The organism is Cupriavidus sp. 05T41, assembly GCF_056396525.1.
On the sequence record NZ_JBFTLQ010000061.1, the window covers coordinates 1 to 48987 of the forward strand.

General features: G+C 65.3%; 43 protein-coding genes. 24 read left to right on the forward strand and 19 right to left on the reverse strand.

What is annotated here, in order from left to right:
* On the reverse strand, positions 1 to 159 hold a 159-nt coding region (locus AC1DKV_RS28650; protein WP_441622188.1), incomplete at its 3' end, for a biotin carboxylase N-terminal domain-containing protein.
* 510 nt (positions 160 to 669) lie between these two features.
* Between AC1DKV_RS28650 and AC1DKV_RS28655 the strand changes: the two genes are divergently transcribed.
* The 7 genes from AC1DKV_RS28655 (at position 670) to AC1DKV_RS28685 (ending at position 8103) form a co-directional block, all read left to right on the forward strand.
* Positions 670 to 957 carry a DUF3303 domain-containing protein gene (locus AC1DKV_RS28655; RefSeq protein ID WP_477138528.1) on the forward strand — a complete coding sequence of 96 codons (288 nt, stop codon included), beginning with the start codon at positions 670 to 672 and terminating at the stop codon, positions 955 to 957.
* Between the two features lie 132 nt (positions 958 to 1089).
* The gene (locus AC1DKV_RS28660) at positions 1090 to 2907 is read left to right on the forward strand and encodes an alkaline phosphatase D family protein (RefSeq protein WP_477138529.1); all 1818 of its coding nucleotides are present in this window, start codon (positions 1090 to 1092) and stop codon (positions 2905 to 2907) included.
* 618 nt (positions 2908 to 3525) lie between these two features.
* Entirely contained in the window at positions 3526 to 3993 is a 468-nt protein-coding gene (locus AC1DKV_RS28665; RefSeq protein WP_441622107.1) for a rhodanese-like domain-containing protein, read from the forward strand.
* Between the two features lie 35 nt (positions 3994 to 4028).
* The gene (gene epsC / locus AC1DKV_RS28670; protein WP_477138530.1) at positions 4029 to 4964 is read left to right on the forward strand and encodes a serine O-acetyltransferase EpsC; all 936 of its coding nucleotides are present in this window, start codon (positions 4029 to 4031) and stop codon (positions 4962 to 4964) included.
* Complete coding sequence (locus AC1DKV_RS28675; RefSeq protein WP_477138531.1) at positions 4961 to 5224, forward strand: helix-turn-helix domain-containing protein; 264 nt, start codon at positions 4961 to 4963, stop codon at positions 5222 to 5224. The genes epsC and AC1DKV_RS28675 overlap by 4 nt, the downstream gene beginning before the upstream one ends.
* Positions 5225 to 5345: 121 nt before the next feature.
* Positions 5346 to 6278 (forward strand): family 2A encapsulin nanocompartment shell protein, encoded by a 933-nt coding sequence (locus AC1DKV_RS28680; RefSeq protein ID WP_477138532.1) that lies wholly within the window; start codon positions 5346 to 5348, stop codon positions 6276 to 6278.
* Entirely contained in the window at positions 6253 to 8103 is a 1851-nt protein-coding gene (locus AC1DKV_RS28685) for a family 2A encapsulin nanocompartment cargo protein cysteine desulfurase (RefSeq protein ID WP_477138533.1), read from the forward strand. Before AC1DKV_RS28680 ends, AC1DKV_RS28685 begins: the two co-directional genes overlap by 26 nt.
* A gap of 237 nt (positions 8104 to 8340) precedes the next feature.
* On the opposite strand, the gene AC1DKV_RS28690 is transcribed toward AC1DKV_RS28685, so the two are convergent.
* Positions 8341 to 9300 (reverse strand): LysR family transcriptional regulator, encoded by a 960-nt coding sequence (locus AC1DKV_RS28690; RefSeq protein WP_477138534.1) that lies wholly within the window; start codon positions 9298 to 9300, stop codon positions 8341 to 8343.
* 150 nt (positions 9301 to 9450) lie between these two features.
* Between AC1DKV_RS28690 and AC1DKV_RS28695 the strand changes: the two genes are divergently transcribed.
* The 4 genes from AC1DKV_RS28695 (at position 9451) to AC1DKV_RS28710 (ending at position 15110) form a co-directional block, all read left to right on the forward strand.
* Positions 9451 to 10680: an acyl-CoA dehydrogenase family protein gene (locus AC1DKV_RS28695; RefSeq protein WP_477138535.1), complete on the forward strand. Its 1230-nt coding sequence runs from the start codon at positions 9451 to 9453 to the stop codon at positions 10678 to 10680.
* Positions 10680 to 11789, forward strand: coding sequence for an NAD(P)H-dependent flavin oxidoreductase (locus tag AC1DKV_RS28700; protein ID WP_477138536.1), 1110 nt, complete (start codon positions 10680 to 10682; stop codon positions 11787 to 11789). Before AC1DKV_RS28695 ends, AC1DKV_RS28700 begins: the two co-directional genes overlap by 1 nt.
* A gap of 88 nt (positions 11790 to 11877) precedes the next feature.
* Complete coding sequence (locus AC1DKV_RS28705) at positions 11878 to 12876, forward strand: Bug family tripartite tricarboxylate transporter substrate binding protein (RefSeq protein ID WP_477138537.1); 999 nt, start codon at positions 11878 to 11880, stop codon at positions 12874 to 12876.
* Positions 12873 to 15110, forward strand: coding sequence for an acetate--CoA ligase family protein (locus AC1DKV_RS28710; protein ID WP_477138538.1), 2238 nt, complete (start codon positions 12873 to 12875; stop codon positions 15108 to 15110). The genes AC1DKV_RS28705 and AC1DKV_RS28710 overlap by 4 nt, the downstream gene beginning before the upstream one ends.
* 111 nt (positions 15111 to 15221) lie before the next feature.
* Here AC1DKV_RS28710 and AC1DKV_RS28715 read toward each other — a convergent pair whose 3' ends face one another.
* Positions 15222 to 15671, reverse strand: coding sequence for an organic hydroperoxide resistance protein (locus tag AC1DKV_RS28715; RefSeq protein ID WP_477138539.1), 450 nt, complete (start codon positions 15669 to 15671; stop codon positions 15222 to 15224).
* 481 nt (positions 15672 to 16152) lie between these two features.
* Here AC1DKV_RS28715 and AC1DKV_RS28720 point away from each other — a divergent pair, with 481 nt between their 5' ends.
* Both AC1DKV_RS28720 and AC1DKV_RS28725 read left to right on the forward strand, forming a co-directional pair.
* A complete protein-coding gene (locus AC1DKV_RS28720) occupies positions 16153 to 16617 on the forward strand; it encodes a RidA family protein (protein ID WP_441622129.1) in 465 nt (154 codons plus the stop codon).
* A gap of 445 nt (positions 16618 to 17062) precedes the next feature.
* Positions 17063 to 17524, forward strand: coding sequence for a DUF6130 family protein (locus tag AC1DKV_RS28725; RefSeq protein ID WP_441622131.1), 462 nt, complete (start codon positions 17063 to 17065; stop codon positions 17522 to 17524).
* Between the two features lie 98 nt (positions 17525 to 17622).
* On the opposite strand, the gene AC1DKV_RS28730 is transcribed toward AC1DKV_RS28725, so the two are convergent.
* Together AC1DKV_RS28730 and AC1DKV_RS28735 are read right to left on the reverse strand one after the other, a co-directional pair.
* Complete coding sequence (locus AC1DKV_RS28730) at positions 17623 to 18252, reverse strand: trimeric intracellular cation channel family protein (protein ID WP_477138540.1); 630 nt, start codon at positions 18250 to 18252, stop codon at positions 17623 to 17625.
* Complete coding sequence (locus tag AC1DKV_RS28735; RefSeq protein WP_477138541.1) at positions 18249 to 19514, reverse strand: amidohydrolase; 1266 nt, start codon at positions 19512 to 19514, stop codon at positions 18249 to 18251. The genes AC1DKV_RS28730 and AC1DKV_RS28735 overlap by 4 nt, the downstream gene beginning before the upstream one ends.
* 665 nt (positions 19515 to 20179) lie before the next feature.
* Here AC1DKV_RS28735 and AC1DKV_RS28740 point away from each other — a divergent pair.
* A complete protein-coding gene (locus AC1DKV_RS28740) occupies positions 20180 to 20407 on the forward strand; it encodes a hypothetical protein (protein ID WP_441622136.1) in 228 nt (75 codons plus the stop codon).
* Here AC1DKV_RS28740 and AC1DKV_RS28745 read toward each other — a convergent pair.
* Together AC1DKV_RS28745 and AC1DKV_RS28750 are read right to left on the reverse strand one after the other, a co-directional pair.
* Positions 20397 to 21464, reverse strand: coding sequence for a Bug family tripartite tricarboxylate transporter substrate binding protein (locus AC1DKV_RS28745; protein WP_477138542.1), 1068 nt, complete (start codon positions 21462 to 21464; stop codon positions 20397 to 20399). The genes AC1DKV_RS28740 and AC1DKV_RS28745 overlap by 11 nt on opposite strands.
* Positions 21465 to 21503: 39 nt before the next feature.
* Positions 21504 to 21737, reverse strand: a complete 234-nt coding sequence (locus AC1DKV_RS28750; protein ID WP_477138558.1) for a hypothetical protein — start codon at positions 21735 to 21737, stop codon at positions 21504 to 21506.
* Between AC1DKV_RS28750 and AC1DKV_RS28755 the strand changes: the two genes are divergently transcribed.
* Positions 21661 to 22137: a tripartite tricarboxylate transporter substrate-binding protein gene (locus AC1DKV_RS28755; RefSeq protein WP_477138543.1), complete on the forward strand. Its 477-nt coding sequence runs from the start codon at positions 21661 to 21663 to the stop codon at positions 22135 to 22137. The two genes, AC1DKV_RS28750 and AC1DKV_RS28755, sit on opposite strands and share 77 nt — an antisense overlap.
* Positions 22138 to 22183: 46 nt before the next feature.
* Here AC1DKV_RS28755 and AC1DKV_RS28760 read toward each other — a convergent pair whose 3' ends face one another.
* Both AC1DKV_RS28760 and AC1DKV_RS28765 read right to left on the reverse strand, forming a co-directional pair.
* Positions 22184 to 23338, reverse strand: a complete 1155-nt coding sequence (locus AC1DKV_RS28760; protein ID WP_477138544.1) for a mandelate racemase/muconate lactonizing enzyme family protein — start codon at positions 23336 to 23338, stop codon at positions 22184 to 22186.
* Positions 23339 to 23349: 11 nt separating this feature from the next.
* On the reverse strand, positions 23350 to 24234 hold the full coding sequence (locus AC1DKV_RS28765) for a TauD/TfdA dioxygenase family protein (protein WP_441622142.1): 885 nt from the start codon (positions 24232 to 24234) through the stop codon (positions 23350 to 23352).
* Between the two features lie 114 nt (positions 24235 to 24348).
* Here AC1DKV_RS28765 and AC1DKV_RS28770 point away from each other — a divergent pair, with 114 nt between their 5' ends.
* Positions 24349 to 25266, forward strand: a complete 918-nt coding sequence (locus AC1DKV_RS28770) for a LysR family transcriptional regulator (RefSeq protein ID WP_477138545.1) — start codon at positions 24349 to 24351, stop codon at positions 25264 to 25266.
* Between the two features lie 265 nt (positions 25267 to 25531).
* Here the strand turns inward: AC1DKV_RS28770 and AC1DKV_RS28775 are convergent, their stop codons facing one another.
* From AC1DKV_RS28775 to AC1DKV_RS28785, 3 genes are all read right to left on the reverse strand, one after another.
* Positions 25532 to 26839, reverse strand: a complete 1308-nt coding sequence (locus tag AC1DKV_RS28775; protein ID WP_477138546.1) for a HipA domain-containing protein — start codon at positions 26837 to 26839, stop codon at positions 25532 to 25534.
* Positions 26832 to 27152 (reverse strand): helix-turn-helix domain-containing protein, encoded by a 321-nt coding sequence (locus tag AC1DKV_RS28780; RefSeq protein ID WP_441622148.1) that lies wholly within the window; start codon positions 27150 to 27152, stop codon positions 26832 to 26834. Before AC1DKV_RS28780 ends, AC1DKV_RS28775 begins: the two co-directional genes overlap by 8 nt.
* A 247-nt stretch (positions 27153 to 27399) precedes the next feature.
* Positions 27400 to 28248, reverse strand: a complete 849-nt coding sequence (locus AC1DKV_RS28785) for a helix-turn-helix domain-containing protein (protein ID WP_477138547.1) — start codon at positions 28246 to 28248, stop codon at positions 27400 to 27402.
* A gap of 499 nt (positions 28249 to 28747) precedes the next feature.
* On the opposite strand from AC1DKV_RS28785, the gene AC1DKV_RS28790 reads away from it, so the two are divergent.
* The 3 genes from AC1DKV_RS28790 to AC1DKV_RS28800 all read left to right on the forward strand — a co-directional run bounded on the left by AC1DKV_RS28790 (position 28748) and on the right by AC1DKV_RS28800 (position 34114).
* The gene (locus tag AC1DKV_RS28790; protein WP_477138548.1) at positions 28748 to 31735 is read left to right on the forward strand and encodes an ATP-binding protein; all 2988 of its coding nucleotides are present in this window, start codon (positions 28748 to 28750) and stop codon (positions 31733 to 31735) included.
* Between the two features lie 135 nt (positions 31736 to 31870).
* On the forward strand, positions 31871 to 32881 hold the full coding sequence (locus AC1DKV_RS28795; protein WP_441622156.1) for a GlxA family transcriptional regulator: 1011 nt from the start codon (positions 31871 to 31873) through the stop codon (positions 32879 to 32881).
* 243 nt (positions 32882 to 33124) lie between these two features.
* Complete coding sequence (locus tag AC1DKV_RS28800) at positions 33125 to 34114, forward strand: SLAC1 anion channel family protein (protein WP_477138557.1); 990 nt, start codon at positions 33125 to 33127, stop codon at positions 34112 to 34114.
* Between the two features lie 41 nt (positions 34115 to 34155).
* Here AC1DKV_RS28800 and AC1DKV_RS28805 read toward each other — a convergent pair whose 3' ends face one another.
* The 3 genes from AC1DKV_RS28805 to pdxR (AC1DKV_RS28815) all read right to left on the reverse strand — a co-directional run bounded on the left by AC1DKV_RS28805 (position 34156) and on the right by pdxR (AC1DKV_RS28815) (position 37323).
* Complete coding sequence (locus tag AC1DKV_RS28805; protein ID WP_441622158.1) at positions 34156 to 34476, reverse strand: hypothetical protein; 321 nt, start codon at positions 34474 to 34476, stop codon at positions 34156 to 34158.
* A 41-nt stretch (positions 34477 to 34517) separates the two neighbouring features.
* Positions 34518 to 35414 carry an alpha/beta hydrolase gene (locus AC1DKV_RS28810; RefSeq protein WP_441622161.1) on the reverse strand — a complete coding sequence of 299 codons (897 nt, stop codon included), beginning with the start codon at positions 35412 to 35414 and terminating at the stop codon, positions 34518 to 34520.
* A 406-nt stretch (positions 35415 to 35820) separates the two neighbouring features.
* Entirely contained in the window at positions 35821 to 37323 is a 1503-nt protein-coding gene (gene pdxR / locus AC1DKV_RS28815; RefSeq protein ID WP_477138549.1) for a MocR-like pyridoxine biosynthesis transcription factor PdxR, read from the reverse strand.
* Positions 37324 to 37629: 306 nt separating this feature from the next.
* On the opposite strand from pdxR (AC1DKV_RS28815), the gene AC1DKV_RS28820 reads away from it, so the two are divergent.
* Complete coding sequence (locus tag AC1DKV_RS28820) at positions 37630 to 38478, forward strand: MurR/RpiR family transcriptional regulator (RefSeq protein WP_441622164.1); 849 nt, start codon at positions 37630 to 37632, stop codon at positions 38476 to 38478.
* 29 nt (positions 38479 to 38507) lie between these two features.
* A complete protein-coding gene (gene ggt, locus AC1DKV_RS28825) occupies positions 38508 to 40373 on the forward strand; it encodes a gamma-glutamyltransferase (RefSeq protein WP_477138550.1) in 1866 nt (621 codons plus the stop codon).
* Between the two features lie 102 nt (positions 40374 to 40475).
* Here ggt and AC1DKV_RS28830 read toward each other — a convergent pair whose 3' ends face one another.
* Positions 40476 to 41519 carry a rod shape-determining protein gene (locus AC1DKV_RS28830; RefSeq protein WP_477138551.1) on the reverse strand — a complete coding sequence of 348 codons (1044 nt, stop codon included), beginning with the start codon at positions 41517 to 41519 and terminating at the stop codon, positions 40476 to 40478.
* 485 nt (positions 41520 to 42004) lie between these two features.
* Positions 42005 to 43507: a MocR-like pyridoxine biosynthesis transcription factor PdxR gene (gene pdxR, locus AC1DKV_RS28835; RefSeq protein ID WP_441622170.1), complete on the reverse strand. Its 1503-nt coding sequence runs from the start codon at positions 43505 to 43507 to the stop codon at positions 42005 to 42007.
* Between the two features lie 167 nt (positions 43508 to 43674).
* On the opposite strand from pdxR (AC1DKV_RS28835), the gene AC1DKV_RS28840 reads away from it, so the two are divergent.
* From AC1DKV_RS28840 to AC1DKV_RS28850, 3 genes are all read left to right on the forward strand, one after another.
* On the forward strand, positions 43675 to 44949 hold the full coding sequence (locus AC1DKV_RS28840; protein ID WP_477138552.1) for a 4-aminobutyrate--2-oxoglutarate transaminase: 1275 nt from the start codon (positions 43675 to 43677) through the stop codon (positions 44947 to 44949).
* Between the two features lie 23 nt (positions 44950 to 44972).
* The gene (locus tag AC1DKV_RS28845) at positions 44973 to 46424 is read left to right on the forward strand and encodes an NAD-dependent succinate-semialdehyde dehydrogenase (protein WP_477138553.1); all 1452 of its coding nucleotides are present in this window, start codon (positions 44973 to 44975) and stop codon (positions 46422 to 46424) included.
* 180 nt (positions 46425 to 46604) lie between these two features.
* Complete coding sequence (locus AC1DKV_RS28850) at positions 46605 to 46889, forward strand: ElaB/YgaM/YqjD family protein (RefSeq protein ID WP_477138554.1); 285 nt, start codon at positions 46605 to 46607, stop codon at positions 46887 to 46889.
* A gap of 65 nt (positions 46890 to 46954) precedes the next feature.
* Here the strand turns inward: AC1DKV_RS28850 and AC1DKV_RS28855 are convergent, their stop codons facing one another.
* Both AC1DKV_RS28855 and AC1DKV_RS28860 read right to left on the reverse strand, forming a co-directional pair.
* Positions 46955 to 47917, reverse strand: coding sequence for a LysR substrate-binding domain-containing protein (locus AC1DKV_RS28855; RefSeq protein ID WP_477138555.1), 963 nt, complete (start codon positions 47915 to 47917; stop codon positions 46955 to 46957).
* Between the two features lie 202 nt (positions 47918 to 48119).
* On the reverse strand, positions 48120 to 48987 hold an 868-nt coding region (locus tag AC1DKV_RS28860), incomplete at its 5' end, for an asparaginase (protein ID WP_477138556.1).

Here is a 48987-nt window from a genome sequence, read left to right on the forward strand (position 1 = left end):
GTAGCTCTCATCGGCCTTGAAGCGATGGAGCGCGAGGCGGTCTTCCTTCGAATAGATCGCCACGGTCCGGATATTCATCTCGGCAGCCGCGCGCATCACGCGGATGGAGATCTCKGAACGGTTGGCAATCAGCAGGGATTTGATCGGGGCGTAGTCCATKAGCATCAGGAAACGGTGTTGCCACAACGCATGGCAACGGAAAGTMGGAGAGAAAGCGCTTCAGGTCAAGCCGTCCACACCACGAAATTTTCAGAGGGCCCTTGATGGCAGCCCCCCTACTCGCAGGAACCGGGCCAACACGCCAAAAAACTGGCATCTCCTTGATTTTGCTGAACATTAAGAAGCAGATCCACCGCATCTATTTCACTTTTGAAATCCTGAAGTTCAGATTTGAAAACCGATGCCCGGCACGAAGAAGCTGATCCCGTTGGCTGTTGTGCAGCACGCTCTCGCCGCCATCGCGCAGGCGATGGCGGCCGCTTGTCCGGCACCAGAACTTGCTCTTGGTGATTTCGCGCTGGCTATTTCTGCTCTTTCTACAATAGTGCTAGGCGGGCGAGGCCGTCACCATGACGCCGCCCGTCCAAGGCCGTTTCTGTCATTGCATCCAAGCTCAGGCAGCGCCCGTATAACAGGCTTMAATCGGCCAAACAGCAAAGGAGGCCATCMATGAAGTTCATGCTGACATTCACTTGGGCCCCGGATACGCGAGTCCGGGAGGACATAATCGGGCGATTCCAGAAGACCGGCGGGCTCCCGCCGGCGGGCGTCACCTTGCTGGGCAGATGGACCAGGGCAGACCTGAGCGGCGGCTTCGACCTGCTCGAGACAAACGATGTGAAGCTTCTGACTGAATTCGCCTACCTGTGGAGCGACCTGATGAAGCTTGAGGTCACGCCAGTACTGGAAGATGCCGACCTCAGCGAGGTCTTCCGGACGGCAGCAAAGCMGATGTGACACGGGCGAGGGCCAGTAGAACGTTGCCCGGCGCCTGTGGCAGGTCCCGCTCGACGCGCGGACGGTCACCGGTTCCGGATGCGCCTGTAGTCCGAGCGTACCGTGCCGGGTCCGGCGCGTAACGGAGGTTGGATGAAACGCCGTMATTTTCTGAAGTCGTCGGCCTTCTTTGCCATCGCCGTTGCATCCGGTGCGCTCACGGCTTGCGGGTCCGGGCCGCCGGGCGTCGCGTCGGCGCGCAAGGGCCGATACCTGTTCCCGCAGGGCATTGCCAGCGGCGACCCGCGGGACGCGTCGGTGGTGTTCTGGACCCGCTGCGTCGCCGCGCAGGGCGACGTTGACGTGGTGCCGGTGCGACTCGACGTGTCGACACGGCCGGACTTTGCAACGACCGTCGCAAGTGTACGGCTGAGCGCATTGCGCCGCTTCGACCATACCGTTCGGGCGAAAATCATCGGGTTGTCGCCGAAGACCCTGTACCACTACCGATTCGTCGCCGGCGATGACGTGACCGGCACCGGCACGGCGCTGACGGCGCCCGGCCCGGCCGATGCCAACACCCGGGTCCGCTTCGCGTGGCTCACGTGCCAGGACTGGGGCGTCAACCACTGGCAGKCGATGACGCTGATGGCGGCCGAGACGGATCTCGACTTCGTCGTGCACGTCGGCGACTACATCTATGAGACGGTGGGTGCGCAAGCGGCCAGCCCTGCGGAACCTGCGCACCCGCCGTTGAACCTGCCCGATGGGCAGCCGATGCCGGGMGGCGGCGTCTACGCCCATACGCTGGCCGACTATCGCGCGCTATATCGAACGTACCGGACCGACCCGCGACTGCAGGACGTTMATCGCCGGTTCCCGATCATTGCAATCTGGGATGATCACGAATTCTCTGACGATGGCTGGCAGGATCATCAGGCTTACACCAATGAGGGCAAGCAGGAGACGCAACGCCGGCGCAACGCCACCCGGGCGTGGGCCGAATATATGCCGATCGACTGGAGCGATGTGGAGTTCGCTCCGGAGGATGCGTCATATCGCAACATCCGCATCTATCGCGATTTCAGCTTTGGCTCGCTGATGCAACTGATCATGACCGACGAGCGGCTGTACCGCGACGGCCAGGTGATCAGCGCACGGGCGATAGCCGAGGCTCGCGGACACGATCCCGTTCACGGCGACGACGCAGTCGGATCGCGCTACTTCGTGAAGCCTGAGGTGCTGCAACGCTTCGAAGCATTGGCTACGGCGCGGCTTGGCCGCGCTCCGTCGATGCTGGGCCCGGCGCAAACCCAGTGGTGGAAGGACAAGCTGAAGACGTCGCGCGCCACATGGAAGGTGTGGGGCAACGAGGTCATGCTGAACCGGCTGTGGGCGGCCTTGCGCACCGCGAATGGCGCATCGGAGGACCGCTTCGTCATCAATTGCGATTCGTGGGACGGCTACCCCACGGACAAGCACGACCTGCTCGCCTACCTGGAACAGGCCTCGATCCGCAACGTCATCGCCATCACGGGGGATTTGCACGCCTTCCAGTGCGGCGTCGTGCGCGGCGGGCCGACCCCCGAGGCCGGCACGCCGKTGTTGGTTGATTTCGTCTGCGCCKGCATCAGCAGCACGTCGTTCTACACCTACGTCAAGGCAGCATGGAGCGGCACGCCGCTCGCTCCACTCGTCGCCACGCCAGCGGCGTTCGACGCTTTCCTCAAGGCCAACAACCCCGATCTCCAGTACGTCGATCACGACGCACAAGGATACGCATCGGCGACCGTCACCCAGGAAAGCTTCTCTGTCGTATTCAACAAGGTGAAGCGGCTGAACAGTGACGGCTCTGCGCCAGACCATGCGCTACTCCATCGCACCAGATTGACGGTTCTCAAGGACTCGACCAAGGTACGGATAGAGACCCTGGCGAACGAGCCGAAAAACGAGCCGATAACGAGCCGATAGCGCGATCTGTCTAGCCCGGCGCGCGATGCGAAGACCGGCCGGTGGTGGCGCGGGAGACGTGGATGCCGGCTCAGGGTTCTTCTCCCGGCGAACAAGCAAGAAGGACAATCGCCATGCGCTATATGCGCCAATGGACCGCTACCCGCGGCAATCCCTGCGGCATATGCATAGGCTCAATCATTCGTTGGTCCGACGCGGCTTGCTTCATAAACTTGGTGATCGATCCAGACGCACAAGCCCTGCCTCGCCTGGCAGGCATCGACATCGCGAGGCCATCCCAATGGTCGCGGCTGTACGCAGCTGGGCTGTCTCGCCCAGATCTCAGGGCAGCCTGATCAACAACCGACGACGCCTGATCCAGCTCGTTGCGCATATCGCCGCATGCCCTGCCGGGCGGCGCGCTCCTTTCCGCTTTCCATCCCATCGGCTCGGCGCTAGTCAGAACCGGAAGGTCCGGGGCGTCTTTAGAAATGCGGATTTCTTCGTTTTCATTCCTGTTGCGTCCTTTCATAGTGTGCCTGGTGGCTATAGACAGTTGCCATCGCCCTGCAACCGTGCGCTGTGCAAGCAAGCCGGCGCAATGCTGGCGGGGGTGAAGACCTGAAGGAGGAGAACGCTATGACGACTGCACTGGAAGAACGAATCGCGCATCCCGCGCTGCAAACTGCCCACGAGCTTGCCCGCTCCGCCGGCCTGCCCTACGCCGGCACCATCTCGCCGCGACAGGCGTGGGAGCTGCTCAACGCCGGCCACGCGCTGCTGGTCGATGTGCGCTCGCAGGAAGAGCGAACCTTTGTCGGCCATGTACCCGGCAGCCTGCACGTGCCCTGGGCGACCGGCACCAGCCTGACCCGCAACCCCCGCTTCGTGCGCGAACTCGAAGCCAAGACCGGCAAGGACGCGGTGGTGCTGTTGCTATGCCGCAGCGGCAATCGCTCAGCGCTCGCCGCCGAGGCGGCCACCAAGGCCGGACTGGCCCAGGTCTACAACGTGCAGGAAGGCTTTGAGGGCGATCTCGACGAACAACAGCGGCGCGGCGGCCTGGGCGGCTGGCGCTTTCACGGCCTGCCATGGTCGCAGCAGTAGTCGCCTGACTGGCGCAACAAAAGGAGTTGTCAGCAATGGCGAACTTTGACGTAGACGAAATCGTCCAGGCCTTGCAGCAGGTTCGCCGGCAATGGCGCGAGGGCCAGCAACGCTTGCTCGAGCCGGGCGGGCGAGACCTGCCCTCACGCGAAGCACTGGCCCAGATCGTGGTGGCCCTGAAGGGCGCGCTCTTTCCGATGCGCCTCGGGCCGCCGGACCTGCGCCAGGAGAGCGAGGATCTCTATATCGGACATTCGCTCGACGCGGCGCTGCATGCGCTGCTGACCCAGGCGCGCCTGGAGCTTCGCTACACCGCCCGTCACGCCGAGCACGGCCCGCCCGAGCTCGAGACCCGCGCGCTGGCCGCGGTGCGGGACTTTGCCGCCAGCCTGCCGCAGATCCGCATCCTGCTCGACAGCGACGTGCTGGCGGCCTACCACGGCGACCCGGCCGCCGGCAGCGTCGATGAAGTCTTGCTGTGCTACCCCGGCGTGCTGGCGATGATCCATCACCGCCTTGCCCATGTGTTGTACCAGCTCGGCCTGCCACTGCTGGCCCGCATCGTGGCCGAGCTGGCGCACGCCGAAACCGGCATCRATATCCATCCGGGCGCGCGCATCGGCAGCGGCTTCTTCATCGATCACGGTACCGGCGTGGTGATCGGCGAAACCGCCATCATCGGCGAACGGGTGCGCCTGTACCAGGCCGTCACGCTCGGCGCMAAGCGTTTTCCGCGCGATGCCAAGGGCCACCTGGAAAAAGGCCTGCCGCGCCATCCGATCGTCGAGGACGATGTGGTGATCTACGCCGGCGCGACCATCCTTGGCCGCATCACGCTGGGCCGCGGCGCGGTCATTGGTGGCAATGTCTGGGTCACGCAGGATGTCGCGCCCGGTGCGCATGTCACGCAGGCGGTATCGCGCAGCGAGGGCGAGCCTGCCCGACCCTTTGCGGAGGCTGCCCTGCCATGAACGACCTTGTCCGTACGCTGGGCAGCACCGTGCGCGAGTTGMGCGAAGTCCAAGGCTGGTCGCAGGAAACACTGGCCGAGCATGCCAGCCTGAACCGCTMCTACGTGGGCGAGATCGAGCGTGGCAGCGTGATCGCATCGATCGTCASGGTGGAGAAGCTCGCGCTGGCGCTGGGGGTGCCTATCGCCTGGCTGCTTGGCGCCAGCCATGGCGCGGAGCCGGAGCTGCGGCGCCAGGCCAGTGCCGGCGGTACACGCTAGCGGTATGTCACCAGGCGGGGCAGTTTGCCGTCTATAGCCTGTTGAAGGCGGCCATGACGGCTTTGATAATCGCCCTGCTCATAACCTTCCCTGTTTTTCTCATATCAACCAGGAGTTTTACATGTCGGCATCAGCAGGCAGCCAGACCGCGCTCGGCGATAACGCAGCACGGCAACTAGCCAACGCGACCAAGACCGTTCCCCAACTCGCGTCCATCACGCCTCGCTGGCTGACGCATTTCCTGCAATGGGTCCCGGTCGAGGCGGGCATCTATCGCCTGAACAAGGTGCAGAACCCTGAAACCGTACAGGTGGCCTGCACCCAGCGTGACAGCGAGGGCCGCCTGCCCCGCACCTTCGTCGACTACGAAGAGCAGCCCCGCGAGTATTTCCTGAACGCGGTCAGCACCGTGCTCGACGTGCATACGCGCGTGTCGGACCTGTACAGCAGCCCGCACGACCAGGTCAAGGAACAACTGCGCCTGACCATCGAGACCATCAAGGAGCACCAGGAAAGCGAACTGATCAACAACCCGGACTACGGCCTGCTGGCCAACGTGGCCGAAGAGCAGCGGATCTTCCCGCTGACCGGCGCGCCCACGCCGGACGATCTCGACGAKTTGCTCGGCAAGGTGTGGAAGGAGCCCGCGTTCTTCCTCGCGCATCCGCTGGCGATCACCGCCTTCGGGCGCGAATGCACGCGCCGTGGCGTGCCGCCGCCCACGGTCAGCCTGTTCGGCTCGCAGTTCATCACCTGGCGCGGCATTCCGCTGATTCCGTCGGACAAGGTGCCGGTGGCCGACGGCAAGAGCAAGATCCTGCTGCTGCGCGTGGGCGACAAGCGCCAGGGCGTGGTCGGCCTGTACCAGCCCGGCGTGGCGGGCGAACAGGGCCCGGGCTTGTCGGTGCGCTTCATGGGCATCAACGACCAGGCCATCGCCTCCTATCTGATCTCCCTGTACTGCTCGCTCGCGGTGCATGCGCCGGACGCGCTGGCGGTTCTCGATGACGTGGAAATCGGCAAGTACCATGACTACCCTGACACCTACAAGTAATCCKGGCGCAAGCGTTCCGGCAGCACCGCAGGTGCCCGCGGGCCTGCCCGATCCTGCCGTGCTGGCGCGGCTGGCCGGGGCCTTCTTCTCGGCCTTGCCGGGCAAGCCGGCGGAACTTGCGCMCGAGCTTGCCCCAGCGCTGGCCGTGGCCGGCAATCCCGCGCCTGCCGGCTCGCCGCTGGCGGGCCCGGGCGGCACGGGCACCGGCGTGCCTGGCGCCGCCATTCCCCAAGGCAAGGTGCCAGGCGCCAACCTGGCGCCGGCGGCGCCAACCCATGTGCTGTCGCTGGGCAACCGCGCGCCAGCGCTGCTRCCTAGCGCGGCCGCGCAGAACGGCCTGCCCGATACCGTGACCAACGCGGCGCCCGCGCTGGAAAGCCGCTTCGGCGGCACCGCGCTGGGGGTGCCACCGGTCGCCGATGCTTCGCCGCGGCCGGGGCAGGCGGCGAGCGCCTATTATTTCCTCGACACTGCGGGGCTTGCGTCACGCAGCGGCCCGGGCAGCCTGGACCGCATCGCACTGCCCGACGCGAGCGGTGTGCCGCGCCTGGTACCGCAAGGCGTTGGCCACGGCGACGCCTTGCCGTGGGCGGCGGCGCCGTCGGGCGCGCCGTTCGACGTGCACGCCGTGCGCCGCGACTTCCCGATCCTGCAGGAACGCGTCAATGGCCGCCCGCTGGTGTGGTTCGACAATGCCGCCACCACCCACAAGCCGCGCCAGGTGATCGAGCKCATCTCGCATTTCTATGCGCACGAGAACTCGAATATCCACCGCGCCGCGCATGCGCTGGCGGCGCGCGCCACCGATGCCTACGAGGCCGCGCGCAGCAAGGTGCAGCGCTTTATCGGCGCCGCCTCGCCCGACGAGATCATCTTCGTGCGCGGCGCCACCGAGGCGATCAACCTGATCGCCAAGACCTGGGGGGTGAGCCATGTAGGCGAAGGCGACGAGATCATCGTCTCGCACCTGGAGCATCACGCCAACATCGTGCCGTGGCAGCAACTTGCCGCGCAGGTCGGGGCCAGGCTGCGGGTCATACCGGTGGATGATTCCGGCCAGGTACGGCTGGACGAGTACCGGCGCCTGCTCAACCACCGCACCCGCATCGTGGCGGTGACGCAGGTCTCCAATGCGCTGGGCACGGTGGTGCCGGTCCGGGAAATCGTCGAACTGGCGCACCTTGCCGGCGCCAGGGCGCTGGTCGACGGCGCGCAGTCGGTCTCGCACATGCGCGTGGACGTGCAGGCCATCGATGCCGACTTCTTCGTGTTCTCGGGGCACAAGATCTTCGGCCCCACCGGCATCGGCGTGGTCTATGGCAAGCGCGAGATCCTGGAGCACATGCCACCCTGGCAAGGCGGCGGCAACATGATCGCCGACGTCACCTTCGAGCGCACCGAGTTCCAGCCGCCACCCAATCGCTTCGAGGCAGGCACCGGCAATATCGCCGATGCGGTCGGCCTCGGTGCCGCGCTGGATTATGTGGAACGCGTCGGCATCGACAGTATCGCCCGCTACKAGCATGACCTGCTCGAATATACCACCCGGCTGCTGGCGCCTGTCCCGGGGGTGCGGCTGATCGGCACCGCGCGGGACAAGGCCAGCGTGCTGTCCTTCGTGCTCAAGGGGTATGAGACCGAGGAAGTCGGCCGCGCGCTCAATGAAGAAGGCATTGCGGTGCGTTCAGGCCATCACTGCGCCCAGCCCATCCTGCGTCGCTTCGGCGTCGAGGCCACGGTGCGCCCGTCACTGGCTTTCTACAATACGACCGGGGAAGTCGATCACTTCATTTCGGTGATCCGCCGACTTGCCGGCCGGCGCTGACGGACGCGGCCATCTGGTCCCCGCCCTCGCCCGCCGGCCTTGCCGGCTGGCGAGGGCGTTTTCGCCATGAGCAATCGCTCCCGGCGATCCCTACTTTCMATTCCTGCCGCCCGCACAGTTCGCCCGGACAGTTCGCCCGCACAGTTCGCCCGATTCGTCCAACCCGGTGATCCGGCCGCGGTGATGGAAGCGCCCACGCACGCAAGAGCGGCGCCTGTGCTTCGCCGCGACCACCACCTATCGCCGCCACATGCCTTCGCGGATCAACGCATCCGCAATCCCCGGGATCATCTGCGCCACCTGCCGCGCGGCAGCCGTAAACGGGCGCTGGCTGCTGGTGGCCAGCACGACCGATTGCCGCAAGGCGCGGTCCGACAGCGGCACGCCATCGAAGTCACCGCTCTCCAGCTCGGCTGCGACCGCGTGGTAGGGCAGCACGGAGAACGCGGCGTGGTCAAACATGATGCGCTTGATGACCACCGATGAGCTGGCCTCCATGCAGACATTGAGCGGGATGCGATGGGCGATGGCCAGCTCGTCGAGCAGGTTGCGGATGGCGTTGGGGGGCACCGGCAGCACCAGCGGCACGCCGCCGAGCTGGCGCGCCGTGATCGACGCCGGCCTGCCGCCCACCGTGCGCCAGTGCGCCTGCAAGGCCGCGCGCCGGCCCACCAGCATCAGCGGCGTGTCGAGCAGGCGCCGGTAGCTGTTCCGGCCTTCGGCGCGGTAGCGGTTGAGCACCGCAAGGTCGATGCTGCCCTGCGTCAGCCGGGTCTCGATCTCCCCGCTGTAGCCCTCCACGATGCGCAGCCGGACCGCCGGCAGGCGCTCCTGCACGGCGGCGTAGAGCCGGCTCGACAGCAGCGGCGCCACCGCCGGCACCAGCCCGAGCGTGACCATCCCGCCGACGTTGCCCGCCTCGCCCCGCGCCGACTCCACCAGTTGCCGGGCGCCGGCCAGCAGCGGCTCGGCGTCGGCGAGCACCTGCGCGGCCAGCGTGGTCGGCCGTACGCCGCGCCMGGTGCGGTAGAACAGCGCGCCGCCGAACATMCGCTCMAGTTCGGCCACCTGCCTGCTGATGGCCGACTGCGCCAGCCCGAGCTGCGCCGCTGCCCCCGAAACGCTGCCCGTGCGCGCCACCGCCACGAAGGTCGCCAGCGCCTTGAGTGTGAGGTCCTGCCCTGCTTCCGTTTGCATGCCTTGGCTCCCGCTATCTTCCGGCGAGATACCTGCTTTCTCCTGCCGGCATTGATCGGAGGATACCGCCTCTCTATCGTTACAAGCAATGGACACCGACGAGCACCGACCACACTGACCACACTGACMCACACGAGGAGACACCGACCCATGCCCCTATCCGCCGAACGCCATCCGCTGGCGCCGCTCGACGCGGCGCAAACCGATACGCTGGCCCGAGTCCAGGCGCTGGTCCAGGAAACCATCGGCCCGAAGGCCAATGCGGCAAACCGCAATGACGACTTCGCCTKGGACACCTTCCGCGCGCTGGCCGAAAGCGGCGTCATCGCCACGGCATTCCCCCGGGAATTTGGCGGCACGGCGGCATCGATGCTGCTGCGCGTCAGGATCATCGAAGAAATCGCCCGGGTCTGCAGCACCGCGGCCTCGCTCGTGACGGGCACGGACCTGTCGTCGCGCCCGATCGTCGCGGGCGGCTCGCCCGAGCTGTGCGCGCAGACGGTGCCGCTGCTGGCCCGCGGCGACAAGCAATCCGCGTTCGCGCTGACCGAGCCCGGCGCGGGCTCGGACCTCGCTCGGCTGCGCACCGTCGCCAGCCGGCACCCCGGCGGCTACCGGTTGTCGGGGGTGAAGAAGTTCATTACCCGCGCCACGGTGGCCGACATGTTTGTGGTGGTGGCATCGCTCGCCGACGGGCCCGGCGGCAGCAAAGGGCTGACTGCGTTCCTGGTGCCGCGCGAAGCCGAAGGGCTCAGCGTCTCGGCCATCATCCCCAAGCTCGGCTGGCATGGCGTGCCGATCGCGGAGGTGCGTCTGGACGACGTGTTCGTGCCGGCGTCGCATCGCCTCGGCGAAGAGGGACAGGGCATGGCGCTGGCGCAGGACACGCTGGTGCGCGCCCGGATCGGCCATGCGGCGATTGCACTGGGGCGGATGGCCGGCGCGCTGCAGATCGCGGCGCAGTACGCCGGGCATCGGCAAGTGTCGGGCAAGGCAGTGGGCGAGCACCAGGGCATCCAGTGGATGCTGGCCGACATGGCAGCGCGCATCGAAGCCGCGCGCTGMCTGGTGTACAGCGCGGCGCAGCGCTACGACCGCGAGGACCCCGAAACGTCGATCCACGCCTCGATCGCCAAGATGCACAGCACCGACCTGTGCATGCGCGTGGTGGTGGACTGCGCGCAGCTGCTCGGYGGCAACAGCTACCTGAATGCCTATCCGATCGAACGCTTCCTGCGCGATGCCAAGATGAACCAGATCGGCGAGGGCACCAGCGAAGTCCACAAGAACCTGATCGGCAGGTACGTGATGAAGACGGCAGCGGCGATGCCGCAGCACCCCTGCCTCGACTTTGACCCGGACCTGTTCGGAGCGCACTGATGACCGAGACCAGCCACAATMCCCTGGCCAACGCGCTGTGCCGCCGGCTCGGCATCCGCTACCCGATCTTCGGACTGGCGCACAGCATCGAAGTGGCCGCGGCGATCTCCAATGCGGGCGGACTCGGCGTCTATGCCGCCGCGCGCGACGGCCCCAACGAACTCGCGCAAAAGCTGCGCGACCTGCGCGCGCTGTGTCCCGGCGTTCCCGTCGGCGTGGACCTGCTGCTGCCGACCGCGCTGCCGGGCGTCTCCACCCCCGATGACGTGGCGGCGGCCATTCCGGACGGGCATCGCCAGTTTGTCGACAGCCTGTTCGAGCGCTTCGATGTGCCGCCGGCCTCGCAAGGCAACTTCTTCTCGCAGTATGTGCGCTCGCAGGCCTTGTTCGAGGAGCAGGTCGAGGCAGTGGCCGAGAGCGCGGTAGAAGTCTTCGCGGCCGGTGTCGGCACGCCCGTCGACACCCTTGCCAGGGTGCGGCGTGCCGGCAAGACCACGATGGCGCTGGTCGGCGCCATCAAGCATGCACGCAAGGCCATCGCGGCCGGCGTCGATGTGCTGGTCGCGCAGGGCTATGACGCGGGCGGGCATACCGGGACCACCGGCACCTTCACGCTGGTGCCGCAGATCATCGCGGCGGCGGAAGGCCGGCCGGTGCTTGCCGCCGGCGGCGTCGGCGAAGGCAGCCAGGTCGCCGCGGCACTGGCGATGGGTGCGCAAGGCGCATGGCTCGGCACGGTGTGGCTGGGCAGCACCGAGCACCGGCTGCCGGCCGCGCTGACCGAGCGGCTGCTGGCCGCGGGCAGCGAAGACACCGTCATCACGCGCGCGCACAGCGGCAAGCCTTGCCGGGTGGTGCGCAGCGCGTTCTCCGACGCGTGGGCGGCGCCCGGCGCCCCCGAGCCGCTCGACATGCCTTACCAGCAGGCGCTGACCGGGCGCCTGCTGGCGGCGGTGGAAGAGCACGAGATCGCGCCGCTGATGTACGAGGCGGCGGGCCAGAGTGTCGCCTGGGTGCGGGAAGTCGAGCCGGTGGCGACCATCATGGAGCGGCTGGTACGCGAGACGCAGCAGTCGCTGGAGCGCCTGCGCAGCTACCTGCCGGGCTGACCGGCAGAGGCGGCAGAGGCAGCAGAGGCAGCTATACCTGGAATAAAGGCACCCGGCACGAAAGCCGGGGCCAGAACAAGGAGACAACATGGATCGCCGAGCATTCGCACGGACTGCGTTGCAAACCACCCTGGCGCTGGCCGCCCCCGGCTGGCTGCCGGCACTGGCCCGGGCCGCCACGGGACCGGGCAACTACCCCGACCGGCCGGTGCGCGCGATCGTGCCGTATCCGGTGGGAGGCGTGGTCGACATCACGCTGCGCGCGGCGCTCGACCGGATGTCGCTGGACCTGCCGCAGCGCGTGGTGGTGGAAAACCGGCCGGGCGCCGACGGCCGCATCGGCATCGAGTTCGCCGGCCGCGCGCCGGCGGACGGGTACACGCTGCTGGGCGTGACCCCGGTGCTGGCGGTGGCCCAGACGCTGTATCCCGACTCCGGCATCCGCGTGCAGAACTTCCGCGCCATCGGCGCGGTGGCGGCGGTGCCCTCGGTCTTCGTGGTCCACAACGACRTGCCGGTGAAGACGTTGAAGGAATTCGCGGCATGGGCCAAGGCGCGGCCGGGCGAGGTCAATGTCCCGGTGCCGGGCGCGGGCAACTCGTTGCATCTCGCGCAGGAGCTGTTCTTTGAATCGACCGGCCTGCGGGTCACCAATGTCGGCTACAAGGGCCAGCCGCCTTCGGTGCTGGACCTGGGGCGCGGGCAACTGCAGTTTGCGCTGGTGTCGCAGAACCTGATCCTGCCGCTGATCCAGTCCAAGCGCGTGCGGCCGCTTGCCGTCAATGCCACCAGGCGGACGCGCTCGCTGCCCGACATCCCGACCATTGCCGAGGCGGGCTATCCGGACGCGCTGGTGCAGTCGTGGTACGGGCTCGCCGTCCACGCACGCACCGCGCCGGCCATCGTCGACTACCTCGGCTCTGCATTGCAGGCGGCCATGGGCACCGCCGATGTGCGCAACAAGCTCGCGGCGCTCGACGCGGAGATCCTCGCGCTCGACGCGAAGCAGTTCGACAAGCTCCTGCAGGCCGAAACCACGCGCTGGGCGGCGCTGATCAAGGCCCGGGACATCAAGGTGGACGCATGAAGCACGCGACCCATCCGGAAGTACGCCAGGAACACCTCATGTCCACTTTCAAGCATTTCTTCAACCCACGCTCCGTTACCGTCATCGGCGCCTCGCAGGACCTGGCATCCATCAGCGGACAGCCGATCGCGCATCTCAAGGCCAAGGGCTACACGGGCCGGATCCTGCCCGTCAATCCGCGCTATGCAGAAGTGGGCGGGTATCCGTGCTATCCGGATGTCGCATCGCTGCCCATCGCGCCCGACGTCGCGGTGATCGCCGTGGCGGCCAAGCGCGTCGCCAGCGCGCTGGCCGATCTTGGCCGCAAGGGCTGCCGATTCGCGGTGATCCTCTCTTCCGGCTTCGCCGAGACGGGTGAGGAAGGCGCGCAGGCGCGGCGCAACATCGCTGCCACGGCCCGCGAATTCGGCATGCACGTAATCGGCCCGAACTGCCAGGGCTATATGAACGTCAGCGATGGCATCCATGTCGGCTTCGGCGCGCCCTACGGCCTGACCTACCMAGCCGGCAATCTCAGCCTCACCTCGCAGAGCGGCGCCTTCGGCAATTCGATCGTGATGCTGGCGAGCCAGGAAGGCATTGGCTTCCGGCACTACGTCTCGACCGGCAACGAATCCGTGACGACCTCGCTCGACTTCATGGACGCGATGATCGACGACCCCKAAACCCACGTGATCGCCGGCTATGTCGAGGGCTTCCAGGATGCGCACAGGCTCGTGGGCATCGGCCAGCGCGCGCTGCGTGCCGGCAAGCCGATGCTCATCTGGAAAGTCGGCACGTCTGAAGCTGGCGCCAGGGCGGCTGCATCGCACACCGCCAACCTCGGCGGTGCCATGGCGCTGTACCGCGCCGCATTCCGGCAGAGCGGGATCATCGAAGTGAACGATGTCGGCGATCTGGCGGACTGCGCCAAGGCCCTGTTGCCACGGCGCTTTCCCAAGGGCAACCGGCTCGCGGTCGTCACGATTTCCGGTGGCGCCGGCATTGCGATGGCGGACGGCGCGACCAACGGTGGATTGCAGTTGCCCGCGCTCGAAGCATCGACCGTGAGTGCGCTCAAGCAGGTGCTTCCTTCGTTTGCAGCGGTGGCAAATCCACTGGACGTGACGGCGAGTCTGCTGGCCGACGCCAACCTCCTCAAAGTCACGCTCGAGAAACTTGCAGACGATCCGAACGTGGATCTGATCGGCCTTGCGCTCGCCGCCGCCAGCGGCAAGCTCGCTGTCGAGCTGGCTCGCGAGATCGTCCGCGTCTCGCGGGAGCGCGACATTCCGATCCTCGTCGCGTGGAATGCCGATCCGGCCAGCGTGCAGGAGGCCTATGACATCCTGGATCGCGCCGGTATTCCGCGCTACCAATCCCCGGTGCGCTGTGCGCGTGGTGCCGGCGCATTGTGGGCTTTMGCACAGGCGCGCATGCGCATCGAGACGCTGGCCAGCGAGAAGCCGCTCCTCATTCATCGGCCTGAGGTGTGCCGCGCCATCGCCGGCCGCGGCACGGACCTGACCGAATACGAGGCCAAGCAGGTATTGAGCGCCTATGGCATCCGCGGCACGCAAGAGCAACTGGCGACCAGTGCATCGGACGCGGTTCGCCTCGCCGCTGACCTGGGCGGTCCGGTGGTCATGAAGGTCCAGTCGACCGACATTCCGCACAAGACCGAGGCCGGCGGCGTGCGCGTGGGCATGCAGGGCAGCGACACCGTCTCGGCTGCCTTCGACGAGATCATGCGCAATGCGCAGGCCTATGCGCCGCAAGCGGTGCTCGACGGCGTGCTGGTGCAGGAGATGGTCAGCGGCGCGAACGAACTCATCCTCGGCGTCAACAACGATCCGCTGTTCGGACCCGCCGTCATGGTGGGCTTCGGTGGTATCTACGCCGAGGTKATGAAGGATGTGAGTTTTCGCCTCGCGCCCATCGTGCGGTCGGAAGCGGAACAAATGGTGCGTGAACTGCGGGCCTTCGCGATCCTGGATGGCGCCCGGGGCCGCCCAAAGGCGGACCTCGACGCGCTGGTCGACACGCTCATGCATTTGTCGGCGCTGGCCATCGATCTTCGCAATGTCGTGCAGGAAATCGACATCAATCCGCTGTTCGTCCTGAAAGCCGGCGAAGGGGTTAGGGCCGGCGATGCGCTGGCCAAGCCGTTGATGCAGACGCGGGCGGTGGCATGGGACGTCGAGGCGCGCGCACCGCGTGCCGTCGCCGCTGCCGCTGCCGCTGCCGGCCTRTAGCGCCGCCTCCAAGCCAACGCCCCTCGCAGCGTGTCGATGTCCGCACGCTCGCTGGATCAGATCATCGGGTGGATCGCAGGCCTGCCTGCCACGCGGGCAGGCCTTGCGCCGTCAGACCACGTCGATCACGACATTGATATTGCMGTGTGTGGCCTTCGAGTACGGGCAACGCTGATGCGCATCCTGCGCCAGCGAAAGCGCGGTCTCGCGGTCGAAGCCAGGCAGGCTGACAGTCAGGCGAGCCTGCAGGAAGTAGGCTTCCCCGGTCATGCCAAGATCGACCTCGGCGTCAACAGCCACATCGGCCGGTAGCGTGACTCCCCCGGCCTGGGCAGCCTTGCCGAGCGCACCGATGAAGCAGGCAGACCAGCCCGCTGCGAACAGTTGCTCGGGATTGGTTCCGCTACCTGCGCTGCCCGGGCGCGTGAGCTTGATATCCAGACGACCGTCATCGCTGCGGGCCGCGCCATCGCGTCCACCGGCGGTATGGGTCTTGCCGGTGTAGAGAACTTTCTCGATCTCGCTMGTGCCGGTGTAGACAGCTTTTTCGATCTTGCTCATCTTTGACTCCTTGTCAGTGATTTGAAATAACCGAATCGGACAATTGCCGAGCCGGAGGGCATACAGGGAGCATTTAAGAAGATCGATGTATCAGCGGTGTAGCGATACGCAGGCAGATTCTTGAGCGTGTGTATCCCGGCCGCGGTCTGATACAGAGGAATACAAAACGGAGGGGCGAGGTGGCGCTTTCCACACCGTTTCAAAAACTGACCGCCGGCTCCGTCGAGACAACCGTTGGCCACCAGGGTGACGCGCATCTCCGCGCATCTCGTCGCGGGCTTGGTATCGTGATGCATCCGACACGAGTCCGCACAGGATCCTTTTCATTTCCCAATAGCGTGAATGGCGCCATTCTGGCCGGATTACGCGCTGTCCACTTGTTCCCCCATGTAGCAAATCCTGTTCCGACCGATGCCTTTATCAGGTGAGGCCCACCGCCTAAAGTCATGCCATAAGCAACCGAACCCCATCAGGAGCCATCATGTCCGTTCAGGAACGCCTCGCAGCACATGGGCTGACACTGCCCAATCCGCCCCAGCCACTGGGCAGCTACACGGCTGTCAGCCAGGCAGGAGACCTACTCTTCATTTCCGGGCAGTTGCCGCTGGCTGATGGCAAGGTGGTCTGGCAGGGCCAAGTCGGCAAGGACCTGACCCTCGAGGAAGGCCAGCGCGCCGCGAAGCTTGCCGCGCTCAATGTGCTGGCCCAGATCCACGCGCATCTGGGCGGCTTCGAGCGGCTGGACCATATCGTCCGCCTCGAAGGTCACGTGACCAGCGCCGAGGGATGGCTGCAGCAGCCGGCGGTGCTGGATGGCGCGTCCGATTTTTTCGCCGACGTGCTCGGCGAAAAGGCCGGCCATGCGCGGGCCGCCTACTCCCACTTCCAGCAGCCCGGCAATGCGGCGGTGATTCTGGTGGTGATTGCCCAGATCCGGCCAGCCTGACCCCCCATGGTTGGAGATCGTGGCTTGCCGCCGTGCGCCACGCCGCTTCTGGCCGACTTCCTCGCCTTGAAGGCTTGGCCGTCGAGCCGGCTGGACACGCTGAGGTTTCCTCCTGTCCACATAAGAACTTCTTGGTTACCGTTCTTGGTTACCGTAATGCGGGCCATCTGGCCCGCTGGCCCATATGGAATTCGCTGGCGAGGGTCTGATCTAACAATCTGAACGCGAAGGTTCAGTGCTCTTGCCAGATTCTCCTCGTCCCGGTCCTGCCTGTCAGCCATCATGCGTAGTTGCTTGCGTCCCTTGAGGAAGGGGTGAATGGATCGACGTTGGCCGGGCGGCAAGGCCAGGCAGCCTTGATCTCGCGCGGAATGCCCCTGTCGCGCGGAATGCCCCTGACCGGCTCCCGCGCCAAGGCAACCCATCTGCGAAAAAGGACAACGTCATGCGCCCCACCTGGACATACCTTTCGGCCGCCATCATCGCGACAGCATGCTGCATCAGTGCATCGGCGCAAACGGCACAGGAAGCCATTCGCCCACCAGCCATTCTTCCGCTTAGCAACGAACCCGCACCCAAGCTGATACCGTACGCGCCACTTGCCGAACCGCTCGCACGCGGCGTGGTCATCGTCCAGTTCCGGACCGAGAACTTCCGTGTCATGCCGGTATTCGGCAAGCCCGCCGTCGACATCTCGCCCCGCGTCGGGCATCTGCACGTGACGGTAGACGACGCTCATGGCACGTGGGCGCATACGAGCGAGGACCCGATCATCGTCGTCGGGCTCTCGCCGGGGCCGCACAAGCTTCGCCTCGAACTGGCCGACCCGACCCACAAGATCCTGGCTGCCGAAGTCGTCGCCGTCACGGTGCCAGATCTGAAAGCCTCGTCTGCGCACCAGCATTGACGCGTTTTGTAAAGCGAACGCCTCCAGGGCGGGACACTCACCGGGGCGGGCGCGCGTGCATCGACCGGACGCGCAGCGGACGATGCACCGTCATGCACCTATTGCGCTACGTTGCCTCGGCGGACCACAGGCAGACTCCAAGAATAGCGCAATGCGAGAAGGCGGATCGCAAAGCATATCGACGCAGCGAACCAAGGGGTGACTGCCACCCTCCACTCCATGACTTGTCCCAGAACCTGGATGGATGCGCCGATCAGGGCCGCGAGCGCATAGATCTCCTTATGCAGGATGATCGGCACGCGATTGAGGACCACATCCCGTGCTAATCCACCGCCGACAGCAGTCACCATGCCGAGAATGATGGCAACTTCGATGTTGTGGCCAAACTGCAGCGCCTTGTGTGCACCAATGACCGCGAAGAAACCCAGGCCCAGCGAGTCAAAGAAGACGATTGGATGCTTAAGGTGGTCAATGATGGGACGCGCCCAGATCGCCATGATCGAGGCTAATCCCGAGGTGGCAAGGTAACGCCAATCCGAKATGCCGGCCGGTGGCAAAGAACCAAGGCACAGGTCTCGAACGACGCCACCGCCACAAGCTGTCAGATAGCTGATGGCTACAATGCCAAACAGGTCGAGACGCCTTTGCTCGGCTGCGAGTGCGCCGCTGACTGCGAATGCGAAGGTGCCGAACAGGTCAACCKAGACAAAAAGACCGTGTTCCATCATGCCCCTTGAGATGCGCAAAGCCAGGCAGAGGCCGCCGTAAGCAACGCCTGCATGCCCGTCTCCAGCGTAGGATGAATGACCGGTGCAAACTTGGGGGAATGATTGCTCGGTATCTTGTTGATCTGCTTGGCCGCCTTGGCTTGCGCATAAACGTCCGGGTCGGTCCCGCCGACAAACCAGAACACGTATGGCACGTTCCAGGTGCKACCAAAGACGCTGAAGTCTTCACTGGCCGATGCCGGTGATGCTTCGTAGGCATTGTCGCCAAACTGAGCCTTGAAAAGGTCAGCGACGCTACCCGTGGCGGCAACATCGTTTTCGGTAAGCGGATACGAACTGAGCGTGGTGAACTCGGGGGCCCGCTCGGCATTCGACKCATCGCACTCGGCACAGCAAATCCGCCTGATAGACGCCAGCATGTACTCGCGCACGTCTTCATCGAACGTGCGCATATTGAGCTTTATCGTGGCTTCGTCTGGAATGATGTTTTCCTTGGTCCCCGCTTGCAGCGCCCCAATGGTCAGCACMGCATTTTCCATGGGCGAGATCTCACGCGAGACGATGGTCTGCAGGCGCAGCGTTGTGGAGGCGGCCATGATGACCGGGTCGATGGCAGTCTGAGGCTGAGAACCGTGGGAGCCGCGACCGAATAGCCTGATCTTCAGGCTATCGCCCGCCGACAGGATAATCCCGGGGCGGTAACTCACCGTGCCGCTCGCGCCCACCATGACATGCTGACCCAAAATGATGTCCGGCCTGGGCAAGCTTGCCTCCTGCCAGTCCTTGACCATGCTGCTGGCGCCGGCCGCCACCTCTTCCCCCGGCTGAAATACCACCATGACCGTACCCTTCCAGGCGTCCCGGTGCTCTGCAAGGATGCGGGAAGCGCCTAGCAGCCACGTCACGTGCATGTCATGCCMGCAGGAGTGGGCCACGTCGACCACCACGMCCTCGTCATCTGTGGCCTTGACTGTACTCGCATAAGGCAAGCCGGTATTTTCGGCCATGGGCAACGCATCCATGTCCGCGCGGAGCATCACCGTCGCGCCCGGCCCGTTGCGCAACACGCCGACGACACCGGTCATGCCCACCCCGCGCGCCACCTGGTAACCGAGTGCTTCGATATAGTCCGCCGCGACCTTGGCGGTGCGGACCTCTTGCATGGAAAGTTCCGGATGCTGATGGAGATCCTTGTAGATCGTCTCGAGTTCCGACCGCAACTTGTCACTGCTGCTTGCCAAGGCCTGGACGAGTGCGTTCATGGAGAATCTCCCGACGTAGTTCTTCAGTGTATGCGTGATCTCACCGCCATGAGTGCCGCTCCGAGATGTGCTCCGTCGGCTGATGAGAATGCTGCGATGCGGGCTATGTACCAGCCGCAATACATCCATGCCGTCGCCACTCACCGGTACCAGCCAGCGAAAGTCCACGGTGCACCAGTTCAAGGTTCGCGATGGACCATGTCGCGGACTGGACGCGACCCGCTCAAATGTGTTCAAGGTCCCGCCTGAGTTCGGAGACGCACGAGTTCTTGAATTACCTGGACGCCGATAGACAGGTTTCGATATTACGGAACGCCTTGCTACAAGATCGGTGACGAATTCGGAGAAGAATGCGCGGCAGAGTCCAGGATTTCAGCTCCCCTCATCCATTAGCTCATTCTTCAGGCTGGCGGCTGCCCTTGCAATACGAGAAGACGTGAGATCGGCGCTGCGGCGCACTAATCCATCTGGATAATGGTTCGGTACGTGCCTGAGAGTATKATTTTCTCAGGGGACTGATTCATCGCKATTCACGCAGCGACGGGGGTGAAGGGGGAAGGCTACAACCGATACATCAGACTTCACGGCGTCAAGACACGTGCGCGCGGTACGGATATCACGGTGTCTTGGCAGAGTAAGCAGGGGTTCCCGTTCGAGGAGGCACAATGCATTGGATTGCGACTTTCAATGCCGGTCATGACCTTGCGAAGGGCACCCCTTCCATACCCCGGAATAGATCGGAAGCCGATCCCGAACCCCGCCGGACATTCATCCTGTTCCGGATCGTGGTAAACGGGCGCGGCACCTATTACGGTTTTTTCCAGCACGCCTGCGATGCCATTGCGGATGCGCTGGACCACGGCGCGTTCAGCGTCGCGGTGATCAGGGCCTAGCTGTCCCGGCTGTCAGGACGTACGCCCGCGCCGCCGCTCCGGATAAACGACACAGCGAAGCGACTMAGCGCTCCGCGCGCACGCCGGTGACCTGGGCGACTTGCCGCCAACGTGCGGCATCCTCCGCGATGAACTCGGCGAACTTCGCGCTGGTCATCGGTGTCACGATGCTGCCCTCGCGCGCGAGCCGCTCGCGCACCGCGGGAAGCTGCATGATCTTGAGCAAGGCATCGTTCAGCTTGGCAACGATGGCGCCAGGCGTGCCGGCTGGCGCCATCACGCCGGACCAGAAGCTGACCACGAAGTCCTGCTGCCCTTCCTGGATCATGGTCGGGACCTTTGACAGCGCCGGTAGCGGCTCCTGCGTAGTCACGGCAAGCGCCCTCACCTTGCCGCTTCTGATGTAGGGCAGCACCGGCAGCACGTTGCTGAACATGACCTGCACCTGGCCTGCCATCAGGTCGGCCATGGCCGGCCCGCCACCCTGGTACGGCACGTGTGTMCAGTCGAGCCCCGCTTTCTTCTTGAGCAGTTCAGTCGCCAGTTGCTGCGGCGAGCCCACTCCCGTCGACGCGTAGTTGACCGCCCCGGGATGCGCCTTCGAATAGGCCAGCAACTCGGCGATCGTCTTCGGTGCAAAGCTGGCATTCGATACCAGCACGAACGGTGAATCCGACAGCAGCGTCACCGGCACGAAATCGCGAGTCGGGTTGAAGCGCGTCCTGGCATCGACCGCCGGCGAGATCGTGACGTTGGCCGTGGCCAGCAGCAGGGTATAGCCGTCGGGCGCGGCGCGCGCGGCAAACTCGGTGCCGATCGCGCCGGACGCGCCGCCGCGATTGACCACCACGACCGGCTGTCCCAGTGCCTTCTGCAGTTCGGCCCCGACCACGCGGGCCAGGATGTCCGTGCCGCCGCCCGGCGGATAAGCCACCACCAGCTGGATGGGCTTGCTCGGGTAGCCGGCATCGGCCTGCGCCGGCACCGGTTGCGCCAGCAGCGGCACAGTGGCGAACGACGTAACCAATGCCGCCACCCACGATATTGCATGCTTCATGGTTGTCTCCATCCCGTTACCCGGGCTGTGCGCCCGACGCTATTCCGCCCGTACACCGCACTGCTGGACAATCTGCGCCCATTTGCGCACCTCTTCGCGGTGGAAGGCGGCGAACTGCTCCGGCGTATCGCCTTCGGGATCTACATATAGTGCCTTKATCTTCGTGCGCACGTCCGGCGCGGCAAGAACTTGCACAATGCCCGCATTGAGCACGCCCACAAGCTCTGCCGGGAGCGAACTGCTGGCCGCTGCCAAAGCCAGGCCGGGTTCCATCACCTATGGCTCGCCCGGCATCGGGCTGCCGCAGCACCTGCTGGGGCACCGCATGGCGCAGCTGGCCGGCGTGGACATGCGCCATGTGCCATATCGCGGCAGCAACCCTGCACTGACCGACCTGATCGGCGGCCAGATCAGCGCCATGGTGGTGACCAGCGGGGCCGTGGTGCCGTTCATCAAGGCCACCGGCTGCTTCCAGAGCGCCGTCAGGCGTTCGGCCAGCAGACGCGCCAGGAAATCCGTGCCGCCGGATGGCGGGCCGGCCACCACCAGCTTGACGGGGCGCTCGGGGAAGGTGCCGGCGATGGCCGGCGCTGCGCCCGCCGCGAGTATCAGGGCGCTCAGGCCGCATGCTGCCGCGCGACGGCATTGGCTCAGAATCATGGTTGTCTCCTGACGCTTGGCGCGTGCCGTCTGTGCGGCACTACGCCAGTTGCGTTGCACTAACGGTAGCGGCGCGCAGCCCGAAACGGCTTGCTGTCCCGCGTATGGACGGCCAGCACGTGGCGATCCACCTCCGGCCAGTAGCCCGCGGGAATGCGGATGGCGCCGTGCTGGAACACCAGCGGATTAGCGAACAGACGCTCGCGCACCTTGAGGAAGCCGTTCATTTCTCCGGCGTTGTCGATGGTGCGCGCCGCGACACAGGCCTCCATCCAGCAGCCGATCTCGATCGACACGCCATCGCCCATCACCGGTGTCATGCCAAGCTCGCGGATGCGGTTCAGCGCATCGCGCAGCATCCCGGCGCTACCCACTTTCTTGAGCTTGAGTTTGACGAAGCCGACGTTGGCGATGGTGGCCGCGCGCTCGATGTGCTCAGGCCCGTAGATCGACTCGTCGAGCATCAACGGCACCGTCGATACCGCAGCCACCGCGGCGTTGTCATCCCAATCCTCCGCGCCACATGGCTGCTCCAGCAACTCGATGCCACCGGGATGCAGCCGTTGCGCAAAGGCGATGCCATGCGCGCGGCTGAAGCCGCGATTGGCATCAAGGCGAAGCGTGGCGCGGTCGCCCACGGCGTCCTGGATGATCTGCAGGCGATCGAGGTCGTCTTGCCAGGCATATCCCACCTTGACCTTCAGCGTGCGAAACCCTTGTTCGACCAGGCTGTCGACCTCTTCCCGGATCTGCGCGGCATCGTGCGCCTGGCACGGCGCCAGCAGCGGCACGGTGACATCGTGCGCGGGCCGCAGCATGGGCTCGCCGCCGAGCATGTCGAGGGCTGCCAGGATGGCGCTGACCACGCCGGGGTTGGGGAGCAGCCAGGCCATGGAAAGAGCTGCGGCGGAAGTGAAGCCCAGCCCCACTATCCGCTCGGCCAGCGTGCTGGCGACCTGCCAGGCGACTTCCATCGATTCATGGGTGTAGCCCGGGATGATCAGCGCCTCGCCCCAGCCGCTGCGCCCTTCGCTGTCGCGGATCTCGATGACGATGGGGTCGAACAGCGTCAGGTCGCCGGAGGACAGACGGTAAKGCGTCTTCAACGGAAACTCGAGATGKCGCACGATGACCTCGTCGATCGTGGCCGAAGAAACCGGTGCGTCGTCGAGGCCCTGCGCGGTACGCTCCGGGGCGCCGGGGATAGCGTTCATGGCTGCTCCCCTCATACCACGGCTTCGCCGGTGATTTGAGTACGGTACATCAGGCGGCGCGTGCTCGGGTCGAAGCTGTCGCGCCGGTGCATGGTGCAGCGGTTGTCCCACAGGATGACGTCGCCCAGCTGCCACTGCTGGACCCACACGAACTCCGGCCTGGTCGCATGCGCCCATAGCGCATCGAGCAAGGCTTCGCTTTCCTCGAGCGGCACGCCCGGCAGGCAGGCATTGCGGCGGCGGCCCAGGAACAGGCAGCGCTTGCCAGTGACCGGATGGGTCCGCACCACCGGATGCACGGCGCCGATGGTATGGCGCGGATCGGTGGTGTCGGCAAAGCCCCGGCGCAGTTCGCCGGCACTGTTGCGGCTGGCGTCGTGCACGCACTGGAGCTGGCCGGCACGCGCCTTCAGCTCGGCCGGCAGCGTATCGTAGGCCATGTACATGTTGGCGAAATGGGTGTCGCCTCCGCTGGGCGGGATCTCCACCGCATACAGGGCGCTCCCTTTTGGAGGGGTCGGATTGTAGGTCATGTCCGAATGCCACACGGCCTCGTATGAGCCCAGGCCGCCCACCGGCTTGCCATCCACCAGGACATTGGAAATCACGGTGATCTCGGGATGCTGCCAGTCGAAGTCCTTGCCCATTTTCTGGCTGGCTACCGGCGCACGATCCAGTTCGCCGAACAGGCGCGAGAAATCGGCCAGTTGCTGCAACGACAGCTCGCCATTGCCACGGAAACGCAGCACCAGGTGGTCGGCCCAGGCTTGGCGCACCTCGTCGATCTGTTCAGGGGAAAGCCCGGCGCGGAGATCGACGCCGATGATGTCGGCGCCCAACGCCTTCCCGGACGGCATGACTTCGATGGTGCTGAGGGCGAGTGCTGCGTTGTTCATCGCGGTGTCCTTTGAGGGGAGGAATGACTCCACAGTAGGGCCCGCGCATTTATCCGTCCAATTTCATTATGTGATAGATTTATCCAACGGAGCTATATATCGATGACATCCCGCGTGACACTGCGACAGCTCGAAGCATTCCTGGCGGTCGGGCATACCCTGAGCTTCAGCGAGGCGGCCCGCCAGGTGCACTTGTCGCAACCGGCACTGAGCGCGACTGTGCGCAAGCTCGAAGAAAAGGTTAGCGCGCAGCTTTTCGACCGTACCACCCGCCACGTGGCCCTGACCCCCGTGGGCACCGAACTGCTCGGCGCCGTGGAAGGCCTGTTCGAGAATTTTGACAGCGCGTTCGCCGGCATCCGCGATTTCGTCGAGGGCAAGCGCGGCCGGCTCGCCATTGCCGCCTCGCCGTCGCTGGCGGCGGCGTTCCTGCCGGAAGTCATCGTCGCCTTCGAAGCCGTGCACCCGGCCGTGGTCGTGCAGGTGCACGACGTGCTGTCCGACGTGGCGCTGGAGATGGTGCGGCAAGGGGTGGTCGATCTTGCGCTGGCGCCCGCGACTGGCAGCGAGCATGACCTGACCCAGCGCGAGTTGTTCCAGGACAGCCTGGTGCTCCTGTGCCATGACCAGCACCCGCTCGCGCGCTCGCGCACGGTCACCTGGCAGCAGCTGCAGCCGCATCGGCTGGTGTCGCTGACGGGCACCAGCAGCGTGCGCCACCTGATGGAGGCGACCTACCTGCAACAGGGGCATCCGCTGAAGCCAGCGTTTGAGGTCGAGCACGCCAGMACGGTTATCGGCTTCGTGGCGAACGGACTGGCTGTGGGAATCCTGCCGCTGTCGCTGCTGCCGCTGGTCCKGGTCGGTCAAGTGACCATTCGGCGCGTGGTCAAACCCGAGATCCAGCGGACCATTTCCGCGCTCACGCTGAAGGGACGAACACCCTCGCCCGCGGCGACTGGCTTCCTTGAACTCTGCGCCGAGTTTGCACAGCGGCACGCTAGTGCAAATCGCGGCAGGAATACCCGTTGAGCAGAGCGCGTGGAATGGAGCCCTCTTTCGAAGCGCGCCGGCGGCGTAGTCGACCTTATAGCAGTCGATGCCGGGTAGGCGGGCCTGCGTCCGTCTTCCCGAGTGCAGCGCGGTCGAAATGACCAGGCAACCCTCTCGGGTCTTATCGGGCAGGACGCTCCACGGAGGATGACGGGACCCGATAGGCTGCGCAGGAACGCGACAACGTTTCGCATCTCCTTCTGCGTCAAGCGGGTGGGGGAAGTGGCCTCCGGAATTGCGAGGATCAAGCAAGTTGCCGAGTCATGTCGGCAATGATGTTGTGCTKGATTGCCCGCAGGCACCGCATTTCGCCGCCGAAGGTTGCCGCGAGATCCGGCCGCTGCTTCAACAGTTCAGCGTTCTCGTCTTCAGCGCGGGCATGGAGCGCCGCCGCTGCCGGCATGATTGACCGAAGCTGGACGTCGAGCCGGCGCTCAGCCGTCCGGGCCGTCAAACCGAGTTCCCTGCCAGCTTCGATCATCACGGTGCGGTCGATGTCGCGAAAAAACTCCCTCCCCTGAATCGGCCAAGCAAGCCTGACATCGGGCCAGAGTTGCTTGTCGAAAGCGCGCGTGGAATAGACCGTTTCACTCAACAAATCGTAGAACGGAGCTAGCGCGATACCATTGGCCGACACGAGAAAACTCAGGTTCTTCAAGTGGGCATCGGCATTTCCGACTAACAGGTTGAACACGAGCCAGTCAAAGAGCCGGGGCCTTTCGAGCGCTGGGGATCGGCACATGTTTGCCAGGMGTGACAGCGACTCAATGCTCCCTTGATCATACTTGAACGTACGCGAGAGATTGAGCATCTGGCAGGCATMAATGCTATGCAGCCGMCCCCAGTTCCCTTCTTTCTCCTGTCGATCAAACCGGCGAATGAGATAGACAGGCGAAGGGACATACCGCCGGCTCACCGTGGGCACCGCCAGCCCGAGCTGAGCGGCGAGTGACATCACGAACCATTCGTTGATGACAGAATGCGGGTAGTCGTCAGCATCCTGATGGTCCGGCTTGAGAATGTGGGTTGAGGGTGCATTACCGCCCGGTTCAAGCAGCGCTGCGTCKCGCACGACGATGGCAAGCTTGTGCTGAGCGCCGGCCAGCGACATCTTCTTCAGGGCATCGTGAGTGAGGGGAACCCGTGGCAACGMACGAATGCGTCCTTCCAGCACATCATCCGGTAACGCACGAAGCTCGGGTTCCGCTGGATCCTTTCCTTGCCCCAAAAGCGTCAGCGAACCTGCGGACTCGGAACCGTAATACGCCAATAGCGCGAAGGCATCAGCTTCATTCTTGATCCCMGCATCGCGTGCCATCAGCGAGCGCTGAGCCTCCTCCGGCAACAGGTTGTCGAAGAACCACTGTATCGCCCGGTTMGTTCCGCCGTCGATTTGACGATGCGTCTGCAATGGTAGCGCGGGACTCAGTTGGAAGGCTTCCGCATTGGAGAGCCAGGCCTCGTCATATTGAAACGACCAGATGTCCTGACTCCCATCGAGTCTTCCCACCTTCTGGCCGTTGATGCTTGCGAGAAGGCTGCGCTCAGCCATGGCTGCCCTCATCTGCGCGGGCCGCCCTCAATCGACTCGCACGGCTCTGCCTGTTCGCAAGCTTGACGCGCTCAACCTGCACGGCTTCTGACGTCACGTTGGGGAGATCAAGTTGCATGTGAATCCCCAACCCCTCAAGCACCTGGAACAACTTGCCCCATTGGATGCCCTCCGCGCCGTTCTCGACGCGCACCATGAACGTCTCGCTCACGCCGATACTGCCCGCGGCGTCGTCCTGGCGTATGCCGCCAGATTTCCGCGCCGCACGGACCAGCGCACCAATGTCGGAGGCACTTTGCACTCTCACTTGCATGAAAATCTCCGCAGTTTAAAAGATTTTACACCAGCGACCTGATGCYAGCCAAAAATCTTCTAAAACGCACAGATAATTCGAGAGCCCGCCACCTGCACGCTAAAATCTATAGAATTACATAGATTTTGTGACACAAGCGGCCAGGGCGCCCGGCTTCTGCAAGTGATCCTAGTAATACATGTGTTTGCGTCCCCTAGCTGTCCGGTKAGTCAGCAGCACAAACGCAACTACCTGTCTTKTCGGCGAACTAAACAGGCATGGCCAGATGTGCCGGATCACCCGCTGCCCGCATGGCTACAGGCTTGCGTGCACGTGCTCCCGCCGACCGGGCATCGCGCGTGCCATCGCGAAAAATTGCGGGCGTCATGGCGGTGGCCTTGCGGAATACCGAGGTCATGTGACTCTGACTGACGAACCCGACTTCGAGCGCAATCTCGGCGAGCCCCTGCGTCCCACAAAGAAGCAACTCTCTGACGCGCTCAACGCGGCATTGCGTCAGGTATTGATGTGGACTCAGGCCCGTCGCCAGCCTGAACTGTCGCGAGAAATGCGACKGGCTGACAGCCGCGACGCCGGCGAGTTCTGCCAGGCTGACATCACCGGCCAGATTGGCCTGGATGTAGTCGATCACGCGGCTCAAGACGTGCCTGGGCAAGCCATCGGCGCATGCCGGCACCCTCCGCGCGGAACCGTACATCTGGAGCAAATGCACGGCCAGCACCTGCGCCATTGCGTCGAGATACAGCAAAGGCACTGGATGCCCGCAGGCAATGTCCGCGCGCAGCGAGTCGCCGATTCTGCGCAGGAACATGTCAAGCGCCGTATAGCTCTCCCACACCATCCAGTGACGCAGGCCGCGCGTCTCGGCGACATCCGCCATGACGTCGGGCGACAGAAAAAGGGCGATCAGGCCGGCATTCCGTTTCCACGAGACCGCGTGCGGCTGCTCCGCCGGGATCACCGACACATGATGTCCGCCCACGCTTGCCCTCGCGGTTCGTCCGGCAGCCGTCTGATACCGGATCTCGACGCAGGTTCCGGCAAGGGGGATGGCGATCTCGATGGCACCGTGCGTCTTTTCTTCGCCGCTCTCCATGCGCGACGTGCCKGGCACAACGACCGTCAGTGCCGGTGAGCTAAGCGCTCTCGTTCGATGGTCCGCGACACAAGCAGTCTCTTGCCCTGACTGTCCCCCGGCCCGCAATGTACTAGCGTACATGGCGAATCCGGCTGCCACGACATGCGGATGGGGCATGCACATGCCTGGCCGCCTTCAGTAGCGCGGCAATCCGGTGCAGGCCACCGCATCGCCACGCGCCATCGATGCGGTGCCGCACCGCCATGCGCCGTACCGCGCGCATCCATGCCGTGCCAGTGCCGCGATCGCGGCGCGAATCTGTCCATGCCGTACTCATGACTTCCTCCATGCCCTCTGGCGTGCCCACGCTTGCCGCATCGCAGCATGGCACCACCGCGCCGCCGACAGATCAACCACCGGCTCCATTCCAGCGTAGAAGCGTGACCGTGKAGCGCCTAACATGAACGCGTGGAAGATGCGTGAGTTCTGGGTGGCATTTCCGTGAGAGGCTGACATCGTGGCTACGGGTTATACGTTTGCGCCATTCCGTGTCGATCTCGGGGACGAGCGACTGTGGCGGGGGACCACTCTCCTGCAGGTCCGGCCCAAGACGTTCGCCATGCTGGCCTACCTGCTCGAACATCCGGACCGCMTCGTCACTCACGAGGAACTGCACCGCAATGTCTGGGGTCAMTGCCACGTCAGTGAAAGCCTGCTGCGGGGCTATATCCGCGAACTACGACAGGTACTGGGTGACAATGCGGCGACGCCCGCCTTCATCGAGACAGTTCCCCGCCGCGGTTACCGCTTCATCGCCCCAGTCACAGCCGTCCAGGCCGCCGCTGCGGGTGCACCCATGCCGGAGGTTTGCGAATCGCCCGCTCCAGGGCTGGTCGGCCGGGAACGCGAGCGCGCCGCATTGCACGCCTGCCTCGAACGATGCCTTGGGGGCGCGAGGCAGATCGTTTTCATCACCGGCGAACCCGGCATCGGCAAGACCGTCCTTCTCGACAGCTTCCTTTCCGAGTGCCAGCGCGTGCCCGGAGCGGTCGTCGCCTTCGGCCAGTGCATTGAACTTTATGGGCAAGGCGAGCCATATCTGCCCTTGTTGCAGGCCCTGGACACCATCTGCCGCGACGGGTACCACAACAGGCTGCCCGAACTGCTTGCCGAGCATGCACCAAGCTGGCTGATGCAACTCGGGGGTCTGGTGACCGAGACCCAGCGGTCCGCCTTGCAGCAGCGCACGGCAGGAACGACACAGGCCCGCATGCTGCGGGAACTCGTCACGGTGCTGGAGGTGATCGCCCGTAGCACGTTGCTTGTCGTTGCCCTGGAAGACCTTCAGTGGAGCGATTACTCCACGGTCGATCTGGTCTCCCTGCTGGCGCGCGGGCGGGCGCCGGCCCGCCTGCTTCTTGTCGGCACATATCGGCCCGCCGACGTTCTGGCCACGGAGCACCCCATCCGCCACGTCGCGCACGCACTCGACAGGCTCGACAATTRCACGGTGCTCCGCCCGGGTGGCCTGGACCGCGCCGCCGTGAAGCAGCTTCTCGAACACCGGTTTGCGGATCCTGCCCTGGCCGGGACCCTGGCTGAAGCACTGCATTGCTGCGCGGACGGCAATCCCCTGTTCCTTGCCGCGCTGATCAATGATCTGGTCGCCCGCGAACGGGTGCGGCACGTGGCTGGCCGCTGGATGCTGGCGGTGCCGGTCGAGGAAGTGACGGCGCACGTTCCAGAGAGCCTGCGCGAGCTGATCGAAGCCGACATGGATCGCCTCGATGCCGACTCGCAACGGATGATCGAGGCCGCGAGCGTGATCGGAATCGACTTTGACAGTGGGGCCCTCGCCTACGCGCTGGCKACCGACGAATTGGATGTCGCCGCCCGTTGCGACAACCTGGCGCGCGTGCAGCGCTATCTGCGCCGGGTCGAGACCGATGAGGAGGCGACCGGCGTTACCCTCTCGCACTATGCCTTCCTGCATGCCTTGTATCAACAGATTGGCTTGCACCGGAGTTCGGCGGCCCAGCGGGAGATCTGGCACCGACGCATCGCAGGCTATCTCGAGAGCCGCTACGGTGAACAGGTCGAAGAGGTGGCCGCCGAACTGGCCATCCACCTCGAGCGGACCGGCAACTATGCGCGTGCCGCGCATTACTACACGCTCGCGGCCGAGCGCGCCTCTGCGCGCCCTGCGCATCCGGAGGCGGTGCGGCACTTCCGCCGGGGACTGTCCCTGCTGGAGCAGACGCAAGCCAGTGCAGAGCGCGACGCCCATGAATTGCGCATCCAGGTCGGGATGGGCCCATCGCTGATCGCGACCGCCGGCATTGCCAGTCCCGACTTCGAGATTGCCTACTTGCGGGCGCGCGTACTGATCGACCGTCTGGACATGCCCGCGCAGCTCGACAGGGTGCGACATGGCCTGGCCGTCGCCGCGCTCGCCCGCTGCCAGTTTGCTCGCGCGCAGTCGTACGCGCTGGAACTGGAGGCATCGGCGCGACACCAGCAAGACGCCGCACTACTGGCCGACTCGCTCTGGCCGAAGGGGCTCGTGCACCTCTACCGGGGGGAGCTGGCATCGGCCCTGACCTGTCTCGCGGAAATCGACCATGCATACGACAGCGCCAGCGCCCGGCTGCGCCAGCCGCTGTCGGGCCATGATGCGGCGGTGGTCGCCCACGGCGGGCGTGCCTGGGCGCTTTGGATGCTTGGATATCCCGACCAGGCCCTGGCCATGGCCCGGCAAGGTCTGACGCTGGCACTGGCTACCGGCTTGCCGTTMGTGCATGCCAATGCGCTGAACTGGCTCGGCATCACCTGCGTGATGCGACGCGAAACCGAGTCTGCCGCCAACGCGGCGGCTGCCGAAATCGACATCGGCGAGGCACACGGCTTCCGCTTCTGGCACACCCAGGGTCACCTGATCCAGGGCTGGGTGCGCACGTTGAACTCCGGCAACGTGCGCGATCTCGATGCCATGGAGCAGGCGATCCGCGAGCGCCAGGCGCTCGCCCCCATCGGCATCTCCGGCATCGTCTGCCTGCATGCGGAGGCCTGCCTGGCAGCCGGGGAGATTTATCACGGCCTGGCCGTGGTAGACGAAGGACTGGAGCGCGCGATGTCTGGCGAGGAACGCGCATGGCTACCTGAGTTGCTGCGGCTGAAGGGCGACTTGCTGGGCAGACACGCGACCGACGCGACTGCCGATGCCGGCGCCTCCCCCCGGGAGGCACGCGAATGCCTGATCAATGCCATCGAGGCCGCGCAAACCATGTCCGCAAGGTCGTGGGAGTTGCGCGCCGCACTCAGTCTGGCGAGATTGACGGCAGCCGCGCCGGCAGCGTCCGAGACGTCCGCCGCCTTGGCACGGCTGGCGGCGTGCTACGAGCGCTTTACGGAGGGGTGGCGCACATCCGACCTCGCCGAGGCGGCCGCCTTGCTCGGCAGGCCACTCGCAGGCCACGCAAATGGCGCCGGTCTCCTGCAGGGTTGATGCGTCAGCGGATTTTGACAGGGATCGCCTGTTTCTGGCAGACGGTACGCGCCCCTGCCCCCTATCCTTCTACGACCTCGAACCAGCGCCGCAACGCTGTCAAAAGATGGGCGCAATGCGGCAGGAGTCGTCGCCATGCACATTGCCCTTCTTGCACTGCCCGGGGTCCAGATGCTCGACCTCGCGGGCCCAATGGACGTATTCAGCGAGGCTTGCCGTCAACTCGGCGATCCCGGCGCATACACGCTGCAACTGCTATCACCAGACACGGCACCGATCGCCGCGTCAAACGGCGTACGCTTCCTGCCCGACGCCTCGCTCGAGCAAGCGCGGCACGACATCGATACGCTGCTGGTGGCCGGCGGGCCGCATATCGCAGCGTACGAGGAGGACGGCCCGCTGATCGATTGGCTGGCCCGGCAGGCTACCCAGGTCAGGCGCCTGGGCTCGTTCTACGCTGGCGCCTTCCTGCTGGCGCGGGCGCGCCTGCTGGCAGGCCGACGCGCGACCACGCACTGGCGAACCTGCGCGCGCCTCGCGATGGCTTATCCGGACATCCGTATCGAGCCGGACCATATTTATGTGAAGGACGGCCCGGTCTACACCTCGGCCGGCGTCACGGCGGGCATGGATCTGGCGCTCGCCATGGTCGAGGAAGATTTCGGCAACGGCCTGGCATTGCAGGTGGCGCAAGAGCTTGTGATGTACCTTAAGCGCGCCGGGGCGCAACCCCAACTGAGTCTCCAGCTTGCGGTCCAATCCAGCGAGCAGAATGCGATGCGCGATATCCAGGAATGGATCCTCGACGACGTGGCACGCGACCTGACCGTGGAGGCGCTCGCCCAACGGGCGGGCATGAGCGTGCGCAACTTCTCGCGACTGTTCAAGCGCGAGACGCTGACAACGCCAGCCGACTTTGTCGAGCTCGCCCGCGTGGACATGGCGAGGCGCCTGCTGGTGCAGAGTGGCACGCCTCTCAAGAGGATCGCCTACCAATGCGGTTTCAACGGGCAGAACGGACTGCGCCGCGCATTTGTGCGCCGCCTTTCCCTGAGCCCGATCGCCTATCGGCAACTTCACCGCAGCAGCGCCCCCGCTGCGCTGTTCCGGTCAGTTGGACCGCCCGCGTCAGCCCAGCCGTGGTGACCATTGGYAGATAGCTCCCACGTGACCTCGATGGCTTTCGTCCTTCGCGCGGCCCCCGGTCGGGCCGTCTTCTTCCTGGGCGAGACGGATTCGTCTTGTGGCTCCCAAGTCCACCACGTTGGCTGAAACTGACACATCGCCCTCCTTTCGGACTTCCAATCCCGCTTCCATAATCCTTTCAACGCAATCCCGGGMCGCCCCATCACACGAGGTGGCCGGATGTTCAAGGACGCAGAGGACATCATGAATATCGCCTCCACGACCGTAGCCCCCACGCATCATCAGCGCAGCTCGGTCAAGCATCTTCACGTCAACCTGTTMGGTGCCGTMATGGGCCTGTCCGGCCTGTCCCTGGCATGGCGCGGTGCCCATAAGGTCTTTGGTGCCGACCTGTTCGTCGCCGACGCTGTCGGCGTCGTGGCCATGGCCACTTTCCTGGCGCTCACCGCCGGCTACCTCGCCAAGTGGCGGCTCTATCCCGCAGCCGTGAAGGCGGAGTTCAACCATCCGATCGCCGGCAACTTCTTCGGCACCGTGACCATTKCCATCCTGCTGCTGTCGTCGATCGTCGGCACCTACAGCGAAGGCCTCGGACAGATTGTCTGGACGATCGGCACCGTCCTCACCATCGCGTTCACGTTCGTCATTGCCGGTCGCCTGCTCCGTGGCAGCGAGGATCCGGCGCACGCCGCGCCGGCATGGCTGATTCCGGGTGTCGCGACGCTGGACATCGCCGTCGCCGGCGGCACCATGCCGATGGCGTGGGCGCATGWAGTCAACATGTTTGCCATTGCCGTGGGCACGATGGTGGCACTGGTGTTCTTCACCATGATCTTTTCCCGCGTGGTCCATCACGAGCCGCTTCCCAGCGGCATGGTCCCCTCGCTGATGATCATGATCGCGCCCTTCGAAGTGGGTTTCCTTGCCTATGTCAACATCACCGGGCACGTCGACATGTTCGCGGGCCTGCTGTTCTACTTCGGCTTGTTCCTGTTCATCGCGCTGTCGTTCAAGGTGTTMCGCCGCTCCATTCCGTTCGCGGCGTCGTGGTGGGCAATCAGCTTCCCCATGGCGGCCCTGGCCAATGCCGCCCTGAAATATGCCCTCTACGCCGACACGTGGGTGCTCACGTCCCTGGCCGGTCTTATCCTCTTCCTGCTCAGCACCGTGATCCTCGTGCTGCTGGTACGGACGCTGTACAGGCTGTTCACGCACCGGCTGCTGGTGGGTTGACGCGCACCCTTTGCGCTGAACGGGCCCCCCGTGGGCCCCGTTTACGACTGCGTTCTGTCATGGGCAGATACCTCGTGGAATCCGGCAAGCGGAGAAACCAGTTCCGCTGCCACCCCTAGGAACAGCAGCGCGGACTTGATCGCAAGGGCGCAGCTGACCGCGGATGACGACATGACCTGGATGCGCGCCAGGCAATCGTCCGCATCGCATTGCAGTGGCAAGGCGATCATGTTGTCCAAGGCGAACGCCAGGCCGATGCGCGTCATTGCCTCCTGCGTCCGCCGGAACCGGCCAGTCCTGCTAACGCGCACGGTGCTAACGCGCGCCAGCGACGCGGGGTCGATGCGAATAGCGACCTCCATGGGTGGAGATATCCCAGCGTTTTGCATTGCCGTCCTCCCACTCAAGCCGCGAAGCGCCCGCGGATAAAGTCGGCGCCTTCCTGCAAGGCCTGACGCGCTTCGGGCAAGATGCCATGCCACATGTGCCAGGCGTGGAACATGGCGGGCCACGCCCGGAGCCCGATGTCGACGCCAGCCACTGCCGCACGCGCGGCAAGCCGCGTCGCATCGTCCAGCAAGATCTCGTCTCCGCCCACGTGAATCAGTATCGGTGGCAAGCCACCAAGGTCACCAAACACCGGCGACGCCAGTGGATGCCGCGGATCGTGTTCTTCCTGCAGGTAGCTTCGCGCAAAGAATCGCAGGGCGTCCAGCGAGATGCGCGCGTCCACGAGCGCCTTGGTGCGGATCGTGTCGCCGCTGAGCGTCAGGTCCGTCCACGGAGACATCAGGAAAGCCCCCTTGGGCAGTGGCATGTCGTGAAGCTTGCACATCAGCATCAGCGCCACGGCAAGTCCGCCTCCTGCCGAATCGCCCGCCAGGACAATAGCGGGATCTTCGCCGAGCCGGTCATGCAACCACTTGTAAGCCTCGTATGCAGCGTGCAAAGCGTGTGGGAAAGGATGCTCTGGCGCCCGGTGATAATCGAGCGCAAAGACATCACGATGCGTTTCGCGCGATAGCGCGGCAGTCATCGTCCGGTACTGGCAAGGGGTATGAAGGACGTACCCTCCGCCGTGGAGATAGAGGATCGCCTGATTGCTCGCCGAGCCCGGCGAGATGGTCCACAGTCCGGGAACATCGCTGCCCTCKACAAAGCGGACGCCAGCCGGAATGGGAAGCGCGTCGTACAGGGCATCGGCGTGCTCGCGCATGTGCGACAACGAGGCATCCTCCGGCAGTCGTGCCCTGTCGTCCCAGAGGCGCTGAATGATCTCCTCCCGTTGCTGCGAGGCCATGCCATACTCCATGCGTGTCAGACGATGAACCGAGCATAGACAGGCATCGCCCAGGCCGTCTGCCAAGTCGGCAGCAGCTTCGGCCAGCCCGCCTCGCTGGCCGCCTCGTTGGCCGCCTTTGACACAAGCATGGCGCTTTTCCGCCTCTACGCCCTGCCTGCACTCTCTACGGCAACGGCCCCTCCCTCCAATGGGTATGAGGTCATCGCGGCTTTCTCCTACTGCGCGGCACGACTGTGCGCGATTGAAGAGCGCCACGCGCCGTGACCCTCCAGCTTTGGCGACGACGACGACGGCGGCATGAGGCAAGCGCACTTTATCTGCCGCGGCGCTGGCCGCGAGGCAGTTCTTCTGCGATCCGGCGCAACGCGTGCCGAGGCAGCCCGCCGCGTCTTGGCCACCCGCCTCAGGCCCCGCCGACCGATTCGATGGCCGCCGCCAGCCTGGCCACCGCCGGAGCGATCTCCTCCTCGCTGACCCCACCGTAGCCCAGCACMAGGCCGTTCTGCGAGCGCCGGGGGTCCGCGTAGTAGGACGACAGCGGGCGCGCCACGATCCCGTGGGCAAGCGCGGCGCGCGATACCAGGTGATCCTCCGCGCGGCGCAGGAKGACGGTCAGGTGCAGCCCGGTGTCGGTGCCGACGATATCGATCTCGCCGTCAAGCCGTCGCTGCAATTCCCGCGTGAGAAGCGCCTGGCGCTCGCCATAGATCTTGCGCATGCGCCGGATATGGGCGGCGTAGTGCCCGTCCGCKATAAACAGTGCCAGCGCGGTCTGGATCTGCAGCTGCCCGCCGCGATACAACTCGGAGTGTGCTACGGCGAAGGCATCCACCAGTGACGGCGGCAGGATCAGGAAGCCGAGCCGCAGGCCGGGGTACAGCACCTTGGAGAAGCTGCCCACATAGATGGTGTTGCGATGGGGATCGAGGCCCTGCAGCGATGGCTGGGGCGCGCCGTGGTAACGGAACTCGCTGTCGTAGTCGTCCTCGATGATCCAGGCGCCGTAGCGATGCGCCAGCTCCGTGAGCAAGCGACGGCGTGCCAGGCTCATTACCACGCCGCTGGGGTACTGGTGCGACGGGGTGACGAAGATGAGCCTGGGCGCGGTCTGCGGCGCAACCGGGGGCTGCATGCCCTGCGCGTCCACCGGCACCGCCTCGACCTTCAGGCCGGCGGCGCGAAACACGCTGCGCGCGCCCCAGTAGCCTGSGTCTTCCACCCACACCACATCGCCCGGATCGGCGAGCAAGCGGGCGCACAGGTCGATGGCCTGGTGGCTGCCCTGCGTCACCACGATCTGCTCGGGCGAGCAGTCGACGCCGCGTGCGAGCGCCAGGTATTGCGCCAGCGCGCGCTTGAGCGGCGGGCAGCCGTGCCGCGTGCCATAGCCCAGTTGTTCCTGGCAGGCGGTTTTCCAGACCTGGGTGATCAGGCGCTGCCATGTCGCCCGTGGAAACTGCCTGACATCCGGAATGCCCAGCACGAACGAGCCCACCTGCCGGTCCGATGCGCCGGCGCCATCGAGCAGTTCGCGGGCTCTTGCGGACAGGCGCGATTCCTCGCGCGGCGGCGCGATCTCGCTCGCCTGGCTCAAGCCGAACACACTCTCGCGCAGCGCGGGATCGGGCGGTGCCTTGCCGACGTAGGTGCCACTGCCGCCCTGTGTCAGCGTATAGCCCTCTTCGGTGAGGCGCTCATACGCATACAGGACGGTGTTGCGGGCGATGCTCAGGCCTTTGGCAACCTCGCGCGTCGGCGGCAGGCGCGTACCGGCCGACAACTGGCCGGCCAGGATCGCGCCGCGGATGTCGTCAAACAACTGCCGGTTCAAGGGGAGGCCCGATCGGTCGGGTTGCGCCCAGTGACTGCGCCCGAGAAGCCAGTCGATCAGTGGCGTCTCTTTCAAAGTCTTCGCTCCCTCTGCTCGTTGAGTCCTGACTCTTGGCTAGTGACATCTTGGTGCGTGCTGGACGTCTGTAACGTACGCTACAAGAAAAGCTGAGAACTGAGCCGAGTGTTTCACCAACAAACAATACACGCAGCGTCCGCCAGGCGAAACTGAGGGTTTTTACTCGGTCTTTGCCGAACTGCCCAATGATATTCTMCGATTTGTTTCACGCGCTGTAACGTTTATTACGCAACACTGCCCCACTGCATGGTGGCAAGGCAGTCCCTTCCGGAGAGCGGCTTGGCCAGGTTATCAATCAGGGAAATGCTGGCGGACCAGGCCGCCGGCTTCACCACGTCGGAGCTGAAGGTGGTGGAAACGCTGCTCGCCAGCTACCCGAGTGCCGCGCTGACGTCCATCTCGAACCTCGCGGGTCAAGCCGGGGTCAGCGATCCGACGGTGTACCGGCTGGTCGTGAAGCTGGGATTCGACGGTTACCCGTCATTTCAGCGAGCGCTCCTGGCGGAGGTCGACGAGGCCATGAATTCGCCGCTCTCCCGGCTCGGCGCGCCAGGCAACACAGCACTCGGAGACGATTTCCAGCGGGGTTCGCTGGCAAGCCTGGCGATGTCGGTMGAGCGCGTGGCGCAGCACGCTTCGCCGGAGGACTTCGACACCGCCGTCGAATTGCTCGGCAATGCGCGGTCCGCCGTGTTCTGCACCGGCGGACGATCGAGCTTGTTCCTGGCCTCGCGGCTCGCGTCGCACCTGACGCATATCCGTCCCAAGGTCCGTCTCGTCGAGCCTGCCCTGGAGCGGGCGAACGAGGCACTGGTCGACATCGGGCCAGACGATGCGCTGGTCGTCTTCGACTATCGCCGCTATCAGAAAAGCGTGATCGACTTTGCCGCCGCGGCGCATCGCCTGGGCGCAAGGATCATCCTGCTTACCGACGAGTGGAAGTCGCCGATCGCCGGCTTCGCCACGGCCACGCTAAGCAGCTTTGTACAGACCGGCTCACCGTTCGATACGAAGGTGCCCGCGCTGGCGCAATGCGAGACCTTGATTGCCGCGCTCATTGCCCGCTTTCCCGAGGAGGCAAAACGCCGGCTTGAAGCCATCGAGGCCGTACGCCGCTCTGCCACCCCCGAGGGTGCAAGCATCGATTTCTAGAATGCCTTTCCTTTCAGGAGAATGATGAAATGGCCACTCAGCAGTTTTCATTGATGCGCCGGGGCAGCCCGCTGGCCTTGGCGCTCGCCCTGCTAAGCGCATGTTCGACGCAAACCGGGGTGTCCTCGGCGCCGCCGGCCACAACCGCTCCCGCGGCAACGGCCTTGCCCGCGGCGCCGGAAGTCTCGTCCGGCTACCGGCCGGGCATGACCACCACTTACGCCKACAAGCATATGGCCGCGGCTGCCAATCCCCTGGCCACCGAAGCCGGCCGCAAGATCCTGCGCGCGGGCGGCACGGCCATCGATGCGGCCATCGCCATGCAGGCTGTGCTGACGCTGGTCGAGCCGCAGGCCACCGGCATCGGCGGTGGCGCCTTCATCATGTACTGGGACKGCAAGCGCGTGCAGGCTTACGACGGCCGCGAGACCGCGCCCGCCGGTGCCGGCGAAAACCTCTTCATGCGCCCCGACGGCAAGCCCATGAGCTTCAGCGAAGGGCAGATCGGCGGGCGTTCGGTGGGCACGCCTGGCGTGCTGCGCGCGCTGGAACTGGCTCACCGCCAGCATGGCAAGCTGCCCTGGGCCAAGCTGTTCGAGCCGGCCATCGCGCTGGCAGAGCAGGGTTTCCCGATTTCGCCGCGCCTTTATACGCAGATCGCCGCCGACAAGTTCCTCCCGGCCTCGCCCGAGATGGCAGCCTACTTCCTGACACCGGACGGCAAACCCAGGCCGGTCGGCACCATACTGAAGAATSCGGCGCTGGCCAACACACTGCGCGAGATCGCGCAGCGCGGGCCAGACGTGCTTTATACCGGCCCGATTGCCAGCGAGATCGTCAAGCAGGTCAACGGGAGTGCCAACCCGGGCTCACTCTCGCTGGCTGACCTGAAGGATTACCGCGCCAGGGAGCGCGCGCCCATCTGCAGCGACTACAAGCGCTGGAAGGTCTGCGGCATGCCGCCGCCATCGTCGGGCGGCATCGCGATCGCGCAGATGCTCGGCACCTTGCAGGCGCTCGCGGCGAAAGATCCGAAATACGCGCTCGCCGCGCTGCGGCCCAAACAGGTAGCCACGCCTGCCGGCGTCGAGCCGGGCATCGACGCTGTGCACGCGCTTTCCGAGGCCGGGCGCCTGGCCTATGCGGACCGCGGCCTCTATGTGGCGGACTCGGATTTCGTGCCCGTCAATGTGGCGGGGCTGCTGAGCCGTGACTACCTGGCAAGCCGCGCGAGCCTGATCGGCGACGAGAGCATGGACAAGGCGGAGGCYGGCGTGCCACCCGKCGCCACACTCGCGCTGGCGCCGGACCGCTCGCCGCCGCGCGTGTCCACGTCGCAGATCGTCGCGGTGGATGACACCGGCGGCGCGATTTCCATGACCACCACCGTCGAGAGCTATTTCKGCTCGCATCTGATGGTGCGCGGCTTCGTGCTGAACAACCAGCTCACCGATTTCTCGTTCGTGCCAAGCGAGAACGGCAAGGCGGTCGCCAACCGCGTGCAGCCCGGCAAGCGCCCGCGCTCGTCGATGGCGCCCACGCTGGTGTTCGACCGCGAGACCGGCAAGCTGGTCGCAACCGTGGGTTCGCCCGGCGGCTCGCAGATCATCGAGTACGTGTCCAAGACGCTGGTGGGCCTGCTGGACTGGAACATGGACGTGCAGGCGGCCATCAACATGCCCAACTTCGGCAGCCGCAACGGACCGACGGAGCTGGAAGCCGGCCTGGTCAGCCCGGCCCTGGTGCAAGGCCTGAAAGACCGCGGGCATGAGGTCGCGCAGATCGAGATGACCAGCGGCACGCAGGCCATCATGCGCCGCCAGCGCCCCGATGGCACCTGGGCATGGGCCGGCGGCGCCGACCCGCGCCGCGAGGGGGTGGCACTGGGGGATTAAGCGCGGTTGCTCGATGGTGCTTTCGGCGCTTTCGAAGCGCCGGGACTGCGACGCGCAAGGCCGGCCCGAGGGCCGGCCTTCTTCGTTGCGACCGGCCAGCCCTTACTCGTAGGAGAAGAAGCTGCCGAGCTTGTCCATGCGTTCGAGCGCCATGCCCGCGCCCCGCACCACGCAGGTCAGCGGGTCATCGGCCACCACGACCGGCAGGCCGGTTTCCTCGGCCAGCAGGCGATCCAGGTCGCTCAGCAGCGCGCCGCCACCGGTGAGCATCATGCCGCGCTCGGCAATATCGGCGCCGAGTTCCGGCGGGGTCTGCTCCAGCGCGATCTTGACCGCCGACACGATCTGATTGAGTGGTTCGGTCAGCGCTTCCAGGATTTCGTTGGACGACACCGTGAACGCGCGCGGGATGCCTTCGGACAGGTTGCGGCCCTTGACTTCCATTTCGCGGATTTCGGCACCCGGGAAAGCCGAGCCGATTGTCTTCTTGATGGCCTCGGCGGTCTGCTCGCCGATCAACATGCCGTAGTTGCGCCGGATGTAGTTGACGATGGCCTCGTCKAACCTGTCGCCGCCCACGCGAATGGAACCCTTGTAGACCATGCCGCCCAGCGAGATCACGCCGACCTCGGTGGTGCCGCCGCCGACATCCACCACCATCGAGCCGGACGGCTCCGACACGGGCAGCCCCGCGCCGAGCGCGGCCGCCATGGGTTCCTCGATCAGGTAGACCTGGCTGGCGCCGGCGGCCAGCGCGGATTCGCGGATGGCGCGGCGCTCGACCTGGGTCGAGCCGCACGGCACGCAGATGATCATGCGGGGCGAAGGCCGCAGCAGCTTGGTGTCGTGCACCATCTTGATGAACTGCTTGAGCATCTGCTCGGTGACCCGGAAGTCGGCGATCACGCCATCTTTCATCGGGCGGATGGCCTCGATATTTCCAGGTACCTTGCCCAGCATCTGCTTGGCTTCCTTGCCCACCGCCTCGATGGTCTTGCGGGGATTGGGGCCACCCTGCTGGCGAATCGCGACCACCGAGGGCTCATCGAGGACGATGCCCTTGTCGCGCATGTAGATCAGGGTGTTGGCGGTGCCAAGGTCGATCGCGAGATCGCTGGAGAAGTAGCTACGGAGGAATCCAAACATCAGGGAACTTTTATCTGGTGGTTCGCAAGCATGCGAACCGGCGGGCGCCAGTTCTGGCGACAAGCAGGCTATGGATAGCGACGCATGCAGGAAGCCTTCATGCGTCGCGCGTCGCGCGGAGCGGCCTTCGGCGGTGGCCGGCGCTCCGTMACTTTTATATGGGCGGCAAAACMCGGTGGTGGCCACATCCGTGCGGCTTGGTGGCGAAACCGGCCACCAGGCAACCGCCGGACAGGCTACATCGTTGAAACCGCGCCCGGATCACAAAAAAATCCTGGCGAGACGCAAGCGGAACATCCCTGGCTCGGGGAGTGGCGCGTGCCGTACTTGCGCCACGCTAGCGCGTGAGCCGGGCGCAAACCAGATGCCCACCGGATGCTAACCGGGAACGAATGATACCTTGCGGCAAAGTCTTCCTGCTTAAAAACGGCGTCCGCAAGCCGTGACGCCAGGGACCGGACCGGGGGCCGCCCTCCTCGTCTTGCTCAGTGCGACAGCAGCCGGACGTCCCGCAAGCAACCCAGCAATACCTCGAACGCCGGCCCTATCTGCTCCTCCGGCACGCACGCATACCCGAGCAACAACCCCCGCTGCACCGCACTGCCCAGGAAATACCGAGACAGCGGCCGCACCAGGATGCCCCGGCGCCCGGCCTGCTCCGCAATGGCCACATCGTCCGCGCTGTCCGGCAGGCAGAGAACCAGGTGCAAGCCGGCATTGCTGCCGTAGCGGTGCAGCGCTTCGGGTCCCAGATAGCGCTCGATCAACCCGGCCAGGATGGCGCGGCGGCGGCCGTAGAGCAGCCGCATGCGGCGGATATGCGCGGCATAGTCGCCCGCCTGCATGAACTCGGCCACGGTGGCTTGCGTCATCAGGTGGCCGGCGCGGTACAGCTCGGAATGCGCGGTCTGGAAGGCGCCGGCCAGCGCGCGCGGCAATACCATGTAGCCCATGCGCAGCCCGGGGAACAGCGTCTTGCTGAACGTGCCGATATAGATCACCGGCGCATCCGGCTCCATGCCTTGCAGCGACGGGATTGGCTGGCCGGAGAAACGGAACTCGCTGTCATAGTCGTCCTCGACGATCCAGCTGCCCTGGCGCCGGGCGTATTCGAGCAGCGCGCGCCGCCGCGTCAGGCTCATGACGGCGCCGAGCGGATACTGGTGCGATGGCGTGACAAAGATAAAGCGCGGCGGCTGGCCTGCGTCCTTCCCCGCCGGAATCGTCAGCCCTTCCTCATCGACCGGGATCGGCATCATGTGGATGCCGTTCATCTGCAGCAAGCCGCGAATCCCCCAGTAGCTGGGCTCCTCCACCCAGGCGTGCTCGCCAGACATGCCGAGCATGCGGACCAGCAGGTCGATGCCCTGGTGAATGCCTTCGGTAATCAGCACCTGGGCGGCGTCGCATTGCACCGATCGCGCCACCCGCAGATGGGCCGCCACGGCTTCGCGCAAGGCGGGCAAGCCACCGCCATGGCAATAGCTGAGCCGCTCGGGCGGCGGATTGCGCCACAGGCGGGCGGCGATCTGCGCATAGCGCTGGTGCGGGAAACGCGTCACATCCGGCACGCCCGGCATGAAGGCGCCCCACTGCGATGGCGACGCCGAGGCATTGGCCAGCAATTCCACGCCGCGCGGCGACAGGCCCGGCATGGCCCGGGCCTGCGCGCTGCTGGCCTGGCTGGCCTTGGCATTGAGATAGGCCTCCGGCGCGGTGGCCGCCACGAAGGTGCCGCTGCCGGTACGGGCATGCACATAGCCCTCGGCCAGCAACTGCTCGTACGCAAACATCACGGTATTTCTCGACATGCCGAGCTCGGAGGCAAGGTCACGCGATGGCGGCAGACGGGTCTCGGGCCCCAGGCTGCCATCGAGGATGGCGCCGCGGATGCACTCGTAAAGACTGCGATTCAGCGGTTTCGCAAGGGCTGCGGGACCGTCCGGACCCAGGCGCTGAAGCAGCAAGTCGCCACAGATCGATCTCAATTGGCACCATCAGATATGGGAATGCGGTACTGGATTGTAGTGCCAAAGGAAGTTGAAATGCACTGCATCGTTGCGATCGCGATCGATCGACAGCCAGCGAAAACCCGCGAGAACCGCGCCCGGCCGGCAAGCGCCGCCCGGGCCATACCAAGCAACACGGAGAGCCCATGAAGAACCTCGAACTGAATCAGCGCCGCGCCCTTGCCACCCCCCGCGGCGTCGGCGTGATGTGCGACTTCTATGCAGACCGGGCGGAAAACGCCACGCTCTGGGATGTGGAAGGCCGCCAGTACACCGACTTTGCCTGTGGCATTGCCGTGCTCAATACCGGCCACCGCCATCCGCGCGTGATGCAGGCGGTGATCGCGCAGCTCGAGCGCTTCACGCATACCGCGTACCAGATCGTGCCCTACGAGAGCTACGTGGCGCTGGCCGAGCGCATCAACGCCCTGGTGCCGATCGATGGCCTGAAGAAKACCGCCCTCTTCACCACCGGCGCGGAGGCCGTGGAAAACGCGGTCAAGATCGCSCGCGCGCAYACYGGSCGCCCTGGCGTSATCGCSTTYTCGGGCGGCTTCCATGGCCGCACCCTGCTTGGCATGGCACTGACCGGCAAGGTGGCGCCGTACAAGGTCGGGTTCGGGCCGTTCCCGTCCGACATCTATCACGCGCCGTTCCCGTGCGACCTGCATGGCGTGAGCACCGAGCAATCCATCCAGGCGCTGGAGTCGCTGTTCAAGACGGATATCGACCCGCAGCGCGTGGCGGCCATCATCATCGAGCCGGTCCAGGGCGAAGGCGGCTTCCACCCGGCGCCGGTGGACTTCATGCAGAAGCTGCGCGCGCTGTGCGACAAGCACGGCATCCTGCTGATCGCCGATGAGGTGCAGACCGGTTTCGGCMGCACCGGCAAGCTCTTTGCCATGTCGCACTACCCGGYGGCGCCCGACMTCATCACCATGGCCAAGAGCCTGGCGGGCGGCATGCCGCTGTCGGCCGTGTGCGGCCGCGCCGCCATCATGGATGCGCCGCTGCCCGGCGGCCTGGGTGGCACCTACGCCGGCAACCCGCTGGCGGTGGCCGCCGCCCACGCGGTGATCGACGCCATTGAAGAAGAGCATCTATGCGACCGCGCCACCGCGCTCGGTGAGCAACTGAAGGCCGTGCTGCAGTACGCGAGCCACACCTGCCCGGTGATTGCCGACGTCCGCGGGCTTGGCTCCATGATCGCGGTGGAGTTCTACGATCCGGCCACCGGGCAGCCCAGCGCTGAGCTGGCCAAGCGGGTGCAGCAGCGCGCCATGGAGGCAGGGCTGATCCTGCTGACCTGCGGCACGTACGGCAACACCATCCGCTTCCTCTACCCCCTCACCATCCCGCAAGCCCAGTTCGACGCCGCACTGGTGGTGCTGACGAAGGTGCTGGCCGGCATCACCGCATAAAGGGAGACACCGTGGGAGACACCTTGAAATTGCAACGACCCGAGCTGCTGCGCAGCGCCTGCCTGATCGATGGCGAATGGACCGGCGCCGCCGGCGCCGCCGTATTGGTGGTGCGCAACCCGGCCACCCACGATGTGGTCGGCACCGTCCCGGGCTGCGGCGCCGCCGAAACMCGGCAAGCCGTGGAGGCCGCCGCGCGCGCGCTGCCGGCGTGGCGCGAGCTGACCGGCAAGGCCCGCGCCGCGGTGCTGCGCCGCTGGGCCGACCTGATGCTGGCGCACCAGGAAGACCTGGCGCAACTGATGACCGCCGAGCAGGGCAAGCCGCTGGCCGAAGCGCGTGGCGAAGTCGCCTACGCGGCCTCCTTCCTCGAATGGTTCGGCGAAGAAGCCAAGCGGGTGGACGGTGACGTACTGTCCAGCCCGCGCGCCGGCCAGAAGCTGCTGGTGCTGCGCCAGCCGATAGGTGTGTGCGCGGCGATCACGCCCTGGAACTTCCCMGCCGCCATGATCACGCGCAAGGCCGGCCCGGCGCTGGCCGCGGGCTGCACCATGATCGTGAAGCCCGCCGAACAGACCCCGCTGACGGCGCTGGCGCTGGCCGCGCTGGCCGAAGAAGCCGGCGTGCCCCGCGGCGTGCTGCAGGTCGTCACCGGCGACMCGGTCCAGATCGGCGGCGTCTTGTGCGAGAGCCCGGCCGTGCGCAAGCTGAGTTTCACCGGCTCCACCGCCATCGGCAAACTGCTGATGGCGCAATGCGCCGGCACGGTCAAGAAACTCTCGCTCGAACTCGGCGGCAATGCGCCGCTGATCGTGTTCGAGGACGCCGATCTCGACCGCGCGGTGGACGGCATCCTGGCTTCGAAATTCCGCAACAGCGGCCAGACCTGCGTCTGCGCCAACCGCATCTATGTGCACGACAACGTGTACGAGGAGGTGGCCAGCCGGCTGGTGCGCGCGGTGAGCGCCCTGCGTCCCGGGCACGGCATCGACAGCGGCGTCACGCAAGGGCCGCTGATCGATGCCAACGCCGTCGCCAAGGTGGAAAGCCATATCGCCGATGCGCTCGTCCATGGCGCACGGGTGCTGACGGGCGGCAAGCGCCATGCGCTTGGTGGCACCTTCTTCGAGCCCACGGTGGTGGCTGATGCCACCGCTGCCATGCGCGTCGCGCGCGAGGAAACGTTTGGCCCGTTGGCGCCCTTGTTCCGCTTCAAGGACGACCAGGAAGTCATCGCCATGGCCAACGACACCGAGTCCGGTCTTGCCGCTTACTTCTTCTCCAAGGACATGGCCCGCGTGTGGCGCGTGGCCGAGGCGCTGGAGTACGGCATGGTCGGCATCAATACGGGGCTGATCTCCAATGAGGTGGCACCGTTCGGTGGCGTCAAGCAATCCGGCCTCGGCCGCGAAGGCTCCAGCTACGGCATCGACGAGTACCTGGAGATGAAATACCTCTGCATGGAACTCGGCTGATCTACCGGCGCGAGCAACGCACAGGCCTGCGTGGACCGCCGGGAGGCGGTTCCATCAACAAATCCCGATTGGCTCTTATTTACGCGCCGGATGTTCCTTATGCTAGCCAGACCCAATGAGCCGGACCTTTTAACGCGATAAGGTCTTTCATTGCGGTAGCCATTCAACGAGGAGAAAGAAATGTCGAATACCGGTAGCGCGCTGCGTGAAGTCGATAGCCTGTTGGTGCCTGCCACCAATGCCACCAATGCCCCCGGCAAGCCGGCCGCGGACGAGCCGGGCAAGGTGCAGGAACGCCTGAAGAAGGCAAAGAAGAAAATCGCCGATGTGCAATACGTCGTCGTGGAAAAGAGCCGCCACACGGCGCGCGTCGCGGACGACTATGTGCATGAAAGCCCGTKGACGGCCATCGGCGTGGCGGCCGCTGTCGGCGTGCTGATCGGCTGGCTGATCGACCGACGATAGATCCCCGAGGCCAATCGCCAAGGTAGCCGCCCGGGTCGCCAACCACCGCGGCCCGGGACCCGGCCTTACAGCATTCCGCAGTCGCTCGATTCCGCGGTTTTTTGCATCATCAATTGCGGGTCCGGCACCTGGCTGATAGCGGACCACAACTCTTCGACCAGCGGCTTCGGACTGGCCACCGAACGGTACAGGCGGATGTCGAGGCTGGTCGCCCACGCGGCAGGCCCTGCCACCACCAGCTTGCCCTCTTTCAGCTCGTCGCTGACGCAGCTCTCCGGCAACCAGCCCACCCCGTGCCCGGCCACGACCATGGCCTTCAGGGCCTCCGACATATGGGTCTCGAAGCAGCGCTGCAGCCCGTAGGGCTCCGGCGCATTGAGCAGGATCATCTCGACCACGTTGCCAAGGAACGCGCCGGATGAATAGGCCATGAAAGGCAAGCGATTGGCGCTCGTGCCGGGCAGCCGGAAGATCGGCTGCCCTTGCTTGTCCGGTGCCGAGAACGGCAGGATCCGCTCGACGCCCAGCATCAGGAACGGGAAGCCGTTCGGGTMAAGCAGGATCGGCAGTTGCTGATGGTGGTAGCCCAGCAGGATGTCGCAATCGTCATCCACCAGTTGCTGCACGCCCTCCGGCACGTTCAYCGCATGCACGCAGGCACTCAACGAGCCGAAACGCTCGTGCAGGCACTTGAGCCAGTTTGGGAAGAAGGTAAAGACCAGGGTGTGCGCCACCGCGAAGCGGATAACCTGGCCACTCTCGGCAAGCGGCTGACGGCTGCTCAGCAGCGCGCGTGCGGCATAAGCGTCACGCAACAGGTCGGCGGCCAGCCGGCGGAACAGCCAGCCTGCCGTGGTCAGCGTTGCCGGATGCACGCTGCGGTCAACCAGGCTGACGCCAAGCCACTCCTCAAGGGCCATGATGCGTCGGCTGAACGCCGACTGGGTGATATGCCGGTCGCTTGCCGCGCGCGAAAAACTGCGCGTTTCAGCCAAGCACAGGAAGTCTTCAAGCCACTTGGTTTCCATAATGGAATGTACTCAACATCAGGGGGGACGCGCTGTCTATGGCACATCATACGGCAACGCGGCACTGCACAAATCGGTGGAAGCCCGGTAGCACGATGCAAATTTTGCGCGGCATTATGCTGAAATTGCAACATCCCTCCCCGGCCTCGCGCGGACAAGCGCAAGGTACCGGGTACTCGACTGGTGCACGCCTTCTACCCGCTTAGTACTTCCAGAAGATCTTCTGCAGTTCCTTGGTGTCGTTGGTCTTGGTCAGTGCCAGCGCCATCAGGATGCGGGCCTTCTGCGGCAGCTGGTCGTCCGTCACCAGCCAGTCGTACTTATCGTCCGGCTGCTCGGCGTTGCGGACCACCACGCCGCTGCCGGTGCGCGAGGCACGCACGATCTGCACGCCCTTGGCGCGCGCGGCCTTGAGCGGCTCGACCATGTAGTCGCCCACGCTGCCATTGCCGGTGGCCGCATAGACGATGGCCTTGGCGCCGTTCTTCACCGCCGCATCGATGCTGGCCGGATTGACGTTGCCGTAGGCGTACACCACGGCAACTTCAGGCAGCTTGTCGATCTTGTCGATGTCCCATTCGGTCTGCATGGTGTGCGGGCGCGCCGCCAGGCGGTAGTACAGCGTGCGGCCTTCCACCACGTAGCCCAGCGGGCCGAACGGCGAGCGGAAGGTCTCGATCTTGAAGGTATTGGTCTTGGTGACGTCGCGCCCGGTGTGGATCTCGTCGTTCAGCACGGCCAGCGTGCCCTTGCCACGCGATTCCGGGCTGGACGCCACCAGCACCGCGTCGTACAGGTTAAGCGCGCCGTCCGCGCCCAGCGCCGTGCCCGGACGCATCGATCCCACCACCACCACCGGCTTGTCGCTCTTGAGCGTGAGGTTGAGGAAGTAAGCGGTTTCCTCGATGGTGTCGGTGCCGTGGGTGATCACGATGCCATCCACGTCCGGCTGCTTGAGCAGCTCCGAGACGCGCTTGCCAAGCTTGAGCAGGCGCTCGTTGTTGAAGCTCTCCGAGCCGATCTGGAAGACCTGCTCGCCCTTGACGTTGGCGATCTTCGAGATCTCGGGC

Coding starts and splice junctions, on each gene's coding strand:
- AC1DKV_RS28665 (WP_441622107.1), top strand. CDS start 3,526: ATGACGACTGCACTGGAAGAACGAATCGCGCATCCCGCGCTGCAAACT.
- AC1DKV_RS28720 (WP_441622129.1), top strand. CDS start 16,153: ATGTCCGTTCAGGAACGCCTCGCAGCACATGGGCTGACACTGCCCAAT.
- AC1DKV_RS28725 (WP_441622131.1), top strand. CDS start 17,063: ATGCGCCCCACCTGGACATACCTTTCGGCCGCCATCATCGCGACAGCA.
- AC1DKV_RS28740 (WP_441622136.1), top strand. CDS start 20,180: ATGCATTGGATTGCGACTTTCAATGCCGGTCATGACCTTGCGAAGGGC.
- AC1DKV_RS28755 (WP_477138543.1), top strand. CDS start 21,661: ATGCCCGCATTGAGCACGCCCACAAGCTCTGCCGGGAGCGAACTGCTG.
- AC1DKV_RS28765 (WP_441622142.1), bottom strand. CDS start 24,234: ATGAACAACGCAGCACTCGCCCTCAGCACCATCGAAGTCATGCCGTCC.
- AC1DKV_RS28780 (WP_441622148.1), bottom strand. CDS start 27,152: ATGCAAGTGAGAGTGCAAAGTGCCTCCGACATTGGTGCGCTGGTCCGT.
- AC1DKV_RS28795 (WP_441622156.1), top strand. CDS start 31,871: ATGCACATTGCCCTTCTTGCACTGCCCGGGGTCCAGATGCTCGACCTC.
- AC1DKV_RS28805 (WP_441622158.1), bottom strand. CDS start 34,476: ATGGAGGTCGCTATTCGCATCGACCCCGCGTCGCTGGCGCGCGTTAGC.